General features: G+C 56.6%; 60 protein-coding genes and 3 pseudogenes (2 of these 63 cut by a window edge). 41 read left to right on the top strand and 22 right to left on the bottom strand.

The annotated features are described in order from the left end of the window. Nucleotides 1-347, top strand: partial view of a hypothetical protein gene (locus ACQE3D_RS00225; RefSeq protein ID WP_313729427.1) — the 3' end only. Its footprint begins 454 nt before the window's first position; only the last 347 of its 801 coding nucleotides appear in the window; its start codon lies beyond the left edge, outside the window; its stop codon occupies nt 345-347. A 118-nt stretch (nt 348-465) separates the two neighbouring features. On the opposite strand, the pseudogene ACQE3D_RS00230 reads toward ACQE3D_RS00225, so the two are convergent. After that, nucleotides 466-567: pseudogene (locus ACQE3D_RS00230) on the bottom strand (transposase domain-containing protein); the annotation flags it as partial. 1 nt (nt 568) lies between these two features. Here ACQE3D_RS00230 and ACQE3D_RS00235 point away from each other — a divergent pair. Next, nucleotides 569-895: a hypothetical protein gene (locus ACQE3D_RS00235; RefSeq protein ID WP_313729426.1), complete on the top strand. Its 327-nt coding sequence runs from the start codon at nt 569-571 to the stop codon at nt 893-895. Nucleotides 896-1,075: 180 nt separating this feature from the next. Here the strand turns inward: ACQE3D_RS00235 and ACQE3D_RS00240 are convergent, their stop codons facing one another. Together ACQE3D_RS00240 and ACQE3D_RS00245 are read right to left on the bottom strand one after the other, a co-directional pair. Next, nucleotides 1,076-1,381 (bottom strand): BrnA antitoxin family protein, encoded by a 306-nt coding sequence (locus ACQE3D_RS00240; protein ID WP_313729425.1) that lies wholly within the window; start codon nt 1,379-1,381, stop codon nt 1,076-1,078. Then, nucleotides 1,365-1,634 carry a BrnT family toxin gene (locus tag ACQE3D_RS00245; protein WP_313729424.1) on the bottom strand — a complete coding sequence of 90 codons (270 nt, stop codon included), beginning with the start codon at nt 1,632-1,634 and terminating at the stop codon, nt 1,365-1,367. The genes ACQE3D_RS00240 and ACQE3D_RS00245 overlap by 17 nt, the downstream gene beginning before the upstream one ends. 1,063 nt (nt 1,635-2,697) lie before the next feature. Here ACQE3D_RS00245 and ACQE3D_RS00250 point away from each other — a divergent pair. The 5 genes and pseudogenes from ACQE3D_RS00250 to ACQE3D_RS00270 form a co-directional block, all read left to right on the top strand. Further along, nucleotides 2,698-3,105 (top strand): transposase, encoded by a 408-nt coding sequence (locus tag ACQE3D_RS00250; RefSeq protein WP_231883784.1) that lies wholly within the window; start codon nt 2,698-2,700, stop codon nt 3,103-3,105. Further along, nucleotides 3,081-3,431: an IS66 family insertion sequence element accessory protein TnpB gene (gene tnpB / locus ACQE3D_RS00255; protein WP_313727828.1), complete on the top strand. Its 351-nt coding sequence runs from the start codon at nt 3,081-3,083 to the stop codon at nt 3,429-3,431. Before ACQE3D_RS00250 ends, tnpB begins: the two co-directional genes overlap by 25 nt. A 31-nt stretch (nt 3,432-3,462) precedes the next feature. Beyond that, nucleotides 3,463-5,022 (top strand): IS66 family transposase, encoded by a 1,560-nt coding sequence (gene tnpC / locus ACQE3D_RS00260; RefSeq protein WP_313728405.1) that lies wholly within the window; start codon nt 3,463-3,465, stop codon nt 5,020-5,022. Nucleotides 5,023-5,128: 106 nt separating this feature from the next. Beyond that, complete coding sequence (locus tag ACQE3D_RS00265) at nt 5,129-5,704, top strand: hypothetical protein (protein WP_313729423.1); 576 nt, start codon at nt 5,129-5,131, stop codon at nt 5,702-5,704. Nucleotides 5,705-5,773: 69 nt separating this feature from the next. Continuing rightward, nucleotides 5,774-5,983: pseudogene (locus tag ACQE3D_RS00270) on the top strand (IS66 family transposase); the annotation flags it as partial. A gap of 25 nt (nt 5,984-6,008) precedes the next feature. Here the strand turns inward: ACQE3D_RS00270 and ACQE3D_RS00275 are convergent. The 8 genes from ACQE3D_RS00275 to ACQE3D_RS00310 form a co-directional block, all read right to left on the bottom strand. Continuing rightward, complete coding sequence (locus tag ACQE3D_RS00275; protein WP_313729422.1) at nt 6,009-6,455, bottom strand: abscisic acid-deficient protein Aba4 family protein; 447 nt, start codon at nt 6,453-6,455, stop codon at nt 6,009-6,011. A 123-nt stretch (nt 6,456-6,578) separates the two neighbouring features. After that, nucleotides 6,579-7,019 (bottom strand): SRPBCC domain-containing protein, encoded by a 441-nt coding sequence (locus ACQE3D_RS00280; RefSeq protein ID WP_313729421.1) that lies wholly within the window; start codon nt 7,017-7,019, stop codon nt 6,579-6,581. 148 nt (nt 7,020-7,167) lie between these two features. Beyond that, nucleotides 7,168-7,476, bottom strand: coding sequence for a hypothetical protein (locus tag ACQE3D_RS00285; protein WP_313729420.1), 309 nt, complete (start codon nt 7,474-7,476; stop codon nt 7,168-7,170). Between the two features lie 162 nt (nt 7,477-7,638). After that, nucleotides 7,639-8,283 (bottom strand): hypothetical protein, encoded by a 645-nt coding sequence (locus tag ACQE3D_RS00290; RefSeq protein ID WP_157197712.1) that lies wholly within the window; start codon nt 8,281-8,283, stop codon nt 7,639-7,641. Then, on the bottom strand, nt 8,280-8,609 hold the full coding sequence (locus tag ACQE3D_RS00295) for a hypothetical protein (RefSeq protein WP_313729419.1): 330 nt from the start codon (nt 8,607-8,609) through the stop codon (nt 8,280-8,282). Before ACQE3D_RS00295 ends, ACQE3D_RS00290 begins: the two co-directional genes overlap by 4 nt. A 505-nt stretch (nt 8,610-9,114) precedes the next feature. After that, nucleotides 9,115-9,444: a TfoX/Sxy family protein gene (locus ACQE3D_RS00300; RefSeq protein ID WP_064024646.1), complete on the bottom strand. Its 330-nt coding sequence runs from the start codon at nt 9,442-9,444 to the stop codon at nt 9,115-9,117. 72 nt (nt 9,445-9,516) lie between these two features. Beyond that, nucleotides 9,517-9,987, bottom strand: coding sequence for a hypothetical protein (locus ACQE3D_RS00305; RefSeq protein ID WP_313729418.1), 471 nt, complete (start codon nt 9,985-9,987; stop codon nt 9,517-9,519). Nucleotides 9,988-10,110: 123 nt separating this feature from the next. Continuing rightward, nucleotides 10,111-10,407: a DUF1889 family protein gene (locus ACQE3D_RS00310; protein ID WP_313729417.1), complete on the bottom strand. Its 297-nt coding sequence runs from the start codon at nt 10,405-10,407 to the stop codon at nt 10,111-10,113. A 160-nt stretch (nt 10,408-10,567) separates the two neighbouring features. Between ACQE3D_RS00310 and ACQE3D_RS00315 the strand changes: the two genes are divergently transcribed. The 5 genes and pseudogenes from ACQE3D_RS00315 to ACQE3D_RS00335 all read left to right on the top strand — a co-directional run bounded on the left by ACQE3D_RS00315 (nt 10,568) and on the right by ACQE3D_RS00335 (nt 12,598). After that, on the top strand, nt 10,568-11,029 hold the full coding sequence (locus ACQE3D_RS00315) for a helix-turn-helix domain-containing protein (RefSeq protein ID WP_427550980.1): 462 nt from the start codon (nt 10,568-10,570) through the stop codon (nt 11,027-11,029). Beyond that, nucleotides 10,948-11,544: an IS630 family transposase gene (locus ACQE3D_RS00320; protein WP_313728407.1), complete on the top strand. Its 597-nt coding sequence runs from the start codon at nt 10,948-10,950 to the stop codon at nt 11,542-11,544. The genes ACQE3D_RS00315 and ACQE3D_RS00320 overlap by 82 nt, the downstream gene beginning before the upstream one ends. A gap of 74 nt (nt 11,545-11,618) precedes the next feature. Continuing rightward, a pseudogene (locus tag ACQE3D_RS00325) lies at nt 11,619-11,842 on the top strand (phage integrase N-terminal SAM-like domain-containing protein); the annotation flags it as partial. 42 nt (nt 11,843-11,884) lie between these two features. Beyond that, nucleotides 11,885-12,310 (top strand): tyrosine-type recombinase/integrase, encoded by a 426-nt coding sequence (locus tag ACQE3D_RS00330; RefSeq protein ID WP_427501663.1) that lies wholly within the window; start codon nt 11,885-11,887, stop codon nt 12,308-12,310. Next, nucleotides 12,311-12,598: a tyrosine-type recombinase/integrase gene (locus ACQE3D_RS00335; RefSeq protein WP_313729415.1), complete on the top strand. Its 288-nt coding sequence runs from the start codon at nt 12,311-12,313 to the stop codon at nt 12,596-12,598. It begins immediately after the preceding gene. Nucleotides 12,599-12,959: 361 nt separating this feature from the next. Here ACQE3D_RS00335 and ACQE3D_RS00340 read toward each other — a convergent pair whose 3' ends face one another. Continuing rightward, on the bottom strand, nt 12,960-13,550 hold the full coding sequence (locus ACQE3D_RS00340) for a Uma2 family endonuclease (protein WP_313729414.1): 591 nt from the start codon (nt 13,548-13,550) through the stop codon (nt 12,960-12,962). A 228-nt stretch (nt 13,551-13,778) separates the two neighbouring features. On the opposite strand from ACQE3D_RS00340, the gene rep reads away from it, so the two are divergent. From rep to ACQE3D_RS00355, 3 genes are all read left to right on the top strand, one after another. Beyond that, entirely contained in the window at nt 13,779-15,830 is a 2,052-nt protein-coding gene (rep, locus tag ACQE3D_RS00345; RefSeq protein ID WP_313729413.1) for a DNA helicase Rep, read from the top strand. Between the two features lie 70 nt (nt 15,831-15,900). Beyond that, on the top strand, nt 15,901-16,119 hold the full coding sequence (locus tag ACQE3D_RS00350; protein WP_064024659.1) for a ribbon-helix-helix protein, CopG family: 219 nt from the start codon (nt 15,901-15,903) through the stop codon (nt 16,117-16,119). Between the two features lie 115 nt (nt 16,120-16,234). Next, a complete protein-coding gene (locus tag ACQE3D_RS00355) occupies nt 16,235-16,477 on the top strand; it encodes a hypothetical protein (protein WP_313729412.1) in 243 nt (80 codons plus the stop codon). Here ACQE3D_RS00355 and ACQE3D_RS00360 read toward each other — a convergent pair. Then, nucleotides 16,431-17,777 carry a DegQ family serine endoprotease gene (locus ACQE3D_RS00360; RefSeq protein WP_064024691.1) on the bottom strand — a complete coding sequence of 449 codons (1,347 nt, stop codon included), beginning with the start codon at nt 17,775-17,777 and terminating at the stop codon, nt 16,431-16,433. The two genes, ACQE3D_RS00355 and ACQE3D_RS00360, sit on opposite strands and share 47 nt — an antisense overlap. 146 nt (nt 17,778-17,923) lie before the next feature. On the opposite strand from ACQE3D_RS00360, the gene ACQE3D_RS00365 reads away from it, so the two are divergent. Then, a complete protein-coding gene (locus ACQE3D_RS00365; protein WP_064024663.1) occupies nt 17,924-19,273 on the top strand; it encodes a cyclic nucleotide-binding domain-containing protein in 1,350 nt (449 codons plus the stop codon). Between the two features lie 51 nt (nt 19,274-19,324). Here ACQE3D_RS00365 and rpmG read toward each other — a convergent pair whose 3' ends face one another. Continuing rightward, on the bottom strand, nt 19,325-19,480 hold the full coding sequence (rpmG, locus tag ACQE3D_RS00370; protein WP_064024665.1) for a 50S ribosomal protein L33: 156 nt from the start codon (nt 19,478-19,480) through the stop codon (nt 19,325-19,327). Nucleotides 19,481-19,491: 11 nt separating this feature from the next. Beyond that, entirely contained in the window at nt 19,492-19,728 is a 237-nt protein-coding gene (rpmB, locus tag ACQE3D_RS00375; RefSeq protein WP_064024667.1) for a 50S ribosomal protein L28, read from the bottom strand. Nucleotides 19,729-19,866: 138 nt separating this feature from the next. Here rpmB and gshB point away from each other — a divergent pair, with 138 nt between their 5' ends. From gshB to ACQE3D_RS00465, 18 genes are all read left to right on the top strand, one after another. Beyond that, nucleotides 19,867-20,817 (top strand): glutathione synthase, encoded by a 951-nt coding sequence (gene gshB, locus ACQE3D_RS00380; protein WP_064024669.1) that lies wholly within the window; start codon nt 19,867-19,869, stop codon nt 20,815-20,817. Nucleotide 20,818: 1 nt separating this feature from the next. Then, on the top strand, nt 20,819-21,712 hold the full coding sequence (locus ACQE3D_RS00385) for a TonB family protein (protein ID WP_281021880.1): 894 nt from the start codon (nt 20,819-20,821) through the stop codon (nt 21,710-21,712). Nucleotides 21,713-21,727: 15 nt separating this feature from the next. Then, nucleotides 21,728-22,294 (top strand): YqgE/AlgH family protein, encoded by a 567-nt coding sequence (locus ACQE3D_RS00390; RefSeq protein ID WP_064024672.1) that lies wholly within the window; start codon nt 21,728-21,730, stop codon nt 22,292-22,294. Beyond that, nucleotides 22,287-22,733, top strand: coding sequence for a Holliday junction resolvase RuvX (gene ruvX, locus ACQE3D_RS00395; RefSeq protein WP_064024674.1), 447 nt, complete (start codon nt 22,287-22,289; stop codon nt 22,731-22,733). The genes ACQE3D_RS00390 and ruvX overlap by 8 nt, the downstream gene beginning before the upstream one ends. A 73-nt stretch (nt 22,734-22,806) precedes the next feature. After that, entirely contained in the window at nt 22,807-23,328 is a 522-nt protein-coding gene (pyrR, locus tag ACQE3D_RS00400; RefSeq protein ID WP_064024676.1) for a bifunctional pyr operon transcriptional regulator/uracil phosphoribosyltransferase PyrR, read from the top strand. Further along, nucleotides 23,325-24,290, top strand: a complete 966-nt coding sequence (locus ACQE3D_RS00405) for an aspartate carbamoyltransferase catalytic subunit (protein WP_071158491.1) — start codon at nt 23,325-23,327, stop codon at nt 24,288-24,290. Before pyrR ends, ACQE3D_RS00405 begins: the two co-directional genes overlap by 4 nt. After that, nucleotides 24,287-25,567, top strand: coding sequence for a dihydroorotase (locus tag ACQE3D_RS00410; RefSeq protein WP_313729411.1), 1,281 nt, complete (start codon nt 24,287-24,289; stop codon nt 25,565-25,567). Before ACQE3D_RS00405 ends, ACQE3D_RS00410 begins: the two co-directional genes overlap by 4 nt. Nucleotides 25,568-25,628: 61 nt before the next feature. After that, nucleotides 25,629-26,321 carry a TIGR00730 family Rossman fold protein gene (locus ACQE3D_RS00415; RefSeq protein WP_064024683.1) on the top strand — a complete coding sequence of 231 codons (693 nt, stop codon included), beginning with the start codon at nt 25,629-25,631 and terminating at the stop codon, nt 26,319-26,321. Nucleotides 26,322-26,376: 55 nt separating this feature from the next. Then, nucleotides 26,377-27,363, top strand: a complete 987-nt coding sequence (locus ACQE3D_RS00420; RefSeq protein ID WP_313729410.1) for an AAA family ATPase — start codon at nt 26,377-26,379, stop codon at nt 27,361-27,363. Continuing rightward, nucleotides 27,363-28,286, top strand: a complete 924-nt coding sequence (locus ACQE3D_RS00425) for a DUF58 domain-containing protein (RefSeq protein WP_281021883.1) — start codon at nt 27,363-27,365, stop codon at nt 28,284-28,286. Before ACQE3D_RS00420 ends, ACQE3D_RS00425 begins: the two co-directional genes overlap by 1 nt. Beyond that, nucleotides 28,283-32,428: an EAL domain-containing protein gene (locus ACQE3D_RS00430; protein ID WP_313729409.1), complete on the top strand. Its 4,146-nt coding sequence runs from the start codon at nt 28,283-28,285 to the stop codon at nt 32,426-32,428. Before ACQE3D_RS00425 ends, ACQE3D_RS00430 begins: the two co-directional genes overlap by 4 nt. A gap of 2 nt (nt 32,429-32,430) precedes the next feature. Continuing rightward, nucleotides 32,431-32,895: a DUF4381 domain-containing protein gene (locus ACQE3D_RS00435; RefSeq protein WP_281021885.1), complete on the top strand. Its 465-nt coding sequence runs from the start codon at nt 32,431-32,433 to the stop codon at nt 32,893-32,895. Beyond that, nucleotides 32,892-33,878 carry a vWA domain-containing protein gene (locus ACQE3D_RS00440; protein ID WP_313729408.1) on the top strand — a complete coding sequence of 329 codons (987 nt, stop codon included), beginning with the start codon at nt 32,892-32,894 and terminating at the stop codon, nt 33,876-33,878. The genes ACQE3D_RS00435 and ACQE3D_RS00440 overlap by 4 nt, the downstream gene beginning before the upstream one ends. 14 nt (nt 33,879-33,892) lie before the next feature. After that, nucleotides 33,893-35,728, top strand: a complete 1,836-nt coding sequence (locus tag ACQE3D_RS00445) for a VWA domain-containing protein (RefSeq protein ID WP_313729407.1) — start codon at nt 33,893-33,895, stop codon at nt 35,726-35,728. A gap of 55 nt (nt 35,729-35,783) precedes the next feature. After that, entirely contained in the window at nt 35,784-37,076 is a 1,293-nt protein-coding gene (locus ACQE3D_RS00450) for a hemolysin family protein (RefSeq protein WP_313729406.1), read from the top strand. 98 nt (nt 37,077-37,174) lie between these two features. After that, entirely contained in the window at nt 37,175-38,308 is a 1,134-nt protein-coding gene (locus tag ACQE3D_RS00455) for an efflux RND transporter periplasmic adaptor subunit (protein ID WP_313729405.1), read from the top strand. A 3-nt stretch (nt 38,309-38,311) separates the two neighbouring features. After that, complete coding sequence (locus ACQE3D_RS00460) at nt 38,312-41,437, top strand: efflux RND transporter permease subunit (protein ID WP_313729404.1); 3,126 nt, start codon at nt 38,312-38,314, stop codon at nt 41,435-41,437. Nucleotides 41,438-41,453: 16 nt separating this feature from the next. Further along, nucleotides 41,454-43,139, top strand: coding sequence for a BatD family protein (locus ACQE3D_RS00465; RefSeq protein WP_313729403.1), 1,686 nt, complete (start codon nt 41,454-41,456; stop codon nt 43,137-43,139). Nucleotides 43,140-43,153: 14 nt separating this feature from the next. On the opposite strand, the gene nudE is transcribed toward ACQE3D_RS00465, so the two are convergent. After that, nucleotides 43,154-43,708 (bottom strand): ADP compounds hydrolase NudE, encoded by a 555-nt coding sequence (gene nudE / locus ACQE3D_RS00470; protein WP_064025449.1) that lies wholly within the window; start codon nt 43,706-43,708, stop codon nt 43,154-43,156. Nucleotides 43,709-43,772: 64 nt separating this feature from the next. Next, nucleotides 43,773-45,092 carry a type VI secretion system contractile sheath domain-containing protein gene (locus tag ACQE3D_RS00475; protein ID WP_313729402.1) on the bottom strand — a complete coding sequence of 440 codons (1,320 nt, stop codon included), beginning with the start codon at nt 45,090-45,092 and terminating at the stop codon, nt 43,773-43,775. 189 nt (nt 45,093-45,281) lie between these two features. Here ACQE3D_RS00475 and yrfG point away from each other — a divergent pair, with 189 nt between their 5' ends. Continuing rightward, on the top strand, nt 45,282-45,941 hold the full coding sequence (yrfG, locus tag ACQE3D_RS00480) for a GMP/IMP nucleotidase (protein WP_281021893.1): 660 nt from the start codon (nt 45,282-45,284) through the stop codon (nt 45,939-45,941). Here the strand turns inward: yrfG and ACQE3D_RS00485 are convergent. Continuing rightward, complete coding sequence (locus tag ACQE3D_RS00485; protein ID WP_064025456.1) at nt 45,886-47,235, bottom strand: DEAD/DEAH box helicase; 1,350 nt, start codon at nt 47,233-47,235, stop codon at nt 45,886-45,888. The two genes, yrfG and ACQE3D_RS00485, sit on opposite strands and share 56 nt — an antisense overlap. A gap of 101 nt (nt 47,236-47,336) precedes the next feature. On the opposite strand from ACQE3D_RS00485, the gene trxA reads away from it, so the two are divergent. From trxA to ACQE3D_RS00500, 3 genes are all read left to right on the top strand, one after another. Further along, nucleotides 47,337-47,663, top strand: coding sequence for a thioredoxin TrxA (trxA, locus tag ACQE3D_RS00490; protein ID WP_064025458.1), 327 nt, complete (start codon nt 47,337-47,339; stop codon nt 47,661-47,663). 192 nt (nt 47,664-47,855) lie between these two features. Beyond that, entirely contained in the window at nt 47,856-49,112 is a 1,257-nt protein-coding gene (gene rho / locus ACQE3D_RS00495) for a transcription termination factor Rho (RefSeq protein WP_064025460.1), read from the top strand. Between the two features lie 148 nt (nt 49,113-49,260). Further along, the gene (locus ACQE3D_RS00500) at nt 49,261-50,922 is read left to right on the top strand and encodes an ABC transporter ATP-binding protein/permease (RefSeq protein ID WP_331710110.1); all 1,662 of its coding nucleotides are present in this window, start codon (nt 49,261-49,263) and stop codon (nt 50,920-50,922) included. Here ACQE3D_RS00500 and ACQE3D_RS00505 read toward each other — a convergent pair. Then, entirely contained in the window at nt 50,893-51,114 is a 222-nt protein-coding gene (locus ACQE3D_RS00505) for a hypothetical protein (RefSeq protein WP_313729399.1), read from the bottom strand. The genes ACQE3D_RS00500 and ACQE3D_RS00505 overlap by 30 nt on opposite strands. Between ACQE3D_RS00505 and ACQE3D_RS00510 the strand changes: the two genes are divergently transcribed. Further along, complete coding sequence (locus ACQE3D_RS00510) at nt 51,113-51,382, top strand: hypothetical protein (protein WP_064025464.1); 270 nt, start codon at nt 51,113-51,115, stop codon at nt 51,380-51,382. The two genes, ACQE3D_RS00505 and ACQE3D_RS00510, sit on opposite strands and share 2 nt — an antisense overlap. 5 nt (nt 51,383-51,387) lie before the next feature. On the opposite strand, the gene ACQE3D_RS00515 is transcribed toward ACQE3D_RS00510, so the two are convergent. After that, nucleotides 51,388-51,840 (bottom strand): molybdenum cofactor biosynthesis protein MoaE, encoded by a 453-nt coding sequence (locus ACQE3D_RS00515; protein ID WP_313729398.1) that lies wholly within the window; start codon nt 51,838-51,840, stop codon nt 51,388-51,390. 1 nt (nt 51,841) lies between these two features. Next, nucleotides 51,842-52,075, bottom strand: a complete 234-nt coding sequence (locus ACQE3D_RS00520; protein ID WP_064025469.1) for a MoaD/ThiS family protein — start codon at nt 52,073-52,075, stop codon at nt 51,842-51,844. A gap of 54 nt (nt 52,076-52,129) precedes the next feature. Here ACQE3D_RS00520 and moaC point away from each other — a divergent pair, with 54 nt between their 5' ends. Beyond that, a complete protein-coding gene (moaC, locus tag ACQE3D_RS00525; RefSeq protein ID WP_064025471.1) occupies nt 52,130-52,624 on the top strand; it encodes a cyclic pyranopterin monophosphate synthase MoaC in 495 nt (164 codons plus the stop codon). A 424-nt stretch (nt 52,625-53,048) separates the two neighbouring features. After that, nucleotides 53,049-54,683, top strand: coding sequence for a L,D-transpeptidase family protein (locus tag ACQE3D_RS00530; protein ID WP_313729397.1), 1,635 nt, complete (start codon nt 53,049-53,051; stop codon nt 54,681-54,683). Between the two features lie 56 nt (nt 54,684-54,739). On the opposite strand, the gene ACQE3D_RS00535 is transcribed toward ACQE3D_RS00530, so the two are convergent. After that, on the bottom strand, nt 54,740-55,235 hold the 3' portion of the coding sequence (locus ACQE3D_RS00535; protein WP_231883603.1) for a YcbK family protein. Its footprint extends 224 nt past the window's final position; only the last 496 of its 720 coding nucleotides appear in the window; its start codon lies off the right edge, out of view; the stop codon is at nt 54,740-54,742.

A 55,235-nucleotide genomic window follows, 5' to 3' on the forward strand; every position in this document is an offset into this window, starting at 1 on the left:
AAGCGGTAACGCCTGCTGCTATCGAGGGTGCCGCTGCCAATCCAAGAGGAACAATCTTATCTGCTTGGCTTGAGGTTGAAGCCGCAATCCAATGGCTCCATGAAGTTAAAGGGCTCGCTCGGCCAGCGGTTCGACCAATCAGAGGGGTTTTACCATTGATGCGAGAAATTCAAAGGGCAGAAATCCTTGACTTCAATTACGTTGCTCTTTTTCACGATCTCCGATCCCTTCGAAACAACGCAGTACATGACCCAGATTTCAATCCTCCGGCCGAGTCAGTGGTCCATTACGTTCAGCTTGCACGAGAGTTAACGTCAGCGTTGAAGAAAGCCGCTATGGAGGTTTAATGCATTCACCCTCCGGATGCTTAGTGATGAAGTTGCGCAGGGCCGGTTACCTCACCGTTATGCGTAAGCGCTTTATGAACCCCGTCATTGATTTTCCGAACAGAGCGTTACGGGTTTGTTAGGTTATTGAATTGTTGAAATGCCAAGGCAGCAATGCCTCGAAGTCTTCGACGGTTTTGGCCTGGGGTAACTGGCGGAACAACGCCACCAGATAGGTGTAGGTGTTAGCGGAAAATGTTAAAGATGCATACCCTAATGTATGTATCCAAATCTGGCATCCTGAAAAAGACCTATATCAATATCTCTATTTCCAGACGGCTCATTTCGATTCCGGTGCGACCGAAGCGCCAATCCATTTGCCACCAACGGCAGCAGAATATAGAAAACAGATGAATATGATTCGGGAATCTGATTTTGGAAAAATTCTCTTTGACTCACCGGCAGCCAAGGAACAACTTATTGGGCTAGATCTCATTGCTTATCGTCATTTTCAAACACCGATTCCACCTTCAGTTTGGTATTCGCTTCTAAACAATGTTGCTATTTAAGTTACAAAGTACTTTATATGAGTCCCTTTCAAGGTCAAATGGCTTCTAGGGAGCACAGAAACGGGGTCAAGTATTGCATAAAGCATTTACAGGTAAATACGTAAAGGCAGCTATCTATTCAAGAGCTGTCATACGTAATAGTAACGTAACGACTTGAAGGCGTTGTGACCATGATGAAAATCAGCCCGTTCTATTTTCCGGGTGTTCTTTCAACCACGTTTTCAGGGCGTCATTGATGCGGGTTTGCCAGCCGCTTCCGGTTGCCTTGAAAGCCTCGACAATATCGGCATCCAGACGAATGGCGGTAAATACTTTGGGATTAGCCTTGCGCGGCCTGCCGCCTTTGGGTTTTAGCATTTCAGCTGCGATTTCCTCACCAAAAAGTTCCGGTAGCACCTCTGATGACGGGCGAGCGCGGGCAAAGTCTTGTTCTGTCCATTCCGGGTTATCCTCGTCGAGCGAAGCGGGGTTAATTCGATTGGCCATAGCGTTTTTCCTCTCGTTTATTCGCTTTTCTAAAACTGATGATATGCAGGGCATCGTCACGGGTTGTAAACACCACGGCAAAAAGACGGTCTTCAATCCTGCCGAATGCTCTGAAGCGCCGTTCACCATAATCCTGGCGGGTGTCTTCCATGATCAAGGCATGTTGCCAAGCGAAGTTTTCGACCATAGTGAAAGGCAAACCGCGTTCCTGGATATTTCGGGCGTTCTTGGCGGGATCAAAAGTCAATCTCATCAGGTTATTGTATAGACAAAATCATGATAAGCCCATCATGACTCATCCCACTTTCATGAATTTACGATGCTGACCTTAGAAAGGCTAACAACAAGATGCCATCGATACTCTGGGCAAGTTTTTTTCTCTGGCTCGTGACAGACAAAATGCCATGGAGGTATACGCCGAAGCGTTGCAAGTCCAAGGTCTACTCGCTCTGAACGTATTAGACGACAGGCATGATGCGTCACACATTAGAGTGGTATTGAAACTGGGATTAGGACGGCCAGTTTTAGCCAAGACGGATAGGATCGGTGTACTTTCCCATCTCCCATCATTTGGCTCAAAATTGGTTCTATCTGGCAAGCTTGAGCGCAAACAACGGCGCCAAGTGCCATATATAAAAATAAGCGATTGTAATAAAAGGTGTTTTCTTGTGGCTCACGATTGATTTATGAGCCAAGCTTACCAGTCAAAATCGGCGAGACCCCCAGAAATTGCGGCATAAAATCGGCTTGAACGCATTCCCATGAGCCCCGACCGCATATAAACCCAAGCCGAAGGCGTATAAAAAACGCTAGAAGTTGCCTTCCGGCCTTTGGAAGGTGCCTGCGGCTGGTTTGAGCGTGCCTTCCGGTGTTTCGGATGCGCCTTCCTGGGTTGCGAAGGTGCCTTCCGGACATTTTTATGTGCCTTCGGGTTGGATTTATGCGTCTTCCAAGCCTTTGGGAACGCCTTCGCGGCCGTCGGAAACCCGCCCGGATGCTTCGGAAATGACCACAAGGCGATTGCTCATGCCTTCGCCCTGTTTTATCGGCCAATAGTGCGACATTTTACCGCACTTGTAGAAGCGGAGAGCTTACCTATAATTCGTCGCGACCTATTTTTAGTGTTAGAAATCCCGTCGATGGATCATTTCCGCTATGCCGGCTTTCGGATTCGCCGATTCCCGCATGGCTTTAATCGCTTTGTTTTAAAAAGGAGAGCATCCCATGGCTAAATCGTAAGCGGTCCTTTAACAGCATCTGTATAAACAGCTCGAAAGGAACGAAGATAGTGTCCACTTATAATCAGGTGGACACCTATGAAGGAGCATAACACGCGATTATCGCGGCCATTAATCGTGGGGCACGGGCGAGACGGCCGTTGCCTTTATGATCCGGAAGCCAAGCGGGAGCTAGTGAAAGTTTGCTTGCATTCGGGCACATCGGTTGCCAAGATCGCTCTGCAATACGGTATCAATGCCAATCTGCTGCGCAAGTGGATGGGGCATTACCGAGAAACAGGACATCCGAATCCGAACAGTCCATTAACGTTGCCGGCTTTTGTGCCCGTTCAGTCGCTGAGCGCAGAGAAACCGGCTGAGTCAGCGCTCAGTGCGGAGTTGCCCAACGGCGTTAAACTCGCGTTACAGCCTGTCGCACTGAGCGACCTGCCGGTGATTTTGAAGGCGTTGGCCGAGCTGCCATGTTTCGTTTCGACGCAGGATTGAAGGTCTACCTGCACCGCGAGCCGGTCGACGGCCGCAAGGCCATCAATGGTTTAGCGCTGCTGGTTGAGCAGGCATTAGGCTTGAATCCGTTCGAGCCGGCCATCTACGTGTTCAGCAACCGCCGGCGGGATCGGATCAAACTGCTGTTGTGGGACCGCACCGGTTTTTGGTTGATGCTCAAGCGGCTGGAAGCCGACCGTTTTCACTGGCCGAAAGAGGCAGCAGTTGTGATGTTGACGGTCGAGCAACTCCACTGGTTGTTAGCCGGTATTGACTTGGCCGCGATGCGGCCGCATCCGGCACGAACCTATACCCAAGTGGGCTGAAACGCGGATGTAAAGCCGGTAAAATAACGGCATGACGCCCACCATCACGCTGTCCACCGAAGACTACCAAGCCTTGCTGGCCGAGCAGCAACGGCTGGCGAGTCAACTGCGGTTGGTGACGGTCGAGCGGGATTTATTGAAAGAACGTGTGGATGCCTTTCTGCATAGGCTGTATGCCGCAAAATCCGAGGCGCGGGCCAATCCGGCCCAGCGCGACCTGTTCCTGAACGAAGCCGAAGTGTTGGCGCCGAACGGTGCTCCAATCGCCGAGGAAGCCACGCCCGAAGCGGTCGAGGTGGCCGGTCACCGCCGTAAGAAACGCGGTCGCAAACCGCTCGATCCGCATCTGCCGCGTGAGATCGTGCGCCATGAATTAGCGGAAGCCGAACGCATCTGTGCGCATGACGGTACTCGTCTGGTGGAAATCGGCGCTGAAATCAGCGAGCAGCTCGACATCGTGCCGCAACAGGTGCGAGTCATTCAACATCACCGCGTCAAATATGCCTGCCCGTGCTGCGATGAAAGCATTCGCGTGACGCCGGCACCGGTTCGCATCATCCCCAAAGGCTTACTCACCGAAACGGCATTAGCCTGGGTCGTCACCGCCAAATACCAGGATAGCCTGCCGCTGTATCGGCAAGCCGCGCTGTTGAGCCGTTTCGGCGGCGATCTGTCGCGCAACACGCTGGCGGCTAGCATGGTGCGGGTTGGCGACGCAGTGCAACCCATCATCAACTTGCTGCGCGACCATCTGCTCGATGCCGATCTGATCCTGGGCGACGAAACCGTGGTTCAAGTGCTCAAAGAATCCGGCCGAGCCGCGCAAAGCAAAAGCTATCTGTGGGCACAAATGACCGGCTCCGGACCGCCGATTCGGCTGTTCAGCTACACGCCGGGGCGCGGCGGAACGCATGCGCAGCCGTTGTATGAAGGCATCAAACCCGGCGCGGTACTGATGAGCGACGGCTATGAGGTGTATAACGCCATTGCAGCCAGCCGGGGTGCGATTCACCTCGGCTGTTGGGCGCATGCGCGGCGTTATTTTGTCGAGGCCGAAGCCGCCATTCCTAAAGCCGCGCGCGGCCCGGAGCAACTGGCGACGCAGTTTATCGCGGCGATGGGTGAACTGTACGCGATTGAAACTCAGACGGAAGACCTGAGCGTCGAACAGCGTGGGCAGCGGCGCCAGGAGCAAAGCCGACCGGTTTTGGTCAAAATCGAAGCCCTGCTGCTACAACATCTGCATGCGGTAATCCCCGGTAGTTTGCTGGGCAAGGCTTTGCATTACTTGTCATCGCAGTGGTCCAAACTGATCCGCTTCGTCGACAACGGCGCTTGGCCCATCGACAACAACCTCTGCGAAAACGCCATACGCCCCTTCGTGGTGGGCCGCCGCAATTGGTTGTTTTGCGATACGGTGGCCGGCGCCCGTGCCAGCGCTAATCTTTACTCGTTGATCGAAACCTGCAAGGCCAATAGCGTCGACCCTTACACCTATCTGGTCGATCTGTTCCGAAAGCTTCCCACCGCAAAAACTGTCGAAGAGTTCGAAGCGCTGTTGCCTTGGAATCTCGACGCCCTAACGGACTAATCGTACGCCAACGGTTAAGTCATTGTCCGTTTCAGTTCTAGTGCGTCCTTCAAAGATCGCTTACGCTAAATCGGATTATTTTCCGCGTCCCGATGGCGAGTTATTGATGTGGCATGATCGATTTATCTTGAATCTTGCCAGTTTGAAAACGCAGCTGGGCTTATCCGATGAGGATATTGCCGGCTGCGGTAGCGATAATAAGGAACTGCACGGTAAAGTGGCCGCCGCCAATATTGCCGCGGCTGCCTCTCATCATGCCACCGCCGAGAAACAAGCGTATCGCAATCAATTGGAGGATAAGGTAAGAGCTTTGGCTCGGCGTATCAAATCTCATCCCAGTTACACGGATGCGCTCGGCAATCTGCTGGGTATCGTCGGCGCGGAAATCAGTACGGATTTATCGGATGCCAAACCGATTTTGAAGGCGGTCGATCAGACCGGCGGTATTGTGGTGTTGAGTTTTCAAAAGTCCAAAAGCGACGGCATCAATATTTATTCGCAACGCGACAACGATAGCGAGTTTTTGTTTTTAGCGCGCGATACGCTAACCCGCTATGTCGATAACCGTCCGCTGTTGATTGCCGGCAAGCCGGAGTTACGGCGTTATACGGCGGTTTATGTGGTCAAGGATGTTGAAGTCGGCCAATTCAGCGACGAGTTGGTCGTCAGTTGCGCGCCTTAATCGGATAACCCAAGTCTTACCGAGCGGCCTGATCGGCAAAGCCTTGGCGTACCGGGCACGCATTGGGCAGCGCTCACCGTCTATCGCGAAGACGGGCGGCTGGACTTCGACAACAATGCCGTCGAACGCGCCATTCGCCCCTTCCGGATTGGCCGCGACAATTGGATTTTCGCCGATACCGTTAACGGCGCCAAGGCCAGCGCCAAAAGGACTGCGCAAGGCTCGAACGCTTGCGGACATCGAACGACGAATGCCATGGGCCGCCGAATCCTACTATAACTAACTGAACTAAGTGGGGTAGACCTCACTGCGGCCGCGCCCGCTTTGCGCTGAGTAGCGCTCGACTTGCCAGGTAAAGCAATAGTCCGAGCGGGCCAAACAGGAACGTGGTGGGCAGGGCGATAACAAGCGGAAGGCGGGAATTGCCTTCGGACGAGGCGTCGTCGACCAACCACCTGCCGACGAGAAGGTCGAAGGCGAGAAAGTGCGTCCAAGCGCCGAGCATCTTGCCAGGGGCGGCGAACAGAATCTGCACGGCCTCAAGCGACTGAAATCCTCCGCCGGGCGTTGAGCCCCAGTACCGAGCGAGAAACGCGACATAAGCCGTGCAGAGCAGGAGTGGTGCTACTCGACCGCTGACGAACAAGATGTTCTCGCGAGCTCGGCCGGCCCGTAGTGGAGCCGCGAACGCAAGGCCCAACCAGGCCGCCATGGCGGCAATGCTTACGATGGAGAAGGCGCTTTCGGGCAAGGTGATGTCCCTTATTTGGCCGCATGCGCGGCGGGTTTGTGTGAGGTCTAAAGCTAACCGGGCGCGGCACGGAAAACTGAAAAATAAAGCCGTTGTAAAACCGAGCTCCGATCGAGCGCCATGTTATGCATTGGGGCCTTTGCCGAGCACACGTGTCAGACGATCAATATTCTGCTCGTTTGCGGAGCCAACCCTTTGCTTGACGGCTTGAGCTGTTTCGGCGTCTTCGAATACTTGTTCCCAAGTCAAGTGCGTACCTTCGCTGACAGGAATGAGTTGCACGGTAAGCTTGAAGTTTGGAGGGCAATCATGATGGATCACGATTTTGGTATCAGGTACAAGTTCCTCGAAGAAACTGTCATTGGGATAGTTGTTCCCATCAGGGCCGTGCATGATGAACTTCCAGCGACCACCTTCAGTGAACTCAAAAATTTCAAAGGTGTTGGAAAAACCTTCAGGCCCCCACCATAAAGCCAACAAATCAGCCGACGCAAAAGCGCGGTATATTTCCTTGGGCGTGTATGGCAAGTTTCTGGAAGTGCGCATTGTTCTATCTTCACTCATAACCATGACTCCGAGGTAAGTTGGGTTATTACTGCATAACGTCTTAATTCACCGGCCTACTCAACTTTTCGCGCAAGCGGGCATGTGAGTGGTTCTTCGATTGCGGTTGGTTTTTATTTTGAAACAACATGCGGGTTAGTATTGAGTTTCAAGCAACGCTGATGGCGCCAGGAATGAAGCGTATTAACCGGGCGCAATATCTAACTTTTTTTGTTTGACCTGGCGCTAGAGTAAAACGAACGGAATTTTTACCACATTCGCGCAAAATCCATGGATAGGATGCAGCGACTTCGTAATCTCCGGGAGGTAAATCATAGACATATTTCCCCCAAGGTTTGCGTTCTATATTTCCGTTGATCGTAATCGTAGCAGCGAGTGCTTTATAGAAGAACGCAAAAGGGTTGTGCGTAACTGTTACCTCAATACTACTTTTTGCATTTGAAGCGGCTGTGGTCATAAATATTCCTGGCCTAACGCTTAAATTAAGGTGTGCCGTGAGGCGTCCCGCTTGAATGAGGGGTTGGACGGCGATTTCACTTTTGCAACGGGCTACTGGGATTAGCTTGTGTTCGCACAATTCAAACCAACATTCCTCCGATTATGCTATCGCTAATAGTATCTACGCGGGCTTATTTGATGCTTTGAATCTTAGCATTCCAAATGCTGCGGCAATGCCACTGGCAAATAGTGCTAAAGCACTTGGTAGTGGCACTGGTGACGCCTCGACGTGAAAGCTATAGTAACCTCCTGACCAGTCATGCGATAGATACCCGTCGATTATAAGATGTGTGCCATCAAATGTGCCCACAAGACTTTCAGGAACGCCCCAATGCAAAGTTGTATTTGAGCACATATATCCCATTGCGGTTTCAAGAGCGCAAAAATTCCACTCAAAACCGGATATTTCTGTGCCAAACATGTTAAAAGGACCGATGCTATATATAGGACTGAAACCAGATACTTCAGGTGGAAGATCTAATGTTGGAAAATTTATACTAATGTTACGTAAAGTTAAAGGCTCATAACTTGGAGTACCGTCATACTTAGTATCGATATAGTAATCAGTTTGTAAGACCCGAACTAATCCACCAAAATTAGCATTAATTAGCTCTCTAGGCTCATCCCAATATGATGGGTTGTAAGTAAGTATACTTGATGACTCATTAATAATAAGGATGGTCGTTGTATCTGTTGCTGTATTTGCCCCTGCCGCCAGCAAGGGAAATGACATAAGCGTTGCAGTTGATAATAGTTTTTTAATCATAAGTTTTCTACTTTCCTATGTATTGTATTTATAAGGTACCAAAATATTAATGTGTAGGAACTTGTCGGTCCCTTACCTTTGTTAGGCTTCTTGGACTTACTCGCGACATTATCCGCTTTGAGAAGTGCCTCGCACTCACCAGACGATGGAACCGTGCGATCCGCATTAATGTTATGCCAGCCACCACGGTTCGGATCTGGGTAACCACATACCGTAAAGCGCACCGGATGATTCATCAGTCCTTTACGCTTTTGAACGGCATTCGTGCGCTCTTCATCCTCGATGATATCTACGATGGCTGATCGACCGAGAAATGGGCGTGACATAGTAGCTCCGGAAAATTTGAGGTGCCTAACGTAGAGCTAACCGGGCGCGACACAGAAAGCTGAGGAATAAAGCCGCATTATAACCGCGCTCCGATTGAGCGCCATGTTGGACGAAGCCGCTAACGCGGAGAATATCCCGATTGGCAGGTAGTTCATAAAATGTAACCTCACGCCCTCTTTAAGAGTGGACATTCCACGACGAATCATGAGGTTACTCGTCAATGACACCATCACCCGAATCCGATTTCAAGCCAAACTATCAAAGCCATCTTAAACACCTCAAGCTCAAAGGGTTGCAGCCCAAGACGATAGAGAGGCCTAACCGCCATCACGATCACTGCGGTCTGTTTTTTGAAAGCAACGTCATAAACAGACCGCAACCGCCCAAAACACCGAAAAGCTATTTTCTTATATTAAAGTGACCTACCGAACCCAGGGCTTGTCCGACAATCGGTTCAGATGGTGGCTTCGCGCGTTGCGCTCGCACCATCTAACCTTATTCGCGTTAGGCATTTTTCTTCTTGGGCTTGGGTTGGGGGAGCTCATTTGCCGTAACCTGAATTAACTGGCTTAGCCAGTCTCTGTCTTCCCACAAGTCTGCGGTAACTAAAAGGTGGGGTTTTGCTCCGGGATAAGGAGAGCCTTCAATTACCTGTGAAATAAACCCTCGGCCAGTACTCGTGGGTTTTAGAAACAGCTGATCGTCGCAGACTAGTGCGACGGGTTTCCCCGCCAAATACAAACAGTACTCCCCAAACATCTTTTTTGCGGATACTTGGCCTAGACTCGAGAGTTGGTCTAGGAGAAAGTCCATGGTTGTTTGAGAGGTCGTCATGCGGTTTATGCCTAACGCCAAGCTCACCCGACGAAAACCGCGTAGCGGTTTTTGGTCGGGTGGAGCGACATGTTAGGCATTTGCTGCATATTCTTCTGCCGAATAACCGAACAATGAAGATGACAATGATATTTTAGAGAGTTCTAATTCAGGCTCAGCATTAAGCGCCTTGTTTAGTGCATCAATTTCGGCTGAATTGGAAACAAGCATTTCTACGACCCTTTTACTGAATATCTCTGTGTATCCGTTTTCGAAAACTCCTAAAGCAAAGCCAAGGGCAGTTGTAAACACATGGCTGTCTGACACTTTGACCTTCTCGCCTGTATCCAAAAGATCGAATTCAGATGGGAACCGCTTCACTCCCATCTTCTTTAGCAAGCCCCAGCCAAATGCCATTGGAACCAAATCTGCTCGTAATCCGGCTGCTACTCTTGACAAGCCTTCTTCTGTTAGTCGATCAACGGCATTGTCACGATCACCGTTTGCAAGAAGATATGCCCGAATCGTCAAGTAGACCTGCCTTTCAGCTTCTGTATGATCCATCTTTTATGCCTAACGCCGAGCTAAGGGGCGTGCCGCTCACGGACGCTAAACGAAGCCCCAAAGCTTGATAAATTACAAAACTTTAAAACCGTCATGAGGCGGCACATCCCTTTGAGCGCCATGTTATGCATTTAATCTTTCCCAAACTTCTTTCTCCGTAGGTGCAGTTGCTTTGTTTTTAAGCTGAACTCTTCCGCCACTAGAAACTGCCGTTGCCCACGAAACTACATTTTTTACTGGTTTTTGCTGCCAGCCGTTTTCTAAAAGCCAAGACTGAAGACTAGATACATCTATTTCAATGTCATTTTGATGAAGTGCTCGAAGAGTTACTTTAATTCGATCCTCATCGTTGGGGTGTAATGCTGTCTTATTGCAGGTGGTAGATAAAGAGGTAAACGCTTTTTCGAGAATTTCGTTCATTTGTATTCCTTACTATGTGCATAACGTAATGTATACGACATTGCTTGTCCTATAATCCAGGGCATTATGTCGTAAGCGCTTAACAACAAATCACCATGCATTAAAATAGCGAGATTTCAGGTGTGGTGGTAGCGACAGAATGCGGGCAAGAGCAATAGAATTGAACGAAAGCGAACGAGAGCAGCTCCAGCAAATTATCAAAAAAGGGAGCGATTGGCGAGAACGGGAGCGGGCACAGACCATTTTGATGTTAGCCAATGGCCAGACAGTCATTGCGATTGCAGAACAGCAAGGCGTGAAACCGGAAGCTATACGGGAGCGGCGGCGGAAGTGGTGGAGAAATGGGCTGAACAGTTTACCGGATCAACCCCGCAGTGGTGCACCAAGTAAATTGACTGACGCGCATCGATGCCGGCTCAAAGAATGGATCGATGCGGAACCTTTAAACTGCCGGGCATTGGTCAGTCGTCTAACGACGGAATGCGACGTGACGATTAGCGCCAGCACCTTGCGGAACGAGTTAAAACGGATGGGCTATGTATGGAAGCGCACCCGTTACAGTTTAAAAAAAAGCGTGATCCCGAGCGCTTCGAGCGGGCCCAACACGACATTGCCGCACTGATTCAGCAAGCGCAAGCCGGCGAAATCGAATTGGCCTATGTGGATGAGGCCGGATTTGCACCACAACCACCGAATCGTTCGGCTTGGACCAAAAGCGGAGAAGTTCATGCCATTACCGCTAAACGCGCGCAGCGGATGAACGTCATTGGCGCTTTGCTTTCATCGGGTCGATTAATGCTGACTAAGCTGTGGCAAAGCGTCAATGGTCTGTGGTTTTTTGGCTTTCTGATGGCATTGGTCCAACGCGTCAGCAAGCCATTGGTGGTGATTTTAGATAATGCGTCCATTCATACGGCCAAAAAACTGAAGCCGTATTGGGATTTGCTGGAAGAGAAAGGTATTCGATTTTATTTCCTGCCGCCCTATAGCCCTGAGTTGAATCGGATTGAATTGCTGTGGCATAAAATGAAATATGAATGGCTGCCATTCAAAACATTTATGCCGGATGAGCTTGAGCAGGCTATTGACGAAATTGGCCGAGGGTTTGGCTCACAATACACGCTAACTTTTTGCTAAGAGCTTATAATCCTTTTTTCATGATAGCAAGTTATTGTTTGTGAAAGAATTCGCTCGGGCAAACGGGACATGTTATGGAAACAAATACGACATCGGCACCGCCAAAAAAACGACTGGATCAGGTACGCGATAAAATTCGTTTCAAGCACTACAGTCTGAGTACCGAGGATACCTATGTCTACTGGATTAAGCAATTTATTTTATTAACGCCAAGCGTCATTCGACGGAGATGGGTGCGGCCGAAGTCGAACGGTTCTTGACCTATCTGGCAACCCAGCGGCATGTCTCCAGCTCCACGCAAAATCAGGCTTTGTCGGCCATTCTGTTTTTGTATCGCGACATGCTAGCGGTGCAATTGCCTTGGTTGGACGGCTTCGAGCGCTCGAAAAAGCCGCGCAGATTGCCGGTGGTGTTGACGACGGCCGAAGTGCAGCAACTGCTCAAACACGCGGAATCAGCGTCGCCGCCCATAGGCCTCCTCATCCGCTTGCTTTACGGCACCGGCATGCGATTGATGGAAGCGGTTCGTTTGCGGATCAAGGATGTGGAGTTATCCCGCAAGGAGATTGTGGTTCGCGACGGCAAGGGCGGCAAAGACCGCGTAACGATGTTGCCGGATAGTTTGTTGGAGCTGATGCGGACACAACTGGCGCTGCGCAAGTCTTGGCACGATGAGGATTTGCGCTTGGGGAAAGTCGATGTCTGGTTGCCCGACGCGCTGGCGGTCAAATATCTCAACGCGGCAAGGGAATGGGGCTGGCAATAGGTGTTTGCAGCGGCAAATTATTCCGTCGATCCGCGTTCCAAAGGCGAACGCCGCCACCATGTCTATGAAAAACAGGTGCAGCGCTATGTCAAAAAAGCGGCCGCGGCGGCGGGCGTCGTCAAGCCGACTTCGCCGCATACTCTGCGCCATTCTTTCGCGACCCATATATTGCAAGCCGGCTACGATATTCGTACCGTGCAGGAGTTGCTCGGCCACAGCGATGTCTCCACAACCGTAACTATTCAGCGCGAAGTAAAAACGCCCTCTCCCGACGGAGCGGGGGGGTGAATACCTTGATGTCAGCTATGCCGTTCGCTGAGCGGAGTCGAAGCGAAATCGCTGGCTTCGGCTCCGCTCAGCCAGCGGCTTACATTGACTGTAACCGCTTAACTTGACGCCATTGGTAACCACCTTCCCCCCAAACGGCCTCTGAATAGTTACCCACGACCATGATATACACCCATGTACTGAACAAAGGCGGTAAAGGCGTGACCAGTCCGCTGGATTTAATTAAATAAGCACCAAACCGAGCAACAAGCCAGCAGAAATTCATCGGCGCCAGGTCTTGCAAAACCCGCGTAATCCGACAGGCGTTTCTCCGCATGATAGTAACCGATGGCGCTAGCACCGCTGCTGAAACACGACTAGCTTAACCCACCTGATTTTCGCCGTCCTCGCATACCTTGTCATAAACCTCGCGCAAGCTGAGTTGGCAGTCGATGCTTTCAAGGGGCACGTTCGCGTCCAATCCCAGCGATTCGCTCAATATCCAGACTTCGCCTTGGCGCAGATAGCGCTCGATGCCGGGCTGATCCTGGATAACCAGCAGATATTCGCGCAAACTGGCGATTTTTCGATAATCGGCAAACTTTGCACCGCGGTCGTAGGCCTCGGTGGACGGTGATAACACTTCGATCAGCAGCGTGGGATTGAGCAAGGTATCCAACTGGGTGTCTTCGAACTCCGGTTTGCCGCAAACCACGGCGACATCCGGGTAATGATAGCTGCGGGCCTTGGCGGCCTTGACCCGCATGTCGTTGACGTAGGCTTCGCAGGGGCGGTTTTTCAGTTGTCTTCGTAACTCTCCAGCGATATTGATGGTTATCAAATTATGCTCGCGGCTGGCACCGGTCATGGCATGGATTTGCCCGTCGTGGAATTCGCTTTTAATCGCGGCGCTGCGTTCCAGGCTTAAGTATTCTTCGGCGGTGTAGTGAGTTTGTTTAACCACGGCGGACATGAATCACCTCGGCAAATCATCGCAATTAAGGGAGCAGACCAAATGACGGTGCTGCAAATGGCGGGAAGCTCGATAGGCGTTCAATTCTACGGAAAAACTAAAATAGCAGGCAACTTCCTACTTTCGTTTTACAGGAATTCTTGTAATGCCGCGCCCTAAATGCGCTCGGCACAAACCACCCCGGCCTGAGATAATAAGCGCTTCGTTGTTTCGCTGTATTCGCCGTCCGTGTCCCCCAAACTCAATCCGCAACAACTCGCCGCCGTCAAAACCATCGATCATCCGCTGCTGGTGTTGGCCGGTGCCGGCAGCGGCAAGACGCGGGTGATTACCGAGAAAATCGCCTATCTGGTGCAGCAGGGCATGCAGGCCCGGCATATCGCGGCGGTGACCTTCACCAACAAGGCGGCGCGGGAGATGAAGAGCCGGGTGTCTAAACTGTTGGACGACAAGCAAAGCCGGGGCCTCAGAGTCTCGACCTTCCACTCGTTGGGTTTGGACATACTGCGCGCCGAGTACAAGACGCTGGAGTACAAATCCAGTATCAGTCTGTTCGACGAGCAAGACCGGCTGAGCTTGTTGAAAAATCTAGTCAGCCACGGCATCAAGGATTGCGAAGAGGATCAGATCGATGAATACAACTGGCAGATCGGCCAATGGAAGAACGCCTTCGTTACGCCCAAGCAGGCCTTGCATTTACCGGACGCGGCGCTCCACGCGCCGGCCAGGCTTTACGAGGCCTACACCCGCAGCCTGAAAGCCTACAACGCGGTGGATTTCGACGACCTGATTCTGTTACCGGTGTTGCTGTTTCAACAGCATGCGGCGGTGCTGGAAAAATGGCAGAACCGGATTCGTTATTTGCTGGTGGACGAGTACCAGGACACTAACATCACTCAGTACCAGTTGGTCAAACTGTTGGCCGGCAACCTGGGTCGCTTTACCGTGGTCGGCGACGACGACCAGTCGATTTACGCCTGGCGCGGGGCGCAACCTGAGAACTTAAGCCAGCTGCAGAAGGATTACGGTCGCTTGCAGGTCATCAAGCTGGAGCAAAACTACCGCTCGGCCGGGCGAATCTTGAAAGTCGCCAACCACCTGATCGCCAACAACCCGCATACCTTCGAAAAGAAGTTATGGAGCGAACTGGGTTTCGGCGACCCGCTGCGGGTGCTGAGCCACAAGAACGACATCGCCGAGGCCAAGCAGATCGTCGCCGAGATCGTCCACCACCGCTTCAAGACCGGCGGCTCTTACGGCGATTACGCGATTCTGTATCGCGGCAACCATCAGTCTCGCTTGTTCGAGAAGGAATTACGCGAGAACAACGTGCCCTATTTCATCAGCGGCAGCGCGTCGTTTTTTTCCCACGCCGAGATCAAGGACGTGCTGGCCTATCTGCGTTTGTTGGTCAATCCCGGCGACGACGCGGCGTTTTTGCGGGTGATCAACACCCCACGCCGCGAGATCGGCCCGACCACACTGGAAAAACTCGGCGCCTACGCCAACGAACGCCATATCAGCCTGTTCGACGCCTGCGGCGAGTTCGGCTTGCAACAGCGGATCTCCGAAAAGTCGACTCAGCGCCTGAACAAGTTTTGCGAGCTGATTACCGACACTGCCCGCGAGGTCGAAACCGGCGACACCTTCAAGACCATCCACCGTCTGATCGACCAGATTCATTACCAGTCCTGGTTGCAGGAAAACAGCAAGACACCGGCGGCGGCCGAGCGGCGGATGAAAAACGTGCTGGAGCTGGTCGAATGGCTGGAACGCATCGCCGTAAAAGACGGGTCTAGCGACGATGGCAATGCCGGAGCTAGCGCAACGCATGCAGCGGGCGCCGGCAAGTCGTTGGCCGAAGTCATCGCCAAGGTGATGCTGCTGGACATCCTAGATCGCAACCAGGAAGAGCAGGCCGGCGATCAAGTCAGTCTGATGACGCTGCACGCCGCCAAGGGTCTGGAGTTTCCGCATGTGTTCATGATCGGCATGGAAGAAAACCTGCTGCCGCATCAAAACAGCATCGAGACCGACAACATCGAGGAAGAACGCCGACTGGCCTATGTGGGTATCACCCGCGCCCAACGGACCTTAACCTTCAGTTATTGCACCCATCGCAAGCGCTACGGCGAAATGGCCGAATGCGAACCCAGCCGGTTTTTGGCGGAATTGCCGGAAGAGGATTTGGAGTGGGCCAACAAGAAACAGTTGGCGCCGGAAGAAAGCAAACAGCGCGGCAAGGCCAATTTGGCCAATTTGAAGGCGATGCTGAGTTGATTTGCATTGTATTTACAGTAATTTCGCAGTAGTCTTTTGTGTCGACGGTTTCACTTTTAGGAGCATTGACATGCCACGCTTTACGATAGATCTTTCCGCCGAGATCGACCAAAAACTCACCGAAATTTCGCGCAAGGAAGGCATCAGCAAAGCCGAAGCCATGCGCCGGGCTTTCGCGCTGCTGGCTGTTGCCGAGCAGGAGAAATCCAAGGGCAATTCATTGGGTATCGTGCGCGAAAATGCCGACAGTCATGAATTGCAAGCCATCGGCAGAATTGTGGGGGTCTGATGGCTGAAAAGCCGCAATCCCGGGACGTTGATATCAACGATGCTTTTCGGAGCGATAGCCAAGTCGGACTCGACGAGAGCGATAGGCTAAAATTGGCCCGCAGGTGTTAATGGGCATGGCGGCGATTTGTATTGGGGTATTCGTTGGATACGCCAGTTATCCCGACAACAAAGCGTTGGCGGATATTTTTGAGCTGATAAAGATCGGTGCTTTGCCGTTAATTACGTTAATCGTGTCGTTCTATTTTCCGAATAGTGCGAAGTGGCTCGATGAAAGCCGGGGCAATCCAGTTTACCCCGGCTTTTTTCAATTTATTGCAGCACTACGAAAAACGCTTCTCCGCCGCGCTGCAGATTGACCAACAGCGGGGCATTCGGATTAACCACCTGTTTGATTTCATCGAGATTGCGCACCCGGTAGCGGTTGGCGGTGACAATGATGTCGCCGGGGCGTAAGCCGGTTTTCCAGGCCTTGGAGTTTTGCTCGACTTTTTCGATTAGCACGCCTTCGACCTGATCCTTGGGCGTCACGCCCAGTGCCGCGCCGCTCAGCGTGGGGTGCAGTTTGTCGCCGGCCAATTGCGGACGCTTGGGTTTGCCTATCGTGGCTTGCAGATTCATCCGCTCTTCGCCGCGCACGACGTCCAGATTGGCGGTGTCGCCGATTTGCAGCAAGCCGACGGCATTGCGGATTTGGGCGCTGCCGCCCTTGACGTCCTGGCCGTTGATACCGACGATGATGTCGCCGGGTTCCAGACCGGCTTTCTCGGCCGGCGAACCGGCTTCGACCCGGCTGACCACGGCGCCGTGCTGGCTTTTCAACGAAAAGGCCTTGATCAGATCCGGCGTCAAATCCTGAGTGGTCACGCCGAGCAGACCGCGGCGGACTTCGCCATGCTGGACCAACGACTCCATTAAACGCATCGCCATGTTGGACGGGATCGCAAAACCGATGCCGACGTTACCGCCGCTGGGTGCCAGAATCGCGGTGTTCATGCCGACGAATTCGCCGCGCAGATTGACTAGCGCGCCACCGGAGTTGCCGGGGTTGATAGAGGCGTCGGTTTGAATGAAATCTTCGTAACCTTCGATACCCAAATTGGAGCGGCCCAAGGCGCTGACGATGCCGGAGGTCACGGTTTGGCCGAGGCCGAACGGGTTGCCGATCGCCACGACGAAGTCGCCGACCTTGAGTTGGCCGGAGTCGGCGACTTTCAACGCGGTCAGATTGTCGGCCGGAATTTGAATAACCGCCACGTCGGCTTCCGGATCGGCGCCGAGCAGTTTGGCGTTCAATTGCCGGCCGTCCGCCAAGGTCACGGTGATCTTGTCGGCCTTGTCGATGACGTGGTTATTGGTCAGCACGTAACCTTGATCCTTATCGACGATGACGCCGGAACCCAGACTGTTTTTTTGTTGCTGGCGCGGATTGTTGGGTATGTTGAAGAAGCGCCGAAACACCGGATCGTTCATCAGCGGATTTTCCTGCATCCGCACATTGGTGGAGGTGGAAATGTTCACCACGGCGGGCATGCTTTGTTCCAGCATCGGCGCCAACGACGGCAGCGGACTGCCATCCACTTGGCCAGGCAGCGCGGCCATGCCCCCGGTGCTTTGGAGACCTATCGCTATAATCAGTAACAATCGGGTAATCTTCATCATGGTTTCGGGTTTTAGGCGGTTAAAAATGCCAGCATGGACAAGCTGGATGACGAAATGTTTCTACAAGCCTATAAGTAATAATGTTCTATCATAATTCAAGTGCATCCGACGCAATCCCACCACTTTTTATCCGCAACTGACCCGTGGCTGTCGATATCCATTCCGCCGAAGGCCGGGTCATCCGGCAACTGATACCGCTGTCGACGCTGCCGTTCAACAAGTTCGAGGAGTTGTGCGGGCTGGTCGAGATCGAACAGGCCGAAGTGGGCGATTATTTGTTTCGCTACGGCGAGGATCGTAACGATCTGATTTATTTGATCGACGGCAGCGTCACACTGCAGACTGACGAGTTGACGATAGAAACCATCAAGGCCGGCGGCACGTCGGCCCGCTTCGCGCTAGCGCACCAGATCCCACGAAAAGTCAATGCGCTCGCGGATAGCAGGATTCGATTTTTACGCTTGAGTGCTGATATGATCAGGGCCGCGCAAGAGCCGCCGTACGAAGAAACCGAGAGTTATATGATAGTTGACGATGTCGAGGAAAACGACGATTGGATGACGACGTTGTTGAAGTCCCCGGTATTTCGCGCGTTGCCTCCCGCCAATTTGCAAAAAATTTTAATGGGTTTGCAGGAGGTCCGCTTCAATCCCGGCGACGTCATTGTCAGGCAAGGCGATGTCGGCGACTATTACTACATCGTCAAGAAAGGCCAATGTCTGGTCAGCCGCAAGCCGGCGCCCAACGCCAAGGACATTAAATTGGCGCAGTTGGGCAATCAGGATACCTTCGGCGAGGATGCGCTGATTTCCGGCGAGCCTCGTAACGTTTCGATCACCGCGCTGACCGAGGTGTCGTTGTTGCGCCTGGCCAAGGAAGCCTTCATCACGCTGATCAAGACGCCCACGTTGAAGTACGTCGATTATTACGAGATGCAGGATCTGGTGGCCAAGGGCGCCGATTTGATCGACGTGCGCGAGCCGGACGAATATCGCCGAGGTCATTTGCCGCTCAGTATCAACGTGCCGTTTTACTCGTTGCGGATGCAGATCAAGACCTTGAATCGTCAACACCCCATCGTGGTGGTTTGCCAAAGCGGCCGCATGAGCGCCACCGCCGCGTTCATCCTGCTCCGGCACAAATTCAACGCTTTGATCCTGAACGGCGGTTTAGACCAGATCGATCCCGGTCAATTGAAAACGGCCTCGTCGTTTCCGATCGACGACGGCGTCGAAACCAGCAACTTCATCGACACCACCGGTAGCGAACCGCAACCGGTCAGCAGTTTGCCGGCGACGACCCAGGCATCGTTCGCCGAATCGTCGTCGCTGCAAGACGATACGGTCCGCATGCGCCGCTTGTTGCAGCAACTGAAGACCAAATACAATATTTTGGATGCCGAGAAAAAGGCTTTGGAGATGAAGTATCTGGCACTCGCCAAATACACTGAAGCGTTGAAGGCCGAATTGGCCGAATTGAAAAAACCGCGCTAGCCGGGCCGACGATGCGAAGGCATCCGGCCCAATCCAGCGGACGGAAAGCCTTTATTTGATTTTGGCTTCTTTGTACATCACATGCTTGCGAACGACGGGATCGTATTTTTTGATCTCCATTTTTTCGGGCATGGTTTTTTTGTTTTTGGTGGTGGTATAGAAATGGCCGGTGCCTTCGCTGGATACCAATTTGATTTTGTCGCGCATGGTTAGTCTCCTTAAACTTTTTCGCCGCGTTTGCGGATGTCGGCCAACACTGAGTCTATGCCGTTTTTATCGATGATGCGCATGCCTTTCGGCGACACTCTCAAGCGGACCCAACGGTTTTCGCTCTCGACCCAAAATCTGTGGTAATGCAGATTGGGCAGAAAACGTCTTTTGGTGTGGTTCATTGCGTGCGACACGTTATTGCCGCTCAGCGGGTTTTTACCTGTTACTTGGCATACTCTGGACATGACTACCTCAGTGCGAGCTTTTATTCAAAATAGCCGCGCTTTATATCAAAAAAACTTAAGCCGGTAAACCACAGCGCGGAAAATAAATTTGATAGAATCGGACTTATTTTCTCCGGTTTTCCCCGCGAAAGGACAGCAATGGCTATCAAACTCGGCATGGTCATGGACCCCATAGACCAAATCAACATCAAGAAAGACACCAGTTTCGCCATGCTGTTGGAGGCCCAGGCGCGAGGCTGGGAATTGCATTATCTGGAGCTCGCCGATCTTTACCTCAGCAACGGCCATGCTTATGCCCGCAGCCGGCTGTTGAGGGTGGAACGCAATCCGAACGGATGGTTTGAGTTTACCGGCGAACAACGCATTGAATTGGCCGATCTCGATGCGATTATCATGCGCAAGGACCCGCCGTTCAATCAGGAATACATCTACGCGACCTACATGCTGGAACAGGCCGAGCGTCAGGGCGTTTACGTGGTCAATAAGCCGCAATCGCTACGCGACGCCAACGAAAAAATGTACACGGCCTGGTTCCCGCAATGCTGCACCGACACCTTGGTGGCTCGCGAACGGCAACGCATCCGCGAATTCCTGGCGGAGCACCGCGAAATCATTCTGAAGCCGCTGGACGGCATGGGGGGGGCGTCGATTTTCTACGTCCGCGAAGGCGATCCCAACCTGAGCGTGATTCTGGAAACGATGACCGACCACGGCAGCCGCTTCATCATGGCGCAAAAATACCTGCCGGAAGTCAGGGACGGCGACAAACGCATCTTGATGGTCAACGGCGAGCCGGTCCCTTATTGCTTGGCCCGCATCCCGGCCAGCGGCGAAAGCCGGGGCAATCTGGCGGCCGGCGGCCGCGGCGAAGGACGCGAATTGAGCGCCAGGGATCGCTGGATCGCCGAGCAAGTCGGCCCGGTGTTGCGCGAAAAAGGTCTGATTTTTGTCGGTCTGGACGTGATCGGCGACTATCTGACCGAAGTCAACGTTACCAGCCCGACCTGCGTTCAGGAATTGGACAAGCAATTCGGCATCAACATCAGCGCCCAGTTGATGGACCATATCGCCGCCAAGGTATCCGCCTGAAATGTCCGCACCGCCATTGACGCCAACGCCGTTATCGCAAAGCGACACGCTGCTCACCGCGCTATTCGTCGCGGCGATCATTCATGTCGCGGTCCTGCTCGGCGTCAATTTCACCGCGCCGCATCCGCCCAAGGCCGACAAATCGATCGAAATCACGGTCTCGCACGCGCCGGCCAAGCAGGCGCCCAAGGAAGCCAAATACTTGGCCGCCGATCACCAGATCGGCGCAGGCCGCGAAACCCGCAAGCCGGCGACGATTCCGCAAACTCTACCGAGAGCGGAACAAACCGAAAGTCAGCCGCGGCCTAAAGCCGCGCCCGTGCCGTCGGCACCGTCTCCCAAACCCGTCGTGCAAAAAGTCCTGACCCAGGCGCAAGCGCCGGTCAAGGTCGAATCGCGCCCCGAGCAGCCGGTCGAACCGGAACAGGTGGCCGAGCCGCTCGAAGACAAACCGAAATTGTCGGCCGAAGCCTTGCAACAGCAGATCGCCCAACTTGGCGAACGTATCCGGGCCAGCCAGCTCAGCGCCGAAAACACCAAGATCAAGTCCGTCAACGCCATCAGCACGCATAAATATTTGGCGGCGCAATACGTCAAGGATTGGGAGGACAAGGTTGAGCGTACCGGCAATCTGAATTATCCTGAGGCTGCGCGTAAAGCCGGCTCCCAGCAAATGCTGACCATGGATGTCGGCATCAACGCCGACGGCAGTATTTACAGCATGCGCATCGTCCGGTCTTCCGGCAACCCGGCCTTGGACGATGCCGCCAAGCGCATTGTCAAGATGAGCGCGCCGTTTGCCGAATTGCCCGAGGAATTGATGCGCGAAGTGAACGTTTTGGTAATAACCAGAGTCTGGAAATTTTCAGACGAAACCGGGATGACCGCCCGCTAGCCCAACAGTATTCCCATGACAGACGCGACTTATCTGAATAACCAATTTCTGATCGCCATGCCCAGTTTGGCCGATCCGCACTTTTTTCATACCGTGACCTACCTATGCCAGCATAACGACGAAGGCGCGCTGGGTATCGTCATCAATCGACCGACCGGTATGAAATTGCGCGACATCTTCGAACAAATGGGCATCGATTGCGACCTGAACGACGTGCTGGAAACGCCGGTCTTCGCCGGCGGACCGGTGCAGCAGGAACGCGGCTTCGTCATCCACGGTTTTTGCGAACAGCACTGGGATTCCAGCATTCCGACCGCTGAAAACATTACGTTAACCAGCTCGCGCGACATCCTCGAAGCCATTGCCAAGGGCAAGGGGCCTAGGGATTATCTGATCGCTCTCGGTTACGCCGGCTGGGGTAGCGGCCAACTGGAAAAAGAGATCGTCGAAAACGCTTGGCTGAATACCCCGTCCGGCGAAACGATCCTGTATCACACGCCGATCAGCCAGCGCTGGAATGCCGCCGCCAGCCAACTTGGCATCGACATCAATCGCCTGACCACGCCGGCCGGCCATGGTTAACCGCGACCCCTTGGCCGCCAAACTGAGTAGCGACACGTATCTGGGTTTCGATTTCGGCAACAAGAAAATCGGCGTCTCGGTCGGCCATGCCGACACCGGCATCGCCAGTCCGCTGGCCACGTTGCGCTCGATTCAGCAAGTGCCGGACTGGCAAGCCATCGGCAAATTGATTGTCGAATGGCAACCGGTCGGCCTGGTGGTCGGCATTTCCCGGCAACAAGACGGCAGCGACAACGTCATCACCCCCCGTATGCGGAAATTTTGCCGGCAATTGCACGGCCGCTACCAACTGCCGGTGCATCAGATCGACGAAACCCTGACCACGTTCGCCGCCAAGCAAATGCTGTACGACGATCTGCATGTCAGCGCTGCTAAACTATGGGCCGTGCAGGACCAATTGGCCGCTCAAATCATTCTGCAGAGCTGGTTCGACCGCTAGTCGAGGCCGCTTCGGCCCGGTTTTTTCTTCGCTGGTTTTTCCTATAATAATTACAATCCAACCGCCAACCGCCATGTCAACCGCTACTTTAAACATTGATGTATTACTCGACGCGCTGGAGTTGGCGATACGCCAGCAAATCGCCGAACGCAAGCTGCACAACCCGCTGCTGATCGGGATTCATAGCGGCGGCGCCTGGGTCGCCAATCACATGCATCGCCGCTTGGGCGGCAGCGAGCCGTTGGGCTTGTTGGACATCACCTTTTACCGAGACGATTTTTCGCAAATCGGCATGCATCCCAAGATCAAAACCAGCCAATTGCCGCCGCATCTGGAAGGCCGCGACATTATTTTGATCGACGACGTGTTCTATACCGGTCGCACCGCGCGGGCCGCGCTGAACGAAATTTTCGACTACGGCCGGCCCAACCAAGTGGTGTTGGCAGTGTTGATAGAACGCGACGGTCGGCAGATACCGCTGCAACCGGATTGCCGGGGCATCCGCATCGATTTGTCCGGCAATCAGCGCATCAAACTGACCGGCCCGGAACCCTTGGGCATCGAAATTCAAACCCCTAGCGGAGTACCTGCATGACCAAGCATTTGCAGCTCAACGAGCAGGGTAAGCTCAAGCATTTTCTATCCATTGAAGGTCTGAGCCGCGAACTGTTGACCGAGATCCTCGACACCGCCGAATCCTTCGCCGGCATGTCGGAGCATCAAGTCAAAAAAGTGCCGCTGCTACGCGGCAAAACCATCGTCAATCTGTTTTTCGAAAACAGTACTCGTACTCGCGCCACGTTCGAACTGGCCGCCGCCCGGCTGTCGGCCGACGTGATGAATATGAACATCGCCACTTCGTCAACGGCCAAGGGCGAAAGCCTGCTGGACACGATACATAACCTGGAAGCAATGCACGTCGACATGTTCGTGGTCCGTCACGCATTGAGCGGCGCCGCGCATTTCATCGCGCAGCATGTCGCGCCGCATATCAGCGTGATTAATGCCGGCGACGGTCAACATGCCCATCCGACCCAGGCGATGCTGGATATGTACACGATCCGCCAATATAAACAGCGTTTCGAGGGCCTGAAAGTCGCCATCGTCGGCGACATTCTGCATTCGCGGGTAGCCCGCTCGCAAATCGTCGCGCTGAATACCTTGGGTGTTGCCGAAGTCAGGGTCATCGCCCCAAAAACCTTGTTGCCGGCTCAGGTCGCCAGCATGGGCGTCGTCGCCGTACACGACATGGACGAAGGTTTGAGCGATGTCGATGTGGTCATCATGCTCAGATTGCAAAAAGAGCGGATGAATTCGGCCTTTTTGCCGAGCGAAAGCGAATTTTTTCGCTGCTTCGGTTTGACCGAGGCCAGGCTGCAACGCGCCAAGCCGGATGCCGTCGTGATGCATCCCGGCCCGATCAATCGCGGCGTGGAGATTGCCTCCAGCGTCGCCGACGGTCCCCAGTCGGTGATTCTGCAACAGGTTAGTAACGGTATTTCGGTGAGAATGGCGATTATGTCGATGACGATGTCCGGTCAGGGAGGAACGGCGTGAGCAAACTATTGATCAAGAACGGTCGGGTGATCGACCCGGCCAATCGAATCGACGCCCAAGCCGATCTGGCGATCGCCGACGGTAAAATCGTCGGTTTAGTCGGCGACGACTTCAGTGCGGATCAAATTATCGACGCCGCCAACCAAATCGTTTGTCCCGGCTTCGTCGATATGAGCGTGCGGCTGCGCGAGCCGGGCCAAACCCAAAAAGGCAATATCCTCGGCGAATCGCGCGCCGCGCTGGCCGCCGGCGTCACCTCGTTGTGCCTGCCGCCGGATACCCAACCGGTCATCGATACGCCGGCCGTCGTCGAATTCATCAAGGACAAGGCCGAAAAAGCCGAATACCCGCAAATCCACCCGGTCGCCGCCTTGACGCAACGCCTGGCGGGCAGCGAACTGAGCACGATGTTCGCACTGAAACAGGCCGGCTGCATCGCGGTCGGCAACGCCAGCGCGCCGCTCGCCAACCTGTTGATCCTGCGCCGGGCCATGGAATACGCCGGCAGTCACGGTCTGCTGTTGATGTATCGCGCCAACGAAGCCTCGCTGAGCGGCAAGGGGTGCGCCCATGAAGGCGCGGTTGCCAGCCGTTACGGTCTGCCGGGCATTCCGGAAGCGGCCGAGTCGATTGCGTTGGCCCAGTGCCTGGAACTCGCCGAGCTGACCGGTTGCCGCGTGCATATCAGTCAAGTCAGCTGCCGGCAATCCGTGATTAAAATTCAGCAGGCGAAAAAATACGGGCTGAACGTCACCGCCGACGTCGCGGTACACCAACTGCACCTAACCGAGAACGACATTACGCCGTTCGACAGCAATTACCACGTGATTCCGCCGCTACGCAACGATATCGACCGCCAATATCTGCGCGACGGTCTCGCCAACGGTACGCTAGACGCGATTTGTTCCGACCATCAGCCTCACGACCTGGACGCCAAACTCGGCGCGTTTCCGGAAACCGAGCCCGGCGTCGCCGCGTTGGAGACGCTGCTGCCGTTGACCTTGGCCTACGCCCGCCAACATGGCTTGAGTCTGGCGCGCGCCATCGCCAGTCTCACCGAGAAGCCGGCGGGTATATTGAGCCTGAACGCCGGCTCGCTGACGCCGGGGCGCCCCGCCGACGTTTGCGTGTTCGATCCCGAGTACCTTTGGCGGGTCGAACGTGGCCAATGGCTGAGCGCCGGTTGCAATACGCCCTATTGGGGACAAACCTTGACCGGCCGGGTCACGCACACCCTGCTCGGCGGTAGATTGGCGTATCGATTGCCACCCGGATGATGCTAGCTCGCCTCCGCTAACCCCATTTTGCGCCGCCACGCGGCATCTTTCAGGAATACCCATGGTTTGTATCAAAAACAGGAATAGCTCGCCGAGCATCATCGACGACTTGAAAGGCGATCAGTCTTGGCGCATTTTCCGGATCATTAGCGAATTCACCGAAGGCTTCGACGAACTGTCGGATCTGTGCGACGCGGTTTCCATTTTCGGCTCGGCGCGGCTGGAGCCGGAACACTTTTATTACCAAAAGACCGTCGAATTGGCCGAGCTGCTCAGCCAACAGGGTTTCGCGATCATCAGCGGCGGCGGGCCGGGCATCATGGAAGCCGCCAACAAGGGTGCGCTGGCCCAGGGCCAGACTTCCATCGGTCTGAACATCGAGTTGCCTATGGAGCAAAAGCCCAACCCCTACCAAAGCCTGTCGCTGAATTTTCGCTATTTTTTCGTCCGCAAGGTCATGTTCGTCCGCTATTCGATGGGTTACGTGTGCATGCCCGGCGGTTTCGGTACGTTGGACGAGTTCTTCGAAGCGTTGACGCTGATGCAAACTCACAAGATCTATCCGTTGCCGCTGGTCTTGTTCGGCGGCGATTTCTGGAACGGATTGGTGGATTGGATGAAATGCAAGATGCTGGAATACGGTACGATTTCCGAGGAGGACCTGTCGTTGATCACGATCACCGACGATCCCCGCCAAGTCGTCGACATCATGATCGCCCATCGGGAATGGAAAGACCAACAGCGGCGCAATTAAACTTTCCGGGCCGCCATCTGTCACAACCTTGCTTTAAACCAGGATTTTATTCGACATGACCGAGACCAGTCTCAGTACCAGCCAAGCCGCCCTCCAACAACTGCAAGCCCACATCAACACCCAAATCATCGGTCAGGCCGTTCTGGTGGAGCGGATGCTGATCGCGCTGCTGGCCGACGGCCACTTGCTGGTCGAGGGCGCGCCGGGATTGGCTAAAACCCGTGCCATCAATGTGTTGGGTCAGGGTCTGGAAGCCGATTTCCATCGGGTGCAATTCACGCCAGACCTGCTGCCGGCCGATTTGACCGGCACCGAAATTTACCGTCCGCAACAAGGTAGCTTCGAATTTCAAAAAGGTCCGCTGTTTCACAACCTGATATTGGCAGACGAAATCAATCGGGCGCCGGCCAAGGTGCAGGCGGCGCTTTTGGAAGCGATGGCGGAACGCCAGATCACGGTCGGCAAGGCCACCTACCCGCTACCGCCCTTGTTCATGGTCATGGCCACCCAAAACCCGATCGAACAAGAAGGCACCTACCCGTTGCCGGAAGCCCAGCTCGACCGTTTCCTGCTGCACGTCAAAATCGATTATCCCAGCCCGAGTCACGAGCAGGCGATTCTGCACCTGGCCCGAGCCGAGGCGCGCGGCGAGCTGGCGCATAAGACCGCGGCGCCGACCAAGGTCGGCCAACAAACTTTGTTCGCGGCGCGCGCCGAGGTGCTGGATTTGTACATGGCTGAAAGTCTGGAGCAGTATTTGCTGCAAATCGTGCTGGCAACCCGCAATCCGGGCGCGTACGGCCAGGACTTGGTCGGCTGGATACAATACGGCGCCAGCCCGCGCGCCAGCATCGCGTTGGACCGGTGCGCCCGGGCCAAGGCCTGGCTGCAACAGCGCGATTTCGTCGATCCCGGCGACATCCAGGACCTGGCCTACGACGTGCTGCGCCATCGTTTGATTCTGTCCTACGAAGCGGAAGCGGAAGGCATCAGTCCGGACCACGTCATCAAAGAGTTGATCGCCCGTATCGCGGTACCCTGATGAACCAGTTCCAAATCGCCGGCAACGAACGCATCGCGGTCGACTTAAAGACGCTGCTCGATTTGGCCAAACCGGCCGCCGCGTTGAAACTGGGCAGCGGCACGATTCGCGCCAGCCAGGGCGGACATTATCTGTCGCGCTTCAAGGGGCGCGGCATGGCCTTCGATGAAACCCGTTTGTACCAACCCGGCGACGACGTGCGCCGCATCGATTGGCGGGTGACCGCCCGCACCGACAAACCGCACAGCAAAATCTATCGCGAAGAGCGCGAGCGGCCGATGTTTATTGCCGTCGATTATCGCGCCAGCATGCAATTCGCGACTCGAGGCGTATTCAAGGCGGTACAGGCCGCCAGACTAGCGGCGCTGCTGGCTTGGGCCGCCTGGCATCAGGGCGACCGGATCGGCGGGCAGATTTTCGCCGAACACGGCTGCCAGGAATTCAAGCCGCAAAACGGCAAGGCCGCCGTGTTGCGTTTCCTGAACGCGCTGGTTCGGCCGGATTTTGCCGGCGACCCGGTGACCGGTTTGGACCAGCCGTTGGCGCGTTTGCTGCACCACGCCCGCCCCGGCAGTCGGGTCTATATCCTCAGCGATTTTCGCGGACTGAACGCCGCCGCCGAAAATCATTTGGCTTATCTGGCTCGCCACTGCGACATCGTATTGGTGCAAATTTTCGATCCGTTCGAGCTTGCCTTGCCGGCGAGCGGCAGATTCCGACTGGTGGACCGTTGGCGCGAACTGATCGTCGACGCCGCCGACCGTCGGCAAGCTGAGGCGCATCGCCAACGTTTCGAGCAACGCCAAACCTTGCTGCAGCGCTTGAGCAAGCAATTGCGCTTGTCGTGGCTGCAATGCAGTACTCAGCAGCTTCCGCGGCAGGCCTTGGGACCGACCTTGCCCGCACCCGGAGGCCGGGCATGAACGCGATGCCGCCGATGTTTAACATCGTAGACAATGGGTTCGGCCAGGTCGGCCGCGAAAGCCGAAGCCTGCCGCCCGCCGGCATCAAAGCCATGTTTTGGTTGGCCGCCGCGATGTTCGCCAGCGGCTGGGCCGGCTTGAATATCGTGATTCCGCCGGGCTATGCCAGTCCGCTGTGGCCGCCGGCGGGTATCGCGCTGGCCGCGTTGCTGATCTGGGGCCGCCGCTTGTGGCCCGGCGTCTGGTTAGGCGCGACCGCGACCCAGTTTCTGGCGATCGCCGACTTTACCGAACACTATTCGCTGGTTTCGGCGCTGACCGCGTTGGTGATAGGCGGCGGCAGCACCTTGCAGGTGTTGGCCGCCTGCTATTTATCCGCGAAATACCTGGAACCCGGACTGCCGAAATTGGACAGCCCGCGCTCGATACTCGGATTCTTTGTGCTGACCGCGCCGCTGGCCTGCTTGATCGCCCCGAGCGTCGGCGTTGCCGCGCTATCCGCCGCGCAATTCATGCCACCCGAGCAGTTGGGAAGCGCTTGGCGTAACTGGTGGATAGGCGACTGTCTCGGCGTTACCGTCGTTACGCCGCTGTTGTTGTGCTGGTTCGGGATGCCTCGCGAACTCTGGCGGCCGCGCGGGATCAGCGTCGCGCTGCCGTTGCTGGCCGCGTTGTTGGCTTTGGTGCTGGTTTTCGTTCAGGTGTTTCGGGCCGAGCAGGCTCGCATCCAGGTGGCATTCGATAACCGTGCCGGCGAGATCGAGCGCTTGTTGACCGAGTACGCAGCCAATGTACTCGACAATACCCTGGCCCTGCGCGATGTGTTCGTGGCGTCCGAGGAGGTGACCCGCCGCGAGTTCGCGGTGTTCGCCCAAGGCATCTTGTTGCGCCATCCGGAGATTCAGGCCCTGGAATGGCTGCCGCTGGTCAAAGCGGCACGGTTGGCCGCCTTCGAAACATCGGTGCGCGCGGAAGGTTACCGCGAGTTTCGAGTGACTGAGCGCCGGCCCGACGGCTCGCTGGCGCCGGCCGAATTACGTCCGGAATATTGTCCGGTTGCGTTTATCGAACCCATGCCGGGGAATCAGGCCGCCTTCGGCCTGGATTCCTGCGCCAATTCGGCTAGTAAAGCCTCCAAGGATTACGCTCGCGAAACCGGCAAGATTAGCGCCTCGCCGCTTTTGAATTTGATTCAGGATACCGCCGGTTTGCCGGGCATACTGGTATCGGCACCGCTGATCAAGCAAGCATCGAGCATCGATGCGCCGGTATTCGAGGGCTATATATCGGCGGTGCTTCTGCCGGCCAAAATGGTCGACATCGTCACCCAGGGTTTGAGTTTGGACGAATTCGGTTTAAAAATCGAAGATCTTGGCGCTCCGGAAACCTTGGCGGTGTTGTTCGCCAAACCCATCGACAGCCTGACCGGCAAATACGCTCTGAAAGAGTGGCACCATCGCTTTGCGTTCGCCGACCGAACTTGGCAAATCACGGTCAGTCCGGGTAGCGGCTTCGTGGCAGCGCAAGGCTCGTCGCTGCCCTGGATTACCTTGATCGGCGGTTTATGCTTCGCCAGTTTGCTGAACGTGTTGCTACTGATCGTCAGTGGCCGCACCGCTCACGTCGAAGCCTTGATCGAGGAACGCACCGACGAATTGGAAAACGCCGTCGCCGAATTGCAGTCGGCCGCGGCCAAGGCCCGAGAATCGGAAGTGAAGTTGCGCACCATCGTCGATTCAGAGCCGGACTGCGTGAAACTGCTGGATACCGCCGGCCGTTTGTTGCAGATCAATCCGGCCGGTTTGGACATGATAGGCGCCGAGAGTCTGGAACAGGCGCAAGCGCTGGATTTGGCCGAACTGATCGTGCCCAAGTACCGCGCCGCTTTCGAAGGCTTGAGTCGGCGGGTGTTTGCCGGCGTATCGGGAACCTTGGAATTCGAAATTATCGGCTTGAAGGGCCGCCATCGCTGGCTGGACACTCATTCGGTGCCGATGCGCGACGCCGAGGGGCGGATCACCGCGCTGCTGGGCCTGACCCGCGACATTACCGAACGCAAGCGCGCCGAGGAACATTTGCGGCTGGCGGCCAGGGTGTTCAGCGATGCCCACGAAGGTATCCTGATTACCGACGCCAACGCCAATATCATCGATGTCAATCCGACCTTTTGCGACATTACCGGCTATAGCCGCACCGAAGTCCTCGGACAAAATCCGAGGTTTTTGCAAAGCGGCAAACACCCAACCGATTTCTACGCGGACATCTGGAGAACCCTGCGGCTCAATTCGTATTGGCGCGGCGAGTTGTGGAACCGGAAGAAAAACGGCGAACTCTATGCCGAACATCTGACGATCTCGGCATTGTGCGACGCCGACGGCAATACCAGCCACTATATCGGCCTGTTCTCGGACGTGACCCACGCCAAGCAGCAACAGCAATTGCTGGAGTTGATCGCCCATTACGATCCGCTGACCGGCCTGCCCAACCGGATTTTGTTCGCCGACCGGCTGAACCGGGCCATCGCCCACGCCAAGCGCGAACCGTCGCTGCTGGCGATCTGCTTCCTGGATTTGGATGGTTTCAAGCCGGTCAACGATCAGTTCGGCCACGACGCCGGCGATCGGGTGTTGGTCGAAATTGCCGAACGCATCAAGGGCGGCATCCGCGAGGAAGACAGCGTGTCCCGCCACGGCGGCGACGAATTTGCGTTATTGTTGGGCGGCATCGAGTCGGTCGAACAATGCGAACAAGCGATATTGCGCATCCACCGGGCGATCTCGCAACCCATCCTGATCGACGACCAGCCGGTCGAGGTCGGCGCCAGCACCGGATTCACGGTGTTTCCACTGGACGACGCAGACCCGGATACCTTGTTGCGCCATGCCGACCAAGCTATGTATCAGGCCAAAATGGCCGGCAAGAACTGCTTCCGCCTGTTCGATACCAACCGCGACCAGCAAATCATTCACCGCAATCTGCGCCTCAAGGAAATCGAGGAAGCGTTTGGCGCCGGCCAGTTTTGCCTGTACTACCAACCCAAGGTCAACATTCAAACCGGTCGGGTGACCGGCGCGGAGGCCTTGCTGCGCTGGCGGCATCCCGAGCAAGGCTTGGTGCCGCCGCTGAGCTTTCTTCCCGCCATCGCCTCCACCGAACTGGAAATCCGGATCGGCAATTGGGTGATCGCCGAGGCTTGCCGACAACTCGCCGACTGGCAAGCGCAAGGCTTGAACTTGGAAGTCAGCGTCAACGTTTCGTCCTACCATCTGTTGTGGCCCGGTCTGTACGAGCACATCGAGGCGACGCTGGCCCAATATCCGGCGGTCGACTCGACCTATCTGCAACTGGAGATCCTGGAAAGCACCGCGCTGGACGATTTGACCGCGGTCAACCGTACCGTCAGGCATTGCCGCGAGGAGTTGGGCATCAGCATCGCCCTCGACGATTTCGGCACCGGTTACTCGTCGCTGACCCATTTGCGGCACTTGTCGGTGGATACCGTCAAAATCGACCAAAGCTTCGTCCGCGACATGCTGGACGATCCGGACGATTATGCGATCATCGAGAGCGTCATTGGGTTGAGTCAGGCGTTCCGGCGCCGGGTTATCGCCGAGGGGGTCGAAAACCCGGATCACGGTACCGTCCTGTTGTTGATGGGTTGTCAATTGCTGCAAGGCTATGCCATTGCCAGGCCGATGCCGGCCGCCGATCTGCCGGCCTGGATCGCCGCCTACCGCCCGTATTCGGAATGGCGGCATTACGCCAATGCCGGTTTGGCGCCGGATCGGGCCCTGGTCGAGATCCGCAAATTCGACACCCGCCACTGGCTGGAGCATCTGCGAGACAGTTTGAATGCGGAATCCGGTGCCGACCGGCATTGGCCGATATTGAATCCGCGTAAATGCCATTTGGGCCGTTGGTTGAAACAGGCCAAGGCAGGGAACAAACACAGTCAGGCCTGGTTGAACCAAATAGAGGTCCTGCACCAGGAACGTCATCGCTTGGCCAGCGACTTAAAACATCGCTACGATGCCGGCGAAATCGCGGTCGCTCGCAACGGGTTCGAGCAAGTGCGGGCCGTTCACGATGCGCTGTACGCGCTACTGGTCGCCGAACCCGAACCGGACACCGAGGACGCTTGATCATGGATGGCTTGCAACTCAAGGATATACATTTGCCTAGCCCGGTCGGCTATTGGCCGCCGGCACCGGGTTGGTGGCTGCTGGCAATAGTGCTGCCGGCGCTAGTTTGGGCGAGTTTCCGGTGGTACCGGCGCCCGCGCCGCCGCGCCGTCGTTAAAACCGCGCAAGCGATGTTGACGGCGATTCGCGACGATGCCGGAATGGACGATCGCCAAAAGCTGGCCGCCCTGTCGGCGCTGTTGCGGCGGGTGGCGATCAGTCGCGATGGGCGCGCATCGGTCGCCGGATTGCACGGCGACGCTTGGCTACGCTATCTGGACGCGAGTCTGGCCGACCGGCCGTTCAGCGAGGGCGAAGGCCGCTGCTTGGCCGACGGGCCTTACCGGCCGTCGGCGCCGGTCGACGACATTGCCGCCGTTGCCGCACTGTGCGAGCGCTGGCTGAAGCAACGAGCGAAATCCTCATGATTGAATGGCAATGGCCCTGGCTGCTGGTTTTGCTACCGCTGCCGCTGCTGATCAGAATCGCGTTGCCGGCCCGGCCCATGGATAGACAGGCCGCGCTAAAAGTACCGTTTCTCGACGAGTTCGGCGGCGGCGACGCCCGCATCGTCAGTGCGCGTAGTCCTTGGGCGCTACGCATCGCGGCAATCGCTTGGCTGTGTTTGATCTTGGCCGCCGCCCGGCCGTTGTGGCTAGGCGAACCCTTGGAACAGGCCATCAGCGGCCGCGATTTGATGCTGGCCGTCGACGTATCCGGCAGCATGCAAGAAGAAGATTTTTTTATCGGTAAACGCCGGGTCGACCGACTGACCGCGATCAAGCAGGTGGCGGGCGAATTCATCCGGCGCCGGGCCGGGGATCGGCTCGGATTGATCTTATTCGGCACTCAGGCTTATTTGCACGTGCCGCTGACCTTCGACCGCAAAACCGTGCAGACCTTGCTGGACGAAGCCTTCATCGGGATTACCGAGGACGATCCGAAAACCTCCATCGGCGATGCGATTGGCTTGGCCGTCAAGCGCCTGGAACAGCAGCGGGACGACAGCCGGGTCTTGATTTTGCTGACCGACGGCGCCAATACCGCCGGCGAACTGACGCCGTTGAAAGCCGCCGAAATCGCGGCCGAACACCATTTGAAAATTTACACGATAGGCATAGGCGCCGATGAAATGGTGGTGCGTAGCCTGTTTGGCAACCGCCGGGTCAATCCGTCCGCCGACTTGGACGAAACGACGCTGACCGCGATCGCAGAGGCAACCGGTGGCCGCTATTTTCGGGCGCGCGATACCGAAGAGCTGGATCGCATTTACCGGCTGCTGGATCAGCTGGAACCGGTCGAAAAGGACAAGCAATATTTCCGGCCGCGCCGGGAACTCTACCATTGGCCGTTGGGATTGGCGCTGTTACTGAGCGCCGGCTTGGCGACCGGTTATTTGCGGCGCGGCTGACGGAGACTTGAGCGATGATCGATTGGTCTAACTTTCATTTTCTACGTCCCTGGTGGTTGTACGCTTTATTGCCGGCCGCGATCTTGCTGGGACTGCATTGGAAGCGCCGTTTGGGGCGCGGGGCATGGCGGGCGTTTTGCGATGCCGAGTTACTGCCGTTCATCTTGCAAGACCAGCCGGCGACCGGCCGGAATTACCGTTTGCCGCTGGCCGCGGCGGTTGTGTCGCTGACCGTGGTCGCGCTGGCCGGCCCAACCTGGCAACGTTTGCCGGGTCCGGCCTTCCGCAACGAATCGGCGCTGGTCATCGCGTTGGATTTGTCGCGATCGATGGATGCGACCGACATCAAACCCAGCCGCATCGCCAAGGCTCGCTATAAAATCGCCGATCTGCTCAAGCAGCGCAAGGACGGCCAGACCGCGTTGCTGGTCTACGGCGGCGATGCGTTTACCGTGACGCCACTGACCAACGACGTCGCGACCATCGATAGCCAATTGACCGCGTTGACCACCGACATCATGCCCAGTCCCGGCACCAACGCCGGCGTCGCCATTCGCAAGGCCGCCGAATTGTTGCAACAGGCCGGCCTCGCCCAAGGCCATATCCTGCTGGTCTGCGACGGCGTCGATAGCGACAGCGCCGCGCTGGCGGAACAATGGTTGGGTCGCTATCGCCTGTCGGTGCTGGGCATCGGCACCGGCGACGGCGCGCCGATTCCGGTCGGCGGGGGCGGATTCCTAAAGGACGCCGATGGTAATATCGTCGTCGCCAAGCTCGATGCCGGCGCGCTGCAAGCCTTGGCCGACGCCGGCCGAGGCCTGTATCGACCGGTCGGCGCCGGCGATGAAGACGTCGAGGCATTGAGCAAGCTGTTCAATAATCCGAACACTACCGAGCCGCTGACCGGCACCGAATTGATGTTGCAGCAATGGGACGAAACCGGCCCCTGGTTGGTTTTGCTGCTGCTGCCTTGGGCTGCCTGGCAGTTTCGCAAGGGCTTGTTATTTTGGGCTGCCTTGGCGCTATTGCCGGCCTGGCCGGATGACGCCCACGCCCTGGACTGGCAAAGTTTGTGGCGCACGCCGGATCAACAGGGCCGGCAAGCTTTCGACAGCGAACAATACGACGCGGCGGCGAGCCGTTTCGAAAACCCGGAATGGCGCGCGGCGGCCCAATTTAGGGCGGGTCAATATCGGGAAGCCGCCGAAACCTTGAAATCGGCCACCAGCGCCGACGGCCATTACAACCGGGGGAACGCGTTGGCTCGGGCCGGCGATTTGTCCGCGGCGCTGGAAGCCTATCAACAGGCACTGAAATTGCAGCCAGATCATGCGGATGCCCGCTACAACAAAGAATTGATAGAGAAGCAATTGGCCCAACAACAGCAAGCGGAAAATTCGTCCGATTCCAAGCAAGACTCCACGCAAGCGCAACCCGGCGCTCAAAACCGGCAACAGCCGGGGTCGAAGCAGGATGATGCCACCCAATCGCCGCGTCCCGACCAACAAGGCCAGCCCTCGGACCCGGCGGCGGGTAACGAGAAGCGCCAGTCCGACACCCAATCGGCGCAAGCCGACGATCAACAGCGCGACGACAACAGCGAAAAGTCGCGAGAAGCCTCGCCGCAATCCGCCGAGCCGGCCAAGCCGCCCGAATCGACCGAGGCGGGTCGGGAGCTTACTCAACCGACCGCCCAGCCGGATCAAGCCGGCGAACGCGACGAAACCGAGCGGGCCAACGCCCAGTTGCTGAAACGCATCCCGGACGAACCGACCGGCCTGCTCAAGCGCAAATTCAAATACCAGTACGGTCAACGCAACCCGGCGCCTCGCGACGCGCCGGGTTGGTGAGCGCCGTGCCCTCCCGTCACTAGGATCGTGCGACGCTCGGAATGAAACCATAACGATGGACATAGGACTGATCCTGTTATTAATTGTCGTCAACGGCCTGTTCGCGATGTCGGAAATGGCCTTGGTATCGGCGCGCAAGGCCAGGCTGCGCAAACTGGCCGCCGAGAAACGGGCCGGCGCGGAAGCGGCGTTGAAACTGCACGACGAACCGTCGCGGTTTTTGTCCACGGTGCAGGTCGGCATCACCGGCGTCGGCATCTTGAACGGCGCGCTCGGCGAGGACGCCTTGACCGCGCCGATCGCCGGCTATTTACAACAGTTTCCGCTATTGGCGGACTATGCCGACTCGATCGCGCTGTTGGCGACGGTGGCGGTGATTACCTATTTCTCGGTGGTCGTCGGTGAGTTGTTGCCCAAGCGCCTAGCCTTGCTGCGGCCGGAAGCCATCGCCGCGCGGTTGGCGCGGCCGATGAACCTGATCGCGCTGATGGCCAGTCCGCTGGTTTGGTTGCTGTCGTCTTCCAGCAATCTATTGCTGAAACTACTGCGGGCCGATCGGACCCCGGAAGCCGCCGTCACCGATGAAGAGATCAAGTTGTTGATGGAAATCGGCGCGGAATCCGGCGTGTTTCATGCCGAAGAGCGCCACTTGGTCGGCAACGTGTTGCAACTGGATGCCCAACAAGTCGGCGCGGTGATGACGCCGCGTCAACGGATCTACGCCATCGACCTGACCGATGACTTAGCCGTCACCAGCGCCAAGCTGGCCGATTGCCCGTATTCGCGCGCCGTCGTCTGCCGGGGCGGCCTGGACGAGGTGATCGGCATCCTACAACGCAGCGAACTATTGAAGGCGGCGATGAACGGGCTCGCCTTCGATTTGGTTTCCGGATTGCACGCGCCGATCTACGTTCCGGAATCGCTGACGCTGACCCAGTTGTTGAAGCGCTTTCGCGAAACGCGTAGCGATCTGGCGCTGATCGTCGACGAATACGGCGACATCGAAGGCCTGGCGACGCTGAGCGACGTGTTGAAAGCCATCGTCGGCGACTTGCCCAGTCCCGAGCTCAATCTGGACAGCGAAGCGGCGCAACGCGCGGACGGTTCCTGGCTGATCGACGGCCGCTTGGCGATACAACGCATGAAAACCCTGACAGGCATCGATATGCCGCTGCCCGGCGAAAACGACGGCGATTACCACACCGTCGGCGGGTTCATCCTTTATTATTTGGAAGACCTGCCCAAGGTCGCCGATGCCTTCGAATACGAACGTTGGCGTTTTGAAGTGGTCGATATCGACGGCACGCGCATCGATAAGGTGCTGATCGCCGAGGTGTCGCGGCCATGATGCCCTCCACACACCGCCGGCCCAAGTCCGGCACCGACTCACTCGGTGGAACCGCCGGATGGCGGGTCGCTACCCGATCAATTACCAGGAATAGGTCAATGCCCATCAATCCTCGTTTCTCTCGTTACGCCCGTCTGTTGAACGCCGCGCTGTTGGCTTTGGCCTTGGTCCCGGCCGCGAGGGCCGAGTCCGGCCAACCGGTGACCGCCACGCCGGCGCTGTTGAAGCTGTTGAAAATCGCCGAAATCAAACCCGTCACGGTCAGCGAGTCGCTGAGATTGTCGGCGCGGGTGGAACTGGACCAGCATCGGGTTGCCAAGATCGGCGCCACCGTGACCGGCCGGGTCACCGAAATCAATGCGATGCTGGGACAAGTCGTCACCAAGGGCGAGCGCTTGGCCTCGCTGAACAGCACCGAACTCAGCCAAGCTCAATCCGAATATCTCAAGGCCAGCTCGCAAGTCAATTTGCGACGCCTGACCGTGCAACGCGCCGAGCGCTTGCACGACAGCGGGGTGCTGGCGGAAGCCGAGTTGCTGGAACGGCGCGGCGTGCTGACCGAAGCCGAAGTCGATCTACGGGCGGCGACCGACCGCCTGCGGGTGCTGGGCATGAGCGACGGCGATTTGAAACGCTTGGCCCAGCAACGGGTCATCGATTCGTTTTCGCCGGTGACTTCCAGTATCGCCGGCGTCGTCATCGAGCGTAACGTCGCGGTTGGACAGGTCGTGCAGCCGGCCGACAGCCTGTATACGGTGGCCGACTTGTCGCATTTATGGTTGGTGGCCGAAATCCCGGAGCAGCAGGCGTACTGGGCTAGGCAAGGCGATCAAGTTCAAGCCGAGGTGCCGGCCCTGCCGGGCCTGGAAGTCAGCGGCAAGTTGATTTACGTGGCCGATTTGGTCGATCCCGATACCCGCACCGTCACCGTGCGCATGGCCTTGGCCAATCCGGAACGCTTGTTCAAGCCGCAAATGCTGGCCACCTTGAAAATCAGTAAGCCGGACACCCAATCCCTGGTGGTGCCGAGCCGGGCTGTGGTCCGCGAGACCGATCGGGATTATGTATTCGTGCGTCTGGCCGACGACCGCTTCGAACTGCGGCCGGTGCAACTGGGCGCCGAACAGGCGCAGCAACGGCCGTTGTTGTCCGGTCTGAACGCCGGCGAGCATATCGTCGTCGACGGCGCATTTCATCTGAACAACGAGCGCTTGCGTAGCGCGTTGGAGTAAACCATGGTCAACGGACTGATCGAAGTCGCGTTGCGACAACGGATTTTGGTGGCGGTACTGGCGGTGGCGCTGATCGGCTTCGGTGCCAGAGCCATGCAAAAGTTGTCGGTGGACGCATTTCCCGACGTAACCAATATCCAGGTGCAAATCGCCACCGATGCCACCGGCCGTTCCCCCGACGAAGTCGAGCGTTTGGTGACGGTGCCGCTGGAAATCGCGATGGCCGGCTTGCCGGGCCTGGAAGAGATGCGTTCGCTGAACAAAAACGGCTTGTCGCTGATCACGCTGATTTTCAGCGACAGTACCGAAGTGTATTTCGCCAGGCAATTGGTGATGGAGCGGCTGATCGAGGTCAAGCAGCAAATGCCGGACGGCGTCAATCCGGTGTTGGGTCCGGTGTCCACGGGGCTGGGTGAGGTCTATCAATACACGCTGGACCGCGACGACGACGGGGAACGGCCTTTGTCCGTGGATGAATTGCAGTTACGTCGGGAGACTCAGGATTGGGTGGTGCGGCCCTTGTTGCGCGGCATTCCCGGCGTCGCCGAAATCAACTCCCAAGGCGGTTACGTCAAGCAATATCAGGTGTTGGTCAATCCGGATCGCTTGCACCATTACCGGATCAAGCTCAACGACGTGTTCGACGCACTGGCCCGCAACAACGCCAACAGCGGCGGCGGCGTATTGCCGCATTATGCTGAACAATATCTGATTCGCGGCGTCGGTCTGATCAACGATGTCGACGACATCGGCGGCATTGTTCTGAAGGAAGACAACAGCGTGCCGGTCCACATGCACGACGTCGCCGACATCGCGATCGGCCACGAGGTCCGGGTCGGCGCGGTAATCAAGGACGGTTACACCGAGGCGGTCGGCGGCGTCGTGATGATGCTGCGCGGCGGCAACGCCAAGGAAGTGGTCGGCCGGATCAAGGCGCGCGTCGCCGAAATCAACGCCAAGGGCATGTTGCCGCACGGCCTGAAGATCGTGCCGTACTACGACCGTAGCGATTTGGTGGACGCCGCGCTGCACACGGTCACCAAGGTGTTGATGGAAGGCATCGTGCTGGTCGTCATCGTCTTGTTCCTGTTTCTCGGCGACGTGCGCTCCAGCTTGATTGTCGTCGCCACGTTGATCGTAACGCCGCTGGTCACGTTTATCGCGATGAACAAACTCGGCTTGTCCGCCAATCTGATGTCGCTGGGCGGCTTGGCCATCGCGATCGGATTGATGGTGGACGGTTCGGTGGTGGTGGTGGAAAACGCGTTCCGCCTGCTCGGCGAGCGCAAGGGCCGCGCCACCAGCCGGGTCAGGGTCGTCGAAGCCGCCACGCACGAAGTGGCGACGCCGGTATTGTTCGGGGTCGGCATCATCATCCTGGTATTTCTGCCGCTGATGACCTTGCAAGGCATGGAGGGCAAGATGTTCGCGCCGTTGGCGTACACGATCGCGATCGCGCTGTTGGTATCGCTGATTGTGTCGTTGACGTTGTCGCCGGTGTTGTGCGCGTTTTTTCTGGAAGGCCACGACGGCGAGCACGACACGCGCTTGATTGCGTTCTGCAAACGCCAATACCTGCGTATCCTGAATCTGGCCTTGACCAACCGGCTTAAAGTGGTGGCGATCGCGCTGGCGATTTTCGGGGCGACGCTGCTCATGTTGCCCTTCCTCGGTACGTCGTTCATTCCGGAAATGAAGGAAGGCTCCATCGTGCCGGGCATCAATCGCATGCCGAACATTTCGTTGGAAGAGAGCATCAACGTCGAAATGCAGGCGATGAAGATGGTGCTGGGCATTCCCGGCGTCAAAAATGTGGTCAGCGGCGTCGGCCGCGGCGAGAGTCCGGCCGATCCGCAGGCGCAGAACGAATCGACACCCATCGTTACATTGAAACCGCGCGAGGAATGGCCGGCCGGCTGGACCCAGGACGATATCGCCGACGCGATGAGCGACACCTTGAACGCCAACCTGCCCGGCATGCAAGTGGTCATGGCGCAACCGATATCCGACCGTGTCGACGAAATGGTCACCGGCGTACGTTCCGACGTGGCGGTCAAGGTGTTCGGCGACGATTTGGCCGAACTGAAACGGCTGGCCGATGCGATCGCGGTCGCGGCCGGCGGCGTCGCCGGCGCCCGCGACATTCGGGTCGAACGGATGACAGGCCAGCAATATCTGAATATCACGATCGATCGCCAGGCCATCGCCCGTCACGGCCTGAATGCGTCCGACATTCACGACGTGATCGAAACCGCGATCGCCGGCAAGGTCGCCACCGAAATATATCAAGGCGAGCGGCGCTTCTCGGCGGCGGTGCGCTTGCCGGAGAATTTCCGCAACGATATCGCCGCGATCGACAATCTGATGTTGACCGCGCCCAACGGCGCTCGCGTCCGACTGGGCGACGTCACCGAGATCAGCTTGAACGACGGCCCGGCGCAAGTCAGCCGGGAAATGGGCAAGCGCCGCATCGTGGTCGGCATCAACGTTCGCGACCGGGATTTGGGTGGTTTCGTCGCCGAGTTGCAGCAAACCATTTCGGCCAAGATCGCGTTGCCGGAAGGCTATTATCTGCAGTGGGGAGGTCAATTCCAGAACATGGAGCGGGCCTTGGGCCACTTGCAGTTGATCATTCCGATCACGATCGCGGCGATTTTCTTTTTGTTGTTCATGCTGTTCCAGTCGTTGCGTTTTGCCGCGCTGATCATCCTGGTGTTGCCGTTCGCGTCGATCGGCGGGATCATCACCCTGTTCGCGACCGGCGAATATTTGTCGGTGCCGGCCTCGGTCGGTTTTATCGCCCTATGGGGTATCGCGGTATTGAACGGCGTGGTATTGATTTCCTACATTCGCGGTTTACGCGCCAGCGGCATGACCCAAGCGCATGCGATCCGTCAGGGCTGCGAGCAACGTTTCCGGCCGGTGATGATGACGGCGACCGTGGCCTTGCTGGGTCTAGTGCCGTTTCTATTCGCCACCGGGCCCGGTTCGGAAGTCCAAAAACCGCTGGCCATCGTCGTGATCGGCGGCCTGATCAGCTCGACGCTGTTGACGCTGGTGGTGTTGCCGGCCTTGTATGGCTGGTTCGACGACCGTAGCGACAGCCGCAAACCTTTTTCGATGCATTAATTTCCGGAAGCCTACGATGTTGACTCGCCTAGGCCGGCGCGCCGGCTTATTTTTTTTGTTGATGCTGATCGCCACGCTGTCGCGGGCCGCCGACATCCAGGTGTCGGTCAGCCGCAACCCGGTGGCGATGAACGAATCGTTTCAAATCGTGTTCAGCGCCGAGGATGAACCCGACGGCGAGCCGGACTTCGGGCCGTTGCGCGACCATTTCGAGATTCTCAACCAGCAGCGCAGTTCCAGTTCCTCCTGGGTCAACGGCAAAAGCAGCCGCAATGAGCAGTGGATATTGAACGCGATGGCCAAGCAGGCCGGCGAGTTGTTGATTCCGCCGATCCGGTTCGGCGCCGACAGTAGCCGGCCGCTGAAAATTGTCGTGTCCGCTTCCGCCGTCGATCCCCAGCAGGATGGCGATCTGTTTCTGGAGGTGACGGCGACGCCGGAAAAGCCCTACGTGCAATCGCAGGTCATCTATACCTTGAAACTGTTCCGGCGCGTGCAAATTACCCAGGCCAGCCTCGGCGAGCCGGAGATCAAGGACGCGCTGGTCGAAAAATTGGGCGAGGACGACAGTTACACGACGCAAGTCAACGGCGTCGAGTATTGGGTGACCGAACGCAAATACGCGATTTTTCCGCAGCAGAGCGGCTTGTTTACGATTGCGCCGCTGACGCTGAACGCCGAAGTCGTGGCCGGCGGCCGGCCGCGTTTCAACGGCTTCTTCAATCGGCCCACCACCGAAACCCGCCGGGTCACCTCCAAGCCGGTCACATTGAACGTGTTACCGGTACCGGCCGGGTTCGCGGGCAACTGGTTGAGCGCAGAGCATCTGGAATTGCGCGAGCAATGGTCCGATCCCGGTCGGCACGCCAAGGTTGGCGAGCCGCTGACCCGCACGATCACACTGACCGCTCGGGGCGCCACGGTCGGTCAGTTGCCGGAGTTGACGGATAAGGCGGCGATCGACGGCGTTAAGAGCTATCCCGACCAGCCGCTGTTGAAGGAAGACAAGCTGACCGACGGCCTGACCGCGCTACGCGAGGAGAAAGTCGCGTTGATTCCGTCCAAACCCGGCCGCTACACCTTGCCGCCCCTGGAAATTCCCTGGTTCAACACCCGTACCGGCAAAATCGAGAGTGCTCGGCTACCGGCCGCGACGATCATTGCCGAAGCCGGCGCCGGCGAGACCGCGCCAACCGGCTCGCAACCCCAGACCGGCGCGGACGCAACCATGCCGATGACGCGTGTCGAAACGGTGGTCGCCTCGGATAGCGAGTTACGCTTTTGGCGGGCGGCGACGGTCGTCTGCGCGCTAGGTTGGCTGGCTACCGGAATTTGGGCATGGCGCCGTCGAGCCGGTGCTGTGGCGGAAAACCGCGTCAAGCCGGTGCCGGCCGGCGAGTCGTCGCTGGAACGCAACTTGAAGCGGGCGTGCTGGGAAAACAATCCGCAAGCCGCCAAGCAGTGCTTGCTGCAATGGGGCCGTCAGCGCTTCGGTACCGACAGCCTGTCCGGGTTGGCCGACCAATGTAGTGCGATGCTGGCCGAGGAAATCGAGGCCTTGAACCGATTGCTTTATTCCGGTGGGGAAGCCGATTGGCAGGGGCGTGCGCTTTGGGAGGCTTTCATCGCGGAATCGCCGGCCGCGCCGGTTCAGTCCGGGGTGGACGACGGCCTGGAGCCGTTGTTTAAAATCCGCGACTAGGCCTGATGCCGGCCTCAATCGCGTCGGCGCAAATGATCGCGCGCCAGGTATAACGCGGCGATCGAACGGGCCTCGCTGCACTCGCCGCTGGCCAGCAAGCTGTCGATCCGCGCCAGCGGCCACGGTACCACTTGCAGTTCTTCCGGCTCGTCGCCGACCAGTTTTTCCGGATAAAGTTGCTCGGCCAGGATGATGTCTATCGTGTGCTCCAGATAGGCCGGCGCCAGGGAAACCTGATGGAGATGCCGTAAACTGGCCGCGCCGTAACCGATTTCTTCCTTCAATTCCCGATTGGCGGCGCTGAGCATGTCCTCGCCGTCGTCCAGCTTGCCCTTGGGCAGCCCCAATTCGTAGCGGTGCAAACCGGCGGCGTATTCCCGGACCAACAGCACCGTGTCGATATCCAACATCGGCACGATCAATACCGCGCCGCAGCCGGTGCCGCCGCGCGCCAGGCGTTCGTAACGGCGGCGGACGCCGTTGCTGAATTCCAGCTCCAGCGCTTCGACGCGGAACTGGCTGGTCTGAGCGACCACGGTCTTGTTGAGAATTTTCGGTCGGTTCGGCATGGCTGCGGGTCGGCGTAAGGTCTTGAGTCACTATAACCCAGACCCGCCGACCGCCGGCAAGAATTTAGCCGGCGTCCGCCAGCGCGACGATGGCCGGCAGGCGGACGCCGGGGCGCTGGCGGAAACCCAACACCGGCGTGATGCCGCTCGCCAGCAAGGCTTGAATTTGACTCTCGCTCAACACGGTTTCTGCGCCGGCCTGCAACACGGTTTCGCCTTGTTCGCTGTAGGCAAACACCGGTATCTCCGGGAAAGCCAAGTCTTCCGGTTCCGGGTTGGCCTTTAACAAGGCCTGCGCGCACAAAAACGCCGGATTGCCCCAAAGTAGCTCTTCGACCGCCGGCGGTAGAGCGCACTCCTCGAACGCCAGACTTTCCAGCGGATCGCGTTTGGCGCCGTAGGGCAAGCGCATCAAATAGCGCGGATAAGCCAGTACGACGCGGTCGGCGGCGATGTCCAGGCTAGGCGCGTGGCGGGTCAGCGCGGCTTCGGCCCAGTCTGCCGCGATGCCGCCGATCGCGCATCCGTCCAGGCTCGCCGCCAGATCGGCGTAAGCGGCTAGCAGTGCCCGATCCGCGTCGCCCAGGCCGAAGCGGTGATCGATCAACACCACGGACGAACGGTCGTCCTCGCGGCGGCGGGCATGTTCGACGATAGCCGCGGCGGTTGCCGCGTCGAACGCCGCTGGATCGGCATCGACCAAAAACAGCCGATGTTCGCCTTCGGCCGCGGCGCCGACCAAGTTCCGAGTGGCGCGCCATAGGGCTTCCATATCCTGAAAGGCCGGGGCGTGCAAGACGCCGCGCAGATATTGGCCGACCACGGCGTCGATCAAGTCGGCCAGGGCGGTGTGTTCCGGTAGGGTAGCCCGACTGACGTGCGGCGCTACCAAGCCGTCTAACCAGCCGGTGAGCTTATCGGTCGGCACCGACGCGGCTTCCGAGGATCGGCCGAGCAGACGCCGTAAGGTTTCGTCGTCGCTTTCGTCGCCGGTCGGCGCGGTCGCTGGCGGCGGGGTTACGGCCGGCGCGATCGGCAGATACTGGCGGATTGCCGCCGCGGCCAACTCGGCGGTTGCCGGATTGTTCAAGCGAGTTTTCAGTTCGCTCAAATCGGCGAGTAGCGCTATCCGTTTCAGCCAGCGGTCGGGATGAAAATCGTCCAGCTCGGCAAACGGCAAAGTCTGGCCGCCGGTAACCGTCACCGTCGGCGCCAATTCCGCCAAAACCTGGTCGAAATTGTCGAGGTCAATCGCAATGGGACGCCCGGCGCCGGATCGGCCGGAGTAGCGCCCGAGCAGATAAATGCAACGGCCGTCGCCACCCTCGATGCGGCGCGATGTTGGCCGGTTCCAGCCCAGATTGAATTCGATACGGCCGGTCATGTCGTTGCTCCTAGTACTGGTTATTGGATTTTGGCCCGACGGGCCGTCACGGATGGGTGCGGTCTATAAGTCTGGACCAATTCGGCGAATTCGTCCGCTTGAGGTCGCGAAGATGGTCAGGCGCGACGGATTTAGTTAACATCGCGGCCGGCTCGGGGGCTTCCCGGCGCAACTAAAAGTTGAGAGACGATGCTGGATTGGCGAGAAATCGATACCGTGCTATTGGACATGGACGGCACGCTACTGGACCTGAACTTCGATAATCATTTCTGGCAGGAATTCGTGCCGTTACGCTACGCCGAATTGCACGGCTTAACGCTGGAGGCTGCCAAAGTGGCATTGGCGCCCCGATTTAAAGCGATGGAAGGCAAACTGGAATGGTATTGCCTGGACTACTGGAGCGAGGAGTTGAACTTGAATATCGCCGGTTTGAAACAGGAGTTGGCGGGTTTGATTGCCGTGCATCCGCATGTCGTCGAGTTTTTGGAAGCGGCGCGCGGCCGAGGCGTGTACTTATTGCTGGTGACCAACGCCCATCGCGACAGTTTGAGTCTGAAAATGGAAAAGACCTGTTTGCACCGTTTTTTCGATCGTATCGTCAGTTCGCACGATGTCGGGTTGGCCAAGGAACAATGCGGATTCTGGCGGCGACTGCAGGATCAGCATGTCTTCGAAAAGCAGCGGACCTTGCTGGTCGACGATAGTTTGGCGGTGTTGCGTTCGGCGGCGGCGTTCGGGATTGCTCATCTGGTCTCGATCAGCAAGCCGGATAGCCGCCGGCCGATACGCGAGATTACGGAGTTTCCGGCTGTGGAAGATTTTCGGGCGCTGATGCCGGGGCTGTTGTAGCGGGCTGGCCGTGCTCGCGGTGCGGACGCGGCGGCCGGCGGTCGCGTTCCGGTTTATCGCCGCGCGGCGGCCGCTTGCCGTGGGCCGGCACGCGTTCGCGCGGCTCGCGCCGTTCCGGCTTGATCACGTCTTCGATCAGCAATTCCTGGTCGATGGCCCTAACCGGCACTTTTTCGCCGATGTAATCTTCGATGTCGGGCATCGAGTAGGCATATTCCTCGCAGATAAAGCTGATCGCTTCGCCGCTGGCGCCGAAACGGGCGGTGCGGCCGATACGGTGTACGTAATCCTCGACATCCTGTGGCAGATCGTAGTTGAACACGTGCGACACATCGGGAATATGCAAGCCGCGCGCCGCGACATCGGTGGCGATCAGCAAGGTGACCCGGTTTTCCTGGAAGTCGTTGAGCAGGCGCTGACGCTTTTCCTGCGGCACGTCGCCGCTCAGCATCGCTACTTTGTGGCCGTTGGCTTGCAGATAATCGTCGAGCTGTTCGGCGCAACGCTTGGTGTTGACGAACACGATGCTGCGCACCGGCTGGTGGGTTTTCAACAAACCCAGCAATAGCGGAATTTTCTGATCGTTGGCCGGACAGAACGCGAACTGATTGATGGCCTTGGAGGTGACTTCCTCGGTCTCGATCTTGACCATCACCGGGTTATTCATGTGTTCGTAGGCGAGTTCGGTCACTTTGTAGGACAGTGTGGCCGAAAACAACAGATTCAAACGCTTTTCCGGCGGCGGCATCCGGCGTAGCAGGAAGCGAATGTCCTTGATGAAGCCCAGATCGAACATCCGGTCGGCTTCGTCCATCACCGACACCTGAATATTGTCGAGCGTGAATGCGCCTTGCCGGTAAAAGTCGATAATGCGCCCCGGCGTGCCGATAATGATGTCCACGTCGGTTTTCAGTTTATCGAGTTGCTTCTGGTAATCGGTGCCGCCGTAGATCAGCGCGAATTTCAGATTCAGATAGCGGCTGAGCGCCAGGGCGTCCTTATGAATCTGGATTGCCAGCTCACGGGTCGGCGCCAAAATCAATGCTCTGGGGTTTTTGATCTTTTCGCTTTCGTCGTTGATCAAACGCTGAAAGGTCGCCAACAAAAACGTGGCGGTCTTGCCGGTGCCGGTTTGGGCCTGGCCGGCGACATCGCGGTCGCGTAGCGCAATCGGCAGGGCTCTGTCCTGGATCGGCGAGCATTGGATGAATCCGGCTTCTTTCAAACCTTTGATAATGGAGTCGGACAACTCCAAGTTGCTAAAACGGGTTTCCGTCAAAATTGTTTTTTTCATAACGCGATAGAATACCGTAAAAGCCGTGGCGTTTGAAATCGATTGACAATCGAAGCGGGACGAAACTATAGTCTTGACTTTGCAAACTATTGGAGATTGGCGTGAGTGACCTAGTCCTTCATGTATCGGACGCGGAGTTTAACGATACCGTATTGAAAGCCAGCGGGCCGGTTCTGGTTGATTATTGGGCGGAATGGTGCGGCCCTTGCAAAATGATCGCCCCGGTTCTGGACGAAATCGCCTCGGAATACCAAGGTAAGCTGACCGTGGCCAAACTGAACATCGACGAGAACCCCAAAACTCCGCAACATTACGGCGTGCGTGGCATCCCGACGCTGATGATATTCAAGGGTGGCGAGATCGAAGCTACCAAGGTCGGCGCGCTGACCAAATCCCAATTGGCTGCCTTCATCGATAGCAACCTCTAAATTTACCGTATTCGACGTTAACCGGACCGCTGACAAATTAAGTTTGCTAAGTCCGGTTATTGCGCTAGAATTCCCGGCAGCGTATACCCCACACGCGCCTTAGCCGCCCGAACTCAAAACTCCAACAACACACTTACCCCCGCTGTAAACGGCATTCTGCTGCTTTACGTGTTCTTTTTTCCCTAAAACATCATGAATCTTACCGAGTTAAAACTTAAACAAGTCAGTGAAATCATCAATATAGCCGAGTCCCTAGGACTGGAAAACATAGACAGAGCCCGAAAGCAGGAATTGATCTTTTCGATCTTGAAGAAACAGGCTAAAAGCGGCGAGGATATATTTGGCGATGGGGTATTGGAGATTTTGCAGGACGGTTTTGGGTTTTTACGCACCCCCGGCGCATCCTATTTGGCCGGCCCCGACGACATTTACGTTTCGCCCAGCCAGATCAGACGTTTCGGTTTACGCACCGGCGACACGGTAAGCGGCAAGATCAGACCTCCAAAAGAAGGCGAACGCTATTTCGCGATGCTGAAAGTCGAAAGCATCAACTTCGAGTCTCCCGAGCAATCCAAAAACAAGATTTCCTTTTCCAACCTGACCCCTCTGTTCGCCAATAAGCGTTTTCGCTTGGAGCAAGGTAACGGTACCAGCGAAGATCTTACCGCCCGTATCATCGATTTGGTCGCGCCTATCGGCAAGGGTCAGCGCGGACTAATCGTGTCGCCGCCGAAAGCCGGTAAAACGATGATCATGCAAGCGATCGCCCATGCGATAGCCGAGAAAAACCCGGACTGCTACCTGATCGTATTGTTGATCGACGAACGGCCGGAAGAGGTCACCGAAATGGAGCGTTGCGTACGCGGCGAAGTGATTTCCAGCACCTTCGACGAACCGGCCACCCGCCACGTTCAGGTGGCCGAGATGGTGATCGAGAAAGCCCGCCGGTTGGTAGAGCACAAATTCGATGTAGTCATTCTGTTAGACTCGATCACCCGTCTGGCGCGCGCCTACAACATGGTAGTGCCGTCGTCCGGTAAATTGCTGTCCGGCGGTGTCGACGCGAATGCCCTGGAAAAACCCAAGCGCTTTTTCGGCGCGGCTCGAAATATCGAGGAAGGCGGCAGCTTGACGATCATCGCTACCGCGTTGGTCGAGACCGGTTCGCGGATGGACGAGGTGATTTTCGAGGAGTTCAAAGGCACCGGCAACATGGAGTTGCATCTGGAACGTAAGATCGCCGAAAAACGCGTTTATCCGGCCATCAACATCAACCGTTCCGGTACTCGCCGCGAGGAATACTTGGTCGATCCCGACGAACTGCAAAAAACCTGGATTCTGCGCAAGATACTGCAACCGATGGACGAGTTGGCGGCATCCGAATTCCTGCTGGGCAAACTCAAGGATTTCAAAACCAATGCCGAGTTTTTCGATTCGATGAAACGCTAAGCGGTTGGCCGAGGCGGTGCTGTCGCGCCGCCTCGACGTTGCCGATATCCGAATATCGCTTTTTCCCGCCGATCTTTGCTATAGTCCGCCCCCAGACTGTTTGGGGGGATGTGTTTTGCAACGCTCAAGTAAATTTCTTGTCCAGTTTTTGCACTTAACTGGACCATTCTGGAACGCCGAAAACAAGGCGCTTAGCCGTAGCCTGACGCTATCTCTCATCGGGTTGACCGTCGCGCAAATCGCTGTATCGGTGATTATTACCGAGTGGAGCGCGCACCTATTCGATGCTCTTGATCAGCATGACATGAGCAAACTCTGGACTCAAGTCGGCGCGATACTACTGATTTTCGTCGCCAACATCGGCATTACCGTTACTCACTTAAAAGTCAAACGCCGCTTGCAACTGGAATGGCGAGCCTGGTTGACCGAAAAAATGCTGGGCCAATGGATGCACAAGGGTCGTCATTATCTCGTTACCCATATTCCCGGCAAGCATGACAATCCTGACGGCCGGATTGCCGAGGATATTCGGATCGCTACCGAATATGCGGTGGATTTGTTTCATACCTTGCTGTACTGCGTGCTGTTGTTGATCAGCTTTACCGAGATCCTCTGGTCCCTGTCCGGCACGGTGACCTTGGATCTACTATTCGTTCAAGTGCCCATTCACGGCCATTTGGTGTGGTTGGCGCTGATCTACGCCGCCACCGCCTCGACCTTGGGCTGGCTGATTGGCCGGCCGTTGATCAAGGCCACCGACAACCGCCAGACCGTCGAAGCCAATTTCCGTTTCGGCCTGGTCAAGGCGCGGGAGAACTCGATGGCCATCGCGCTGATCCATGGCGAACCTCATGAAAAGCAACACTTTCAAACGTTGTTTGCCGACATCGTCGCCGCTTGGCACGATCAAACCAAGGCTTGGGAGAAGATTATGCTGTTCAGCTCCGGTTATTCGGTGCTGACGATGGCGTTTCCGATTCTGGTATCCGCGCCGCGCTACATCTTGGGTAGCATCACGCTCGGCGCGCTGATGCAATCGGCCCAGGCTTTCCAGCACACGGTGTCCGCACTGTCCTGGCCTGTCGACAATATGGGCAAGGTCGCGGAATGGCGGGCCTCGGTGGAACGCGTGCTGGGTTTGAGCCAAGGCTTGATCCAGCTCGAACGCGAAATCGCCAAGCCCGATCCGCACCGCATTCAAATCCAAAAAGGCAGCGACTCGGTGTTGCGTTTTCGCGATTTGTGTATCGCTCGGCTGGACTCCATTGTCTGCATTGCCAATCTGAACGAGGAGGTTCGTGGTGGCGAGCGCATCCTGATCGGCGGCAACGCATTTTCCGGTAACAAGTTATTCAAGGCGATTGCCGGCTTGTGGCCGTGGGGCGAAGGCGTCATCGAGCTGCCCGACGACGAACCCTTAATGTTCATGCCGCCGCGTCCCTATTTGCCGACCGGCACGTTGCGCGATTCGATTTGTTACCCGGCCTCCGGCACCGCCGTCAAGCAGGATGACCTGGAAGCTGCGCTGTTACTGGCCGGCTTGCCGGAATTGATCGAACCTCTCGACAAATTCGACGACTGGGCGAAATCGTTGGAGCGCGAGCAACAACAGCGGCTGGGCATGGTGCGCTTGCTGTTGCACAAGCCGAAATGGATATTGATGCAGGAGGCTTTCGACTCGTTGGATCCGGATGGCGAATTGGCAATGATCAATCTGATTTTCGAAAGATTGCCGAATTCGGCGTTATTGACGATTACCAAACAACCCAATATTCAAGCCTTACACCAGCGTCAAATCACGCTTTGCTAGTCGAATTGCGGCCGCCCGCGCTGGTGGTGAACAAGCACCAGACCAGTCGTTAAGGCTGGGTCCGGCCGGTTGGGCTAAATTTTTTTTGCACAATGATGAGGTTTTTCGCCGCTGAAACGTCTTATCAAATGAAACCCCGAAAAAGCCCGGCCGCATTTCGCCGCCGGACAAGGAAAAACTGGTGTAGTTCATGATAAAACCAAGACGCTCTAATCGCTCCAAAGCCGACGGCGATGCATTGGCCGTTACATCCGACAGCTTTCCATCGGCGCGTTACTTTCAAATACATTTCGAATATTTGCATGAAATGATCGGCGATTTGCGCCAACAGATCGGGCAAGCCAATCAGCAAATCGCCGAACTGCAACGTCAGTTGCGGAGCGATGTCGATTTGGACGAGATGGGATCTGTCGGTTATCAAGGCGAGAGTCAGGCACGTATCGGCCGGCCGGCCGGCTGAGCCGATCAGACCTTGTAACCGTCGCTGTTTTTTTCGACCCAGCGACTCTGCCCGGCTGCCAGGGTTTCCCGTTTCCAAAACGGTGCCCGACTTTTCAGCGCTTCCATGATGTAGCGGCTGGCATCGAAGGCGTCGCCGCGATGCTCGGCCCAAGCCGCGACCAGAACCAGCGTATCGCCTGGTTGCACCTCGCCGACCCGATGAATCACCAAGGTATCCAGCAGTGCCCAGCGCGAGTTGGCGTCGACCACGATGGTGGCCAATTGCTTCTCGGTCATGCCTGGGTAATGGTGCAATGTCATGCCGATAACGCCGTCGCCGAGATTAAAGTCTCGCATGCTACCGACGAATACCGCGGCCGCGCCATATTTCCCAATGTTTTCCGCCAGTTCGAATCGCTCGTAGTCCGCCAATAGCGACCAAGGTTCGAACGTTTGTTCCACGATGCGTATCGTCATGTCAGCCGCCGGTCACCGGTGGAAAAAACGCCACTTCGTCACCGTCGTTTAGCGCGGCGTCGCTAGAGGCATAATCCATATTGATTGCAATCAACATATTGTCAGGCCAGGCCAGATCGGGATTCAGGCGCCGCCAAAGCGCGCCGGCCGAAATCGGGCCGTCCCAAACGAATTCGTCGGCTTGCCGCCCTACCCGATCTTGCAGGCTGGCGAAATAGAGGACTTTAATCGACATAACAATTTTCCGGAGAATACAATACAAGCCTGTTTTACTACACCGAACACCCAGATGCCAGCAAAGCTCTCTCATTTTAATGCCGTCGGCGAAGCGCACATGGTCGACGTCGGTGATAAAGCCGTGACAGAGCGCACGGCTGTCGGCGAAGGCTATATCGCGATGCAGGATTACACTCTGACGTTGATTATGTCCGGCAGCCATAAAAAAGGCGACGTGCTGGGAATTGCTCGAATCGCCGGCATCATGGCCAGCAAGAAAACCGCCGAGTTGATTCCGCTGTGCCACCCATTGTCGCTGACCCACGTCGAGATCCAACTGGAACCGCAACCCGAATTCAATCGAGTTTATTGTCGAGCCACCGTCAAAACTACCGGGAAAACCGGCGTGGAAATGGAAGCCCTGAATGCTACCCAGGTAGCGCTATTGACGATATATGACATGTGCAAGGCGGTTGATCGCGGCATGACGATACAATCGGTACGCTTGGTGGAAAAAATCGGCGGCAAATCCGGCCACTGGCGCCGCGACGAATCCGAAATCGTTTGATGTCGTCGACCTTTGGCGCCAAGCACGCCAAAGGTATGCCGCGTACCACTTCAAGCTTTCGGAACAGCGCACGAATTTTACTGGTCAAAACGCCTCTCCATGCTATTTTAAACTTCCATGAAGCGCCTAATTTGCTGAACCGCAACTGGAAAAGGTCGGTTACCGATTCAATTGTCGCCAGAACAGGGTAGAATTAGCGAATGATGATGGCGTTGAATTTGGCAATTGGCTGCCGATATGCAAACGACCGTACTATCGCATCAGGAGTTTCAACCGTTTGACCATGACTTTTAAACCACGCGTCTCAATAGATCATCGCCGCCGACCTGCCTGGTTTACGTTACTGGCTTGCCTCGCGACTTATCAAGGCACGGTTCCAGCGCTAAGTGCGGATGTACCCGCAGCCGCGCCTGTGCTGGAGACCATGCCGCCAAGCCAGGTCAGTCCGCCTACGATTCCGATTCCTGCCGACAATCCTATCGGCGCGATACTGCTCAGCAAACAACACCCTTTGCTGCTGCGCGCCGATTTTAGCCGCGTGAGCGAGCTCGTCAATCAGGTCTACCAGAACAGCCATTTTCAACCGATTTGGTTCTCCGCCGCACGTTCCGAAAAGAATCTGCGCGATTTGATCGATATTTTGAATAATGCGCCTAACGATGCGCTAAATCCGGGCAATTATGATGTCGACCATATCCGGAATTTGATTGGCGGCTTAATCCCGACCGGAAACGCGATTGCCGGCCACGACGTCGCATTGACGGTGTCGCTAGTGCGCTTCCTGCACGAATTGCGCCAGGGTCAGGTCGAGCCCCGCGAAGTCGGCTATCCGGTGCATATCGCCCCTAAACCAACCTTGGATGTGGCGACCTTGTTACGAGAGCATTTAGATAAGCAGACTCTGCCCGAACTCGTCCAAACTTTCGAGCCGAAAGCCAAGCAGTATCAACAGCTGAAACAGATTCTGAATCGGCTGCGGCAACTGGACCGGCAAAGCGATCTGGCGGAGTTCAAACCCGGACATGCGTTAAGACCCGGCGACCGGCATCCGCAAGTCGCCAATTTGCGTCAACGTCTGGTCGCGCTGGGTGTGGTTGACTCGCTGCAAAGTGGAGACGATACGTATTCTAGCGATTTGGTCGAAGCGGTCAAAAAGATTCAGCAACAGCAAGCGTTGAAGGCCGACGGCGTCATAGGTCCGGCGACATTGGCGGCGTTGAACGCGCAATCCGTCGGCGAAAAAATTGCGCAAATCGAGCTGGCGATGGAACGGGCGCGCTGGATTCCAGATCCCGCCGACGGCCCTATGATAGTCGTCAACATCCCCGCCTTCGAATTGTGGGCGTTTAATTCGACCGACGATGCCAATCCGTTGAACATGAAAGTCATCGTTGGTAAATCCCCGGACAATCAGACGCCGCTACTCTGGGAAGAAATGAAATACCTGGAGTTCATGCCTTACTGGAATATTCCGAAAAGTATTTTCGAGAAGGAAATCTTGCCGAAAACCGCGAATAACGAAGGCTATCTGGCTAGCCAGGATATCGAACTGGTTCGTCACCAAAATAGCGAGGAGCGCGGCGGCGGCAGCTATTTGCGCGCCCGGCAACGGCCCGGCAAGAAAAACCCGCTGGGCCGCGTCAAATTCGTGTTCCCGAACACCGCCGACGTTTATTTGCACGATACGCCGGGCCGGGCGGCTTTCAATCGCCAACGTCGCGACTTGAGTCACGGTTGCGTTCGGGTCGCAGAGCCGGAGCAGTTGGCCGAATTCGTGTTGGGTGATCAACAAGGCTGGGACAAGGAAAGCATTAAATCAGCGATGTCCGCTCCGAAGACTCGCCACGTGACCTTGAAGCGCTCGGTACCGGTGTTGTTTTATTACGGCACCGCGTTCGTCGATCACCAAAACCAGTTGCGCTTTTATCCGGATATTTACGGGCAAGACGAGCAATTGAAAAAAGCCCTACAAAAATTGCAAAACCCGTCGGCGCCGAATGCCGCCGCCAACAATCAATTGGCAGCGAACAAAACCTCGGACCTCCCGACCAATCCGTAATCCGGGATGCCCATAAAAAAAGCGCCTTAAAGGCGCTTTTTTTATGGGCTGGCGAGTTACAAGCTCCAGGTTCTAAACGTTCCGGTATCCAGGTGGATGAAATTCGAGTCCGGATAATAGCCCACTCCGCCGCGATGCATCGCTACCGCTGCATTGTGGATGCGCCGCAGATCGAAGCGTTCGATGCGAATGTCGACCGCCCGGCCATACATATGGAAGCTGTTGTTGGCAACGCCCGAATGTTCGGCGTGCAATTTGGCGTTGGTTAACGGCGAGCGATAACCGCAAATCACATCGAACGGCTGACTTAGACCCAGCATTTGCTTGAGATCGTGTAATTGATCCAAAAGCTCCGGATCGATGGGGTGAACATCATCGGTGCGGTGGTCCCGCAGCAAAAAACTGATTTCGTTCAACGCATCGCTCAGATAGCGGCCTTTTTCAAAATAGGTCAGATTCAAGTGATCGCCGGTATGCGGATTTTGAAAAGCCAGCGAACGATGATTCACCAAGCGTCCCCGGTCCGCTAAAAACATCGGCTCGCGCGGGCCT

The organism is Methylomonas sp. MS20, assembly GCF_050275925.1.
Taxonomy (GTDB): domain Bacteria; phylum Pseudomonadota; class Gammaproteobacteria; order Methylococcales; family Methylomonadaceae; genus Methylomonas; species Methylomonas koyamae_A.

Excerpts from the sequence above, each read along its gene's own strand:
- ACQE3D_RS00350 (WP_064024659.1), top strand. The coding sequence starts at position 15,901 with ATGCCACGCTTTACGATAGATCTTTCCGCCGAGATCGACCAAAAACTC.
- ACQE3D_RS00285 (WP_313729420.1), bottom strand. The coding sequence starts at position 7,476 with ATGACCACAGCCGCTTCAAATGCAAAAAGTAGTATTGAGGTAACAGTT.
- ACQE3D_RS00265 (WP_313729423.1), top strand. The coding sequence starts at position 5,129 with ATGTGGCATGATCGATTTATCTTGAATCTTGCCAGTTTGAAAACGCAG.
- ACQE3D_RS00360 (WP_064024691.1), bottom strand. The coding sequence starts at position 17,777 with ATGAAGATTACCCGATTGTTACTGATTATAGCGATAGGTCTCCAAAGC.
- ACQE3D_RS00310 (WP_313729417.1), bottom strand. The coding sequence starts at position 10,407 with ATGAACGAAATTCTCGAAAAAGCGTTTACCTCTTTATCTACCACCTGC.
- ACQE3D_RS00300 (WP_064024646.1), bottom strand. The coding sequence starts at position 9,444 with ATGACGACCTCTCAAACAACCATGGACTTTCTCCTAGACCAACTCTCG.
- ACQE3D_RS00440 (WP_313729408.1), top strand. The coding sequence starts at position 32,892 with ATGATTGAATGGCAATGGCCCTGGCTGCTGGTTTTGCTACCGCTGCCG.
- ACQE3D_RS00250 (WP_231883784.1), top strand. The coding sequence starts at position 2,698 with ATGAAGGAGCATAACACGCGATTATCGCGGCCATTAATCGTGGGGCAC.
- ACQE3D_RS00355 (WP_313729412.1), top strand. The coding sequence starts at position 16,235 with ATGGCGGCGATTTGTATTGGGGTATTCGTTGGATACGCCAGTTATCCC.
- pyrR (WP_064024676.1), top strand. The coding sequence starts at position 22,807 with ATGTCAACCGCTACTTTAAACATTGATGTATTACTCGACGCGCTGGAG.
- ACQE3D_RS00430 (WP_313729409.1), top strand. The coding sequence starts at position 28,283 with ATGAACGCGATGCCGCCGATGTTTAACATCGTAGACAATGGGTTCGGC.
- ACQE3D_RS00505 (WP_313729399.1), bottom strand. The coding sequence starts at position 51,114 with ATGAACTACACCAGTTTTTCCTTGTCCGGCGGCGAAATGCGGCCGGGC.
- ACQE3D_RS00415 (WP_064024683.1), top strand. The coding sequence starts at position 25,629 with ATGGTTTGTATCAAAAACAGGAATAGCTCGCCGAGCATCATCGACGAC.
- tnpB (WP_313727828.1), top strand. The coding sequence starts at position 3,081 with ATGTTTCGTTTCGACGCAGGATTGAAGGTCTACCTGCACCGCGAGCCG.
- ACQE3D_RS00305 (WP_313729418.1), bottom strand. The coding sequence starts at position 9,987 with ATGGATCATACAGAAGCTGAAAGGCAGGTCTACTTGACGATTCGGGCA.
- ACQE3D_RS00530 (WP_313729397.1), top strand. The coding sequence starts at position 53,049 with ATGCCGCCAAGCCAGGTCAGTCCGCCTACGATTCCGATTCCTGCCGAC.
- ACQE3D_RS00485 (WP_064025456.1), bottom strand. The coding sequence starts at position 47,235 with ATGAAAAAAACAATTTTGACGGAAACCCGTTTTAGCAACTTGGAGTTG.
- ACQE3D_RS00455 (WP_313729405.1), top strand. The coding sequence starts at position 37,175 with ATGCCCATCAATCCTCGTTTCTCTCGTTACGCCCGTCTGTTGAACGCC.
- nudE (WP_064025449.1), bottom strand. The coding sequence starts at position 43,708 with ATGCCGAACCGACCGAAAATTCTCAACAAGACCGTGGTCGCTCAGACC.
- gshB (WP_064024669.1), top strand. The coding sequence starts at position 19,867 with ATGGCTATCAAACTCGGCATGGTCATGGACCCCATAGACCAAATCAAC.
- ACQE3D_RS00295 (WP_313729419.1), bottom strand. The coding sequence starts at position 8,609 with ATGTCACGCCCATTTCTCGGTCGATCAGCCATCGTAGATATCATCGAG.
- ACQE3D_RS00290 (WP_157197712.1), bottom strand. The coding sequence starts at position 8,283 with ATGATTAAAAAACTATTATCAACTGCAACGCTTATGTCATTTCCCTTG.
- rpmG (WP_064024665.1), bottom strand. The coding sequence starts at position 19,480 with ATGCGCGACAAAATCAAATTGGTATCCAGCGAAGGCACCGGCCATTTC.
- moaC (WP_064025471.1), top strand. The coding sequence starts at position 52,130 with ATGCCAGCAAAGCTCTCTCATTTTAATGCCGTCGGCGAAGCGCACATG.
- ACQE3D_RS00330 (WP_427501663.1), top strand. The coding sequence starts at position 11,885 with ATGCTAGCGGTGCAATTGCCTTGGTTGGACGGCTTCGAGCGCTCGAAA.
- tnpC (WP_313728405.1), top strand. The coding sequence starts at position 3,463 with ATGACGCCCACCATCACGCTGTCCACCGAAGACTACCAAGCCTTGCTG.
- ACQE3D_RS00240 (WP_313729425.1), bottom strand. The coding sequence starts at position 1,381 with ATGGCCAATCGAATTAACCCCGCTTCGCTCGACGAGGATAACCCGGAA.
- ACQE3D_RS00245 (WP_313729424.1), bottom strand. The coding sequence starts at position 1,634 with ATGAGATTGACTTTTGATCCCGCCAAGAACGCCCGAAATATCCAGGAA.
- ACQE3D_RS00405 (WP_071158491.1), top strand. The coding sequence starts at position 23,325 with ATGACCAAGCATTTGCAGCTCAACGAGCAGGGTAAGCTCAAGCATTTT.
- ACQE3D_RS00320 (WP_313728407.1), top strand. The coding sequence starts at position 10,948 with ATGGAAGCGCACCCGTTACAGTTTAAAAAAAAGCGTGATCCCGAGCGC.
- ACQE3D_RS00460 (WP_313729404.1), top strand. The coding sequence starts at position 38,312 with ATGGTCAACGGACTGATCGAAGTCGCGTTGCGACAACGGATTTTGGTG.
- rpmB (WP_064024667.1), bottom strand. The coding sequence starts at position 19,728 with ATGTCCAGAGTATGCCAAGTAACAGGTAAAAACCCGCTGAGCGGCAAT.
- ruvX (WP_064024674.1), top strand. The coding sequence starts at position 22,287 with ATGGTTAACCGCGACCCCTTGGCCGCCAAACTGAGTAGCGACACGTAT.
- ACQE3D_RS00435 (WP_281021885.1), top strand. The coding sequence starts at position 32,431 with ATGGATGGCTTGCAACTCAAGGATATACATTTGCCTAGCCCGGTCGGC.
- ACQE3D_RS00340 (WP_313729414.1), bottom strand. The coding sequence starts at position 13,550 with ATGTCCGCCGTGGTTAAACAAACTCACTACACCGCCGAAGAATACTTA.
- ACQE3D_RS00510 (WP_064025464.1), top strand. The coding sequence starts at position 51,113 with ATGATAAAACCAAGACGCTCTAATCGCTCCAAAGCCGACGGCGATGCA.
- ACQE3D_RS00465 (WP_313729403.1), top strand. The coding sequence starts at position 41,454 with ATGTTGACTCGCCTAGGCCGGCGCGCCGGCTTATTTTTTTTGTTGATG.
- ACQE3D_RS00450 (WP_313729406.1), top strand. The coding sequence starts at position 35,784 with ATGGACATAGGACTGATCCTGTTATTAATTGTCGTCAACGGCCTGTTC.
- ACQE3D_RS00280 (WP_313729421.1), bottom strand. The coding sequence starts at position 7,019 with ATGAGTGAAGATAGAACAATGCGCACTTCCAGAAACTTGCCATACACG.
- ACQE3D_RS00520 (WP_064025469.1), bottom strand. The coding sequence starts at position 52,075 with ATGTCGATTAAAGTCCTCTATTTCGCCAGCCTGCAAGATCGGGTAGGG.
- ACQE3D_RS00515 (WP_313729398.1), bottom strand. The coding sequence starts at position 51,840 with ATGACGATACGCATCGTGGAACAAACGTTCGAACCTTGGTCGCTATTG.
- ACQE3D_RS00385 (WP_281021880.1), top strand. The coding sequence starts at position 20,819 with ATGTCCGCACCGCCATTGACGCCAACGCCGTTATCGCAAAGCGACACG.
- rho (WP_064025460.1), top strand. The coding sequence starts at position 47,856 with ATGAATCTTACCGAGTTAAAACTTAAACAAGTCAGTGAAATCATCAAT.
- ACQE3D_RS00425 (WP_281021883.1), top strand. The coding sequence starts at position 27,363 with ATGAACCAGTTCCAAATCGCCGGCAACGAACGCATCGCGGTCGACTTA.
- yrfG (WP_281021893.1), top strand. The coding sequence starts at position 45,282 with ATGCTGGATTGGCGAGAAATCGATACCGTGCTATTGGACATGGACGGC.
- ACQE3D_RS00445 (WP_313729407.1), top strand. The coding sequence starts at position 33,893 with ATGATCGATTGGTCTAACTTTCATTTTCTACGTCCCTGGTGGTTGTAC.
- ACQE3D_RS00420 (WP_313729410.1), top strand. The coding sequence starts at position 26,377 with ATGACCGAGACCAGTCTCAGTACCAGCCAAGCCGCCCTCCAACAACTG.
- ACQE3D_RS00475 (WP_313729402.1), bottom strand. The coding sequence starts at position 45,092 with ATGACCGGCCGTATCGAATTCAATCTGGGCTGGAACCGGCCAACATCG.
- ACQE3D_RS00390 (WP_064024672.1), top strand. The coding sequence starts at position 21,728 with ATGACAGACGCGACTTATCTGAATAACCAATTTCTGATCGCCATGCCC.